The organism is Pseudomonas sp. efr-133-TYG-103a (assembly GCF_030209235.1).
Taxonomy (GTDB): Bacteria; Pseudomonadota; Gammaproteobacteria; order Pseudomonadales; family Pseudomonadaceae; genus Aquipseudomonas.
In genome coordinates this window covers 1-55,433 of record NZ_JARVSK010000031.1, presented here as the reverse complement: position 1 = coordinate 55,433, position 55,433 = coordinate 1, and the positions used below count along the sequence as shown (strand labels likewise).

Genomic DNA, 55,433 nt, shown 5'->3' with positions numbered 1-55,433 from the left:
TTTGTTCGGTCAAGACCTCGACGCCGCAGCGGATCAAAGCGTCCCGAGTATCGAAGTCGTCGGCCCGCGCGACCTTGGGGGGTCGACCGGGACGTCGTGGTTTTGCGAGGATGTCATTCATGGGATTGCATATTAGACCGACCGTCTATTAAATCAACCCGCCCTGAGTATTTTGTTTCACTGCCCTGGAGACCTGCCGATGATTGCCTGGCCCGACACGCGACTGCTCAAGCTGTTTGGTATCGAACTGCCCATCCTGCAAGCGCCCATGGCCGGCGCGTCCGGTTCGGCACTGGCCATCGCTGTCGGCAACGCGGGCGGCCTGCCATCGCTGCCCTGTGCGATGCTCAGCCCGACGCAGATCCGTGAGGAAGTCGCGCTGATCCGTGCCGGCACCCGCGCGCCGCTGAACCTCAACTTCTTCTGCCATCAGAACCCGGACGCCAATCCTCAGGCCGATGACGCCTGGAAAGCGCTGCTCAAGCCCTACTACGAGGAACTGGGCGCGGACTATGACGCCCCTACGCCGACCTCGAGCCGCGCGCCTTTCGACGATGCCGCCTGTTCGCTGGTTGAAGAACTCAAGCCCGAAGTCGTCAGTTTTCATTTCGGCTTGCCGGACACGAGCTTGCTGCAGCGCGTGAAAGCGACAGGTGCCAAGGTGATTTCTTCGGCGACCACCGTGGCTGAAGCGGTCTGGCTGGAACAACACGGTTGCGACGCCATCATTGCCATGGGGCTGGAAGCCGGTGGCCATCGCGGCATGTTCCTGAGCGATCAGCTTTACACCCAGGTCGGCACGCTGGCGTTGGTGCCTCAAGTCGTCGATGCGGTGAGTGTTCCGGTGATTGCAGCGGGCGGGATTGCTGACAGCCGTGGCATCGCGGCGTCCTTCATGCTCGGCGCCAGCGCGGTGCAACTGGGCACCGTGTACCTGTTCACGCCGCAAGCCAAGGTCACTCGCCTGCATCAGGCTGCGCTGGGCAGCGCGACTGACAGCGACACCGCCGTGACTAATATTTTCACCGGCCGCCCGGCGCGCGGCATCGTCAACCGGATCATGCGCGAGATCGGACCGATCAGTGCAGCGGCGCCGGCATTCCCGACCGCAGGCGGCGCGCTGATTCCACTGCGCAATCAGGCCGAGCCACAAGGCGACGACGGGTTCATGAACCTCTGGGCAGGTCAGGCCGTGGGCATCAAGCATCAATTACCGGCCGAAGACCTGACCCGGCAGTTGGCGATTCAAGCGCTGGAAAGGCTGGCGGGCGTGAAAAACTGAGGAATACGCGCAGGACAGGCTTCCTTGAGGTGACCACTCGCTATATATTTCGCTGCATAGCGTTTGGCCGGTATCCGGTTGACGTCCCTCATCACCTCATAACAAGCCTACGGAGCCCTCATGCGCGCAATGTCCCTTCGCGTCACGCTTAAATCCCTGGCCATCGCCGCTGCGGCCTTGTCAATCGGCACGGCGTTCGCGGACGAAGTCCAAGTGGCGGTGGCTGCCAACTTCACAGCGCCGATTCAGGCGATTGCCAGGGATTTTGAAAAGGACACCGGGCACAAGCTGGTGGCCTCGTTCGGCGCGACAGGACAGTTCTACACGCAGATCAAAAACGGCGCGCCGTTCGAAGTGTTCCTTGCCGCCGACGACACCACGCCGGCCAGGCTTGAAAGCGAGAACGAGATCGTCAAGGGGTCTCGCTTCACCTACGCCGTCGGTACGCTGGCCCTGTGGTCGGCCAAAGAGGGTTACGTCGATGACAAAGGCCAGGTGCTCAAGGACAACGCCTACCAGCACCTGTCCATCGCCAATCCAAAAGCTGCGCCCTATGGCCTGGCTGCCACGCAGGTTCTGGACAAACTGGGCCTGACCGCCACCACTCAAGCGAAAATCGTCGAAGGCCAGAGCATCGCTCAGGCGTATCAGTTCGTGCAGACGGGCAACGCTGAACTGGGCTTTGTCGCGCTGTCGCAGGTGTTCAAGGACGGCAAGCTGACCAGCGGATCGGCGTGGATCGTCCCGGCCGACCTGCATGAACCGATCAAACAGGACGCCGTCATCCTCAATAAAGGCAAGGACAACGCTGCCGCCAAGGCGCTGATGGATTACCTCAAAGGCCCGAAAGCCGCGGCGGTGATCAAATCCTTCGGGTATCAGCTGTAAATGCCACTGGACAGTGCTGACCTGGCGGCCATCGGCCTAACGCTGAAACTGGCGTCGCTGACCACCGTGATTCTGCTGATCGTCGGCACGCCCATCGCGCTCTGGCTGGCGCGAACCCGCTCGTGGCTCAAAGGCCCGGTGGGCGCTGTGGTCGCCCTGCCTCTGGTGCTGCCGCCTACGGTGATCGGCTTTTATCTGCTGCTGTTGCTCGGGCCGAACGGCGCGCTGGGGCAATTCACGCAGAGCATCGGACTGGGCACGCTGACCTTCAGTTTTACCGGGCTGGTCATCGGTTCCGTGCTGTACTCCATGCCCTTCGTGGTGCAACCGCTGCAGAACGCCTTTGTGGCGATTGGCTCGCGACCGCTCGAAGTCGCGGCCACCCTGCGCGCCAGCCCCTGGGACACGTTCTTTTCGGTGGTGCTGCCACTGGCGCGTCCCGGCTTCATCACCGGCGCGATTCTGGGGTTTGCTCACACCGTCGGCGAATTTGGCGTCGTGCTGATGATCGGCGGCAACATTCCCCAGAAAACCCGCGTGGTCTCGACCCAGATCTACAACCACGTCGAGTCCCTGGAATATGCTCAAGCGCACTGGCTGGCCGGGTCCATGCTGGTGTTTTCCTTCCTGGTTCTGTTGGCGCTCTACTCCAGCGGCAAGACCAAAGCTGCCTGGAGCTGACCCATGACCGCCTCGATCGAAGTCCGCCTGAACGTGGACTTTCCCAATTTCAACGTCAATGTCGATCTGGCCTTGCCCGGACGCGGCGTGACCGCGCTGTATGGCCATTCGGGGTCGGGCAAGACCACCTGCCTGCGCTGCATCGCCGGCCTGGAGAAGTCTGCCAACGCCCTCATCCGCATCAACGGCGAGACCTGGCAGGACACTGCCGAGGGCGTCTTCGTGCCCGTGCACAAGCGCGCGCTGGGCTACGTGTTCCAGGAAGCCAGCCTGTTCGCGCACCTGACCGTGCGGGCCAATCTGGAGTTTGGCCTCAAGCGCATCAAGGCCAGCGAAAGCAGGGTGCAACTGACGCAGGCGGCGGCACTGCTGGGCATCGATCATCTGCTCGATCGGCGGCCCGACACCTTGTCAGGCGGTGAACGGCAGCGGGTCGGCATTGCCCGGGCGCTGCTGACCAGCCCGCGTCTGCTGCTGCTCGATGAGCCCCTGGCGGCGCTCGATGCGCAGCGCAAAAGCGAGATCCTTCCCTATCTGGAAAGGCTTCACGACGAGCTCGACATCCCCATGATTTACGTCAGCCACTCTCAGGACGAAGTCGCAAGGCTGGCCGATCATCTGGTCCTGCTCAGCAACGGCAAGGCCCTCGCCAGCGGGCCGATCGGTGAAACCCTCGCCCGCCTGGACCTGCCGCTGGCCATGGGTGATGACGCCGGCGTAGTGATTCAGGGCTCGGTCGTGGCTTATGACGCCCGTTATCACCTGGTCACCGTGCGCCTGCCCCACAGCGAGTTGAGCATTCGCGTTGCCCACTCCGCGCTGGAAGCGGGCAAGCCGCTGCGCTTCAAGGTGCAGGCACGGGACGTCAGCCTGAGCGTGCAACCGGATGCGCAAAGCAGCATCCTCAATCGCCTGCCGGTGACGGTGATCAGCGAAGTGGCGGCCGATAACGCTGCCCACGTGCTGGTACGACTCGACGCAGGCGGCACGGCGCTGCTGGCACGCATCACCCGTTATTCCCGTGATCAGTTGGGGCTGGCGCCCGGTCAGCAACTCTGGGCACAGATCAAATCGGTCGCGCTGCTGGCCTAGCCTCCGACGCGTCCCGGCTCGGGGCGTTGGCGGGCAGTGGCGCACGGCGATGGAAATTTGTCGGCACGACTGAGCGAGGCAAAGGTCAATGCAAAGACCCGTTATCAGGATTGACCGCCATGCAGGAACCCGCCCTTCTCGAAGCTTTGCCCAAGGATCTGCACTACGTCGATGACAGCCAGCCGGGCTTCACTCGCAAGATTCTGCGCGGCAAATTCGCCTATTTCGACACCGAAGGCGCACGTGTTCGTGACGAAGCTGAAATCAAGCGCATCAATGCGCTGGTGATTCCGCCGGCCTACACCGACGTCTGGATTTGCGCCGATCCGTGCGGGCACCTGCAAGCCACCGGGCGTGACGCGCGAGGCCGCAAGCAATATCGCTATCACCCGCGCTGGCGCGAGATTCGCGACGAAAACAAGTATTCCCGCATGATCGCCTTCGGCAAGGCACTGCCCAAGGTGCGCAAGCAACTGGAGGCGCAGCTGGCCCAGCCGGGCATGGGCCGTGAAAAGGTCATGGCCGCCGTGGTGTCGTTGCTGGACCAGACGCTGATTCGCATCGGCAACAGCCAGTACGCCCGCGACAACCGCTCTTACGGCCTGACCACGCTGCGCAACAAACACGTCGACGTGCATGGCAGCAAGATCCTCTTCCAGTTTCGCGGCAAAAGCGGCGTCGAACATCAGATCAGCGTGACCGATCGGCGCCTGGCCAACATCATCAAGCGGTGCATGGAGTTGCCGGGGCAGAACCTGTTTCAGTACCTGGACGATGACGGACAGCGCCACACTGTCAGCTCCTCGGACATCAACCAGTATCTGCACAAGCTCACTGGCGCCGATTTCACCGCCAAGGACTATCGCACCTGGGCAGGCAGTGCGATGGCACTGGCCACCCTGCGCAAGCTGGAGTGGGAACCGGAGGCCGACGCCAAGAAGCATATCGTTGCGATGGTCAAGGAGGTGGCCCGATTGCTGGGCAATACTCCGGCGGTCTGTCGCAAATGCTACATCCATCCAGCGGTTCTGGAAGCGTTCGTGATTGGCGAACTGTCCAAACTGCCCCGCTTGCGCCAGCGCAAGGGGCTGCGCCTGGAGGAAGCGGCGCTCGCCGGTTTCCTTCAGGGCCTGCAAGCCGCCGAAGCGCTGAGTGAATCCACAGGAGAAAAACCATGACGTCCGATCAACCCCATGTTCCAGGCGAAGACCTCAACGATCCGAAGGCGAAACCGGCAGATGTTGCCGATGACCGCGAGCGCCGCCGCGAAAGCCGGCAGGACGAGCCCCTGACCGGGGGCGACAACGACGTCGCTGGGCATACCCCGAAAGTGCCTGGCGCACAGTAAGCTGCACGCATTGTTTTACCGGATTCAGGGCCTTATTCATGACCACTCCGCCGTACCTGCCTGACGACGCCGATCCGCGCGCCAGCGTCCCCTTCACTGTCGACGCCGACGCACCGGGATTCGTCCGGGTGCGAGGCGCGCGTGAGCACAATCTCAAGGATGTCGACGTCGACATTCCCCGGGACGCGCTCGTGGTATTCACCGGCGTGTCAGGTTCCGGCAAATCGTCGCTGGCGTTCTCGACGCTGTACGCCGAAGCGCAGCGGCGCTATTTCGAATCGGTTGCGCCTTACGCGCGGCGTCTGATCGATCAGGTCGGCGTGCCCAATGTGGACTCCATCGACGGTTTGCCGCCGGCGGTGGCGCTGCAGCAGCAACGCGGCACGCCCAGCACGCGCTCCTCGGTCGGCAGCGTGACGACCCTGTCCAGCCTGATTCGCATGCTGTATTCGCGCGCCGGCCATTACCCCGCCGGGCAACCGATGCTGTACGCGGAAGACTTCTCGCCGAACCTGCCCCAAGGCGCCTGCCCGGAGTGCCACGGCCTCGGTCGGGTTTACGACGTGCCGGAAGCATTGATGGTGCCGGATGACTCACTGACGATCCGCCAGCGGGCGGTCGCCTCATGGCCTTTGGCGTGGCAGGGCCAGAATCAGCGGGACATCCTTGTTACCCTGGGATACGACGTTGACATCCCGTGGCGCGATCTGCCGAAAAAGCAGCGCGACTGGATTCTTTACACCGAAGAGCAGCCTACTGCGCCGGTCTACGCAGGCCTGACGCCCGAAGAAACCCGGATCGCCCTCAAACGCAAAATGGAGCCCAGTTATCAGGGCACGTTCATCGGCGCCCGGCGCTATGTGCTGCACACCTTTACTCATTCGCAAAGCGCGCTGATGAAAAAGCGCGTGTCTCGATTCATGCGCGGCAGCCCCTGTCCGCTCTGCGACGGCAAGCGTCTGAAACGTGAGGCGCTGTCGGTGACGTTCGCAGGCCTTGATATCGGCGAGCTGTCGCAGATGCCGTTGCTGCGTCTGGCTGAAGTGCTGCGTCCGGTTGCCGCTGGCACCCTGGATCAGGACAGCGACGCTCATGTACTGGATCGCGACCAGATCAAGGACGCGCGCAAAAAGCGGGTCAAGGCCGGCGGCTCGGCCCACGACGCAGCGCCCGACGTGCGCGCCACGCCGAACATGTCCATCGAGAAGCGCCTGGCCGCGCAACGCATCGCGCAGGATCTGCTGGCGCGCGTCAGTACATTGACCGAACTGGGGCTGGGTTATTTGGCCCTTGACCGGAGCACGCCGTCGTTGTCGTCCGGCGAACTGCAGCGCTTGCGCCTGGCGACGCAACTGGGCTCGCAGCTGTTCGGCGTGATTTACGTGCTGGACGAGCCTTCGGCCGGGCTGCATCCCGCCGACAGTGAAGCGTTGTTCACCGCCCTTCAGCAACTCAAGGCGGCGGGAAATTCGCTGTTCGTCGTCGAGCACGACCTTGAAACCATGCGCCGCGCCGACTGGCTCATCGACGTCGGCCCTGCGGCTGGCGAGAATGGCGGACGTGTCCTATACAGCGGCCCTCCGGCCGGGCTTTCGGCCATAGAAACCTCGCAGACTCGGCTTCATCTGTTCGCCGATCACAGCGAACTGCGCACCGACCGGCGTCCTGCGTCTGGCTGGCTGAAACTTGAGGGCATCACTCGCAACAACCTCGATAATCTGTCGGCCGCCTTCCCGCTGGGTTGCTTCACTGCCGTGACCGGTATTTCCGGCTCGGGTAAATCCAGCCTGGTCAGCCAGGCCCTGCTGGAACTGGTCGGTGCGCAGTTGGGGCGTGCGGTGAACAACCCGGATCAGGAGGAGCCGAGTCTGGAGGACGATGCGCCGCAAGCCACCGGTGGCCATATTGCCGGCGGGCTCGAGTCGATCAAGAGGCTGGTGCAAGTGGATCAGAAGCCCATTGGCCGCACGCCGCGCTCCAACCTGGCGACCTACACCGGCCTGTTCGATAACGTGCGTAAGCTGTTTGCCGCTACCCCGGACGCGCAGGCTGCCGGCTATGACGCAGGACAATTCTCTTTCAACGTCGCCAAAGGTCGCTGCCCGGTGTGCGAAGGCGAAGGATTTGTCAGCGTCGAGTTGCTGTTCATGCCCAGCGTCTACGCGCCCTGCCCGACCTGCCATGGTGCGCGGTACAACCCGAAGACGCTGGGCATTCAATGGCAGGGATTGAGCATTGCGCAGGTCCTGCAATTGACGGTCGATCAGGCCGTCGAGGTATTCGCCCAACAGCCTGCCGTGTTGCGTTCGCTGACCGTGCTGCGCGACATCGGTTTGGGCTATCTGCGCCTCGGCCAGCCGGCGACTGAACTGTCCGGCGGCGAAGCCCAGCGCATCAAGCTTGCCACCGAATTACAACGCAGCCAGCGTGGGGCGACGCTGTACGTGCTGGACGAACCCACCACCGGTCTGCATCCCACGGACGTCGATCGACTGCTCACCCAACTCAACGCCCTGGTCGACGCTGGCCACAGTGTGATCGTGGTCGAGCATGAAATGCGTGTCGTGGCGCAGAGCGACTGGGTGATCGACATCGGTCCAGGCGCTGGCGACAAGGGTGGGACCATCGTCGCCAGCGGCACGCCGGAAGCGGTGATAAACGTCGCGCAGAGTCGCACCGCTCCGTTCCTGCGCAAGGCCATGCCGCAGCATCGGGTCAAAGAATCAGCCAGGTAATACCGGCGCAGATCGCGATCAACACTGCACAACCGAAAAACTGAAGGTCGGTGGCAAAATCCAGTTCATCATCCATCGCAATGCACTCCATGGGATTCAGATGAATGAATGGATTCTGGCCATTTGCCCAAGTTCAGCGATTTTTTGAGCAGAAATGACCGGTTCCGATCACGACTGAGCAGTCAATCCATGGCCGGGAAGATGCGGACATGGCCTGCGCGATGTTGCGGCATGCGCAGCGCCTCCACTCATCAGCTGGCCTGCACCCTTTCGCCTGATGACCGCTCCAATGGCACACAGTCTCAGGAGGCAACGATCATGAACAAAATCACTGGCGCCCTCGCCCTCGCAGGTTTGTTTTCAGTCTGTTCACTCAATGCACTCGCGACCGAAGACAAAAATCCGCAGACCGCGCTTCCAGTGGACGGTCACGCGCAACCGGCAGAGTCCAATGCAGAAAAAGCCAACAAACGCGGCGAAGAAGCCTCCGGCTCGAATTCAGGCGCAGACGCCGATGCGTTGATTAAAGAGAAAGAAGCGCACAGCGCTGAGAAGAAGCCGGCCCAGTAGCACAAACGACTCAGGCGCTCTGGAGAGATCCATGAGCGCCTGAGTCAGACGGTTCGCAGCGCACAATACCGCGCTGCCCGCCCGTTAGCGGCCTGCGATCAGGCCGCCGTCGACGTGCAGAATCTCACCCGTTGAGAACGCCGCATCCTCAAGGTAAAGCACGGCACGCACGATGTCCTCGACGTCTCCCAGCTTGTTCATCGGGTGGAAAGCAGCCAGTTGCTCGACGATCTGCGGATCGTGCATCGGGGTCCGGATCACGCCGGGCGCGACCGCATTCACTCGAATGCCACGCTGGGCGTACTCGATCGCGAGGCTCTTGGTGGCCGAGTTCATCCCGCCCTTGGTGAGCATCGCGATGAAGGCCGGCGACAGTGAACTGGCGAACTCCGCAGTGGACGCGGTGATCTGCACCACATGACCGCTGCCCTGAGCCAGCATCACAGGAATGACCGCTTGAGTGGCGAAAAAGAATCCGTCCAGGTTCGTCCGCAACTTCAGCCGGTAATCATCCTCGGTGTAGTCGGTAAACGCCTTGCCGATGAAGATCCCCGCGTTGTTGACCAGCGTGTCGATACGGCCGAACCGCTCCATCGCGGCGGCGACCAGATGCTTGCTCGTCTCGGGATCACCAATGTCCCCCGCGACCGTGATGAGATCCGGATCCCTGGAAGGCTGGATCGAGCGCGACGTCGCGACGACTGCGTATCCTCGGGCGCGGAACGCGTGGACGATGGCCTCGCCCATGCCTTGCGAAGCGCCGGTGACTATCGCGACTTTCTTGATATCTGGCATTGCTGACTCCTTCTTGCTCGTTTGATGAGCCGAAGATAGAGCGTTGTCAGCTGATCGAATATTCCCTATCTTCTCTCAATGACTGATCAAAAACGCACAGCCCTCGATTGGCAGGATGTCAGGATCTTTTTGGCGCTGGCGCGTCACGGAAGCCTCTCAGCAGCCGCCAGAATGCTCTCGGTCAACCATGCAACGGTTGCACGCCGGCTTCGTTCGCTGGAGGACAGCCTGGGCGAGAAGCTCGTGGAGCGGCGCCCGGACGGCTATGTCCTGACACTGGCGGGCACCCACGCCCTTCAGGCTGCCAGTGAGATGGAGCAGGCCGCCCAGGTACTGGGCCGCGGCATGCAAGACGGATCCCCTTCGGGCCTCGTCAGAATCAGCTCATCGCCGGGGCTGTGCGGGGGGTTTCTGATTTCCCGCTTGCCTGAGCTGATCGCCCGTCATCCGCGTCTGGATATCGATCTGGCACCTACACTGCGTTCGGTCAGCCTCGACCGACATGAAGCCGACATCGCCATTCGCTTCGACATCCCCAAGGACGGAGACATCGTCGCTCGCCCGCTGACCACGGTTGGCTACGGGTTTTACGGGACGCAGGAGGTCTGTCAGGGGACTGAAAATGGAGTCAGCCCCGTCTTCATCGGCTTTAACGAGGCCGACGGTTATCTGTCCCAGGAAATCTGGATGACCCAGCATTTTCCCCGCGCGCGCGTGGCCTTTCGCGCCAAAGACCAGTTTCTCCAGTCCATCGCCGCGCGCTCGGGGATAGGACTCGCGTTGATCCCCCACTACATTGGCCGGGCCGACCCGCAGCTGCGCTTGTGCGATCTGGGTCCCGTGCCACCGAGCAGAGAGGTGTTCCTGCTGACCCGGGGACGCGACCGGAAAGATTCGTCGATCAGAACGGTTGCGCAAGAGATAGGTGAGATGTTCGATCAGGCGCGCTCGCTGTTCACGTGAGCACGTTCAGATGAGAGATTTGGGCAAGACGGCAGGTCCCGACGGGTGCAAGACAGCGGAACAATGCTTTTGTAGAGACGTGCGAGCTTCTCAAACCGGCAAGAAAAAAGGCGCTTCGGATTGCTCCGCAAGCGCCTTTTCTTGAATGGTGCCCCGAGCCGGAGTCGAACCGGCACATCCTTTCGGACGACGGATTTTAAGTCCGGTGTGTCTACCAATTTCACCATCAGGGCGATAGTGCAGATCAGCTTGGAGCCCTACGGCTATGAAGCTGACAAGAGCTGGGAATATATACATCCCCACGCAGTGAAGCAAGCCGAAAACGCCCTCGTTCAGGGCGAAAACAAATTCCATCCGGAAATAAAAAAGCTCTGTAAATCATAGATCTACAGAGCTCGTTTATAGTGGAGGCCGAGGTCGGAATCGAACCGGCGTAAGCGGATTTGCAATCCGCGGCATAACCATTTTGCTACTCGGCCTCAAACGCCAAACGATCAGACAACGACCGCACAACGCATACAAACTGGAGCGGGAAACGAGACTCGAACTCGCGACCCCGACCTTGGCAAGGTCGTGCTCTACCAACTGAGCTATTCCCGCTTGGTGTGGGCGCCATTCTATAGATTCAAATGACCCCGTCAACCCCTTGATTTAAAAATACTTATCTCGGCATGCCGTCTCGCTCCAGCACGAGAAACGGGTAGCGCCGCTTGAGCAAACTGAGACGCTACTCCTCGGTGGTCGTCCTCAAATGCGGCCATGCCGCCCGGAGGTATTGCACCATTGACCACAAGGTCAGGCCTGCGGCGACCATCAGCAGTACGTAACCCAATACGACCCAGAACGTGAACGCAGGTGGGTTGGCCAGCAGAATCACCAGCGCGAGCATCTGCGCCGCGGTTTTCCATTTGCCCAGGTTGGAGACAGCGACCTGAGCGCGCGCCCCCAGCTCGGCCATCCATTCGCGCAACGCGGAGATGACGATTTCCCGGCCGATGATCACCGCTGCCGGTAACGTCAGCCAGAAATTGGCATGCGCCTGAACCAGCAGCACCAGCGCGACCGCGACCATGAGCTTGTCGGCCACCGGATCGAGGAAGGCGCCGAACGGCGTGCTCTGCTGCAGGCGTCGGGCGAGATAGCCATCCAGCCAGTCCGTCGCCGCGGCCAGCGCGAAAACCGAACTGGCAGCCATGTAGCTCCAGTAATAAGGCAGATAGAACAGCAGAATGAAGATCGGAATCAGCAGGACACGTAATACGGTAATCAGATTAGGGATATTCATCGGCACAACTGGCTACGAGGTGAGCGGGCATTCTACTCGCTGTGCAGGTTCGCATAAATCGACTCTGCGAGCTTTTTACTGATTCCCGGTGCTTTGGCGATTTCTTCGACGCTGGCGCGAGACAATTCCTGCAGGCCACCGAAGTGCTTGAGCAGGTCTCTGCGTCGTGTCGGGCCGACACCGGCTACCCCTTCCAGGGTTGAAGTGCGCCGCGTTTTGCCACGGCGCGCCCGGTGTCCGGTAATCGCAAAACGGTGGGCCTCGTCGCGGATCTGCTGGATCAGGTGAAGCGCGGGGGAATCGCCTTTGAGCGTGAATTCATGGGCGGCGTCATTGAGGTAAAGGGTCTCGAAGCCGGCCTTTCGTGTGGTGCCTTTGGCCACGCCCAGCAGAATCAGATCGGGAATCGCCAGCTCATTCATTACGTCGCGGGCCATGTTCAACTGCCCCTTGCCGCCATCCACCAGCAGGATGTCTGGCAGCTTGCCCTCGCCGTCCTTGATCTTGCCGAAACGCCGTGTCAGCGCCTGATGCATCGCTGCGTAATCGTCCCCGGCCGTGACGCCCTCGATGTTGTAGCGCCGATAATCCGACTTGATTGGCCCTTCTGGCCCGAACACCACGCACGACGCCACCGTCGCCTCGCCACTGGAATGGCTGATGTCGTAGCATTCCAGGCGTTGCGGCGGCTCGTCGAGCTTGAGCACTTCAGCCAGCGCTTCGAAGCGCGCGGCGACATGCTGCCGGTTGGCCAGACGCGCTGCCAGTGCCTGCTCGGCATTGGTCACCGCCAGTTGCTGCCAGCGAGCGCGTGTACCGCGCACCCGATGACTGATGACGATTTCGCGCCCGCGAGAAGCCTCGATCGCTTCGATCAATGCCGGGAAATCTTCATTGACCACGTTGACGATGACTTCGCCCGGCAACTCCCGCTCGCCGCCGCCCAGAAAATACTGCGCGAGGAACGCCGACATGACTTCACCGACCTCTTCCTCGATGCCAACCTGCGGGAAGAAATTCTTGCTGCCCAGCACCCGACCGCCGCGCACGCTGATGAGGTGAACGCAAGCGCCGCCCGGGTTGACGAATGCGGCTACGACATCGACATCGCCAGTGCCGGCTTCCATGCTTTGCTGATCCTGCACACGACGCAGCAGACCGATCTGATCGCGAAGCTCGGCGGCGTGCTCGAAATTCAGATCCATCGCCGCCTTTTCCATCAGCGAGTTGAGCTCATCGGTCAGGGCATTGCTGCGCCCTTCCAGAAACATCACCGAGTGGCGCACATCCTCGGCATACACCTGCGGCTCGACGAAGTTGACGCACGGCGCCTTGCAGCGCTTGATCTGGTACTGCAGACACGGCCGGGTGCGGTTCTTGTAAAAGCTGTCCTCGCACTGACGCACGTGAAAGGTCTTCTGGAGGATGCTCAGGCTTTCGCGGATGGCCCCGGCACTCGGGTAAGGGCCGAAGTACCGACCTTTCGCCTTCTTGGCGCCACGGTGAATGCTCAGACGCGGGAATTCGCCGTCGGACAAGTGCACGTACGGGTAGGACTTGTCGTCACGCAACAGGATGTTATACGGCGGCCGAGACTCTTTGATGAGCGTCTGCTCGAGCAGCAACGCTTCGGTCTCATTGGCTGTGATAGTGGTCTCGATCTGCGCGATCCGCGCCACCAGCGCTCCGGTTTTCGGTGCGTGGCCGGTCTTGCGGAAGTAGCTGGCGAGCCGCTTCTTGAGGTTCTTGGCTTTGCCGACGTACAGCAGCCGCCCATCGATATCGAACATCCGATAGACGCCGGGGCGACCACTGCAGGTGGACAGAAACGCGCTGGGATCAAACGGCTGGGTCATTTCAGGCGCTGGCATCGACCATGCCGTGGCGAACAGCCAGCAATGCCAGCTCGACGTCACTGCCGATCGAAAGCTTCTCGAAAATACGGTACCGGTAGGTGTTCACGGTTTTGGGGGACAGGCACAGCTTGTCGGAGATCGTCTGCACTTTCTGGCAACCGACGATCATCAAAGCGATCTGGATTTCCCGTTCGGACAGGAGATCGAAAGGCGAGTTGCTGGTCTGCGGCTGGAACGATTTGAGCGCCAGTTGTTGGGCGATCTGCGGACTGATGTAACGCTGGCCGGCAAACACCAGCCGGATGGCCTGGACCATTTCGGTCAGCCCGGCGCCCTTGGTCATGTACCCTGCCGCGCCCGCCTGCAGCAGGCGGGTCGGAAAAGGATCTTCCTCACAGACCGTCACGGCGACCACTTTTATATCCGGATGGCTGCGCAGCAGTTTTCGGGTGGCCTCAAGACCGCCAATGCCGGGCATCTTGACGTCCATCAGGACCACGTCAGGCTTGAGCTCACGTGCCTTTTTCAAGGATTCTTCGCCCGATTCGGCCTGGCCGACAACCTGCAAACCGTCAATGTCGGCCAACATACGCGTGATACCTGTCCGAACCAGATCGTGGTCATCGACAACCAACACCCTAATCAAGCAGACACCTCACGGAACAATTCATGGCGAACGATCGCCACCTTAGCAAAAAGAAAGTGCATGACCTAGCGAGAATGCTTTTTTGACGGCCGTGCAAGATGATCGACAACGAATCGGACACGCTATCATCATCGACCGCAGAACTTGCAAAAAATCTTCAAACGCGCGACTTCGAATAGCCCTTGAGCGGTTAGTGCGAATCGGGTTTCTTTTCCACCGCATACGAGGCTTTATATTCCGCCAGCGTAGTTGTCAGGCGGCGAATGGCGTCCTGATCTTCCTTGACGAGTGAACGGTAGCTGCCCAGCACCCACTCCTCGATCTGGCTCAGGTTTTCGATCGGGGCTGGCGTGCGATTGCCGGTCAACACATAAAGCACATCAACCCCCCTCGCGGCGACGTTGGCGAGGTAGTCGGCCTTCGGCGTGCGGTCGCCGTTCTCGTATTTGCCCTGAGCGTTGGGCTCCACACCACCAATTTCACCGAATGCGCGTTGCGAGAGCCCAAGACGCTCCCGCTCTTCCCGAATGCGGGCACCGATTCCACTCATTTGAATGCACAACCTTATTGACCCCATCCTTACGAATGGTAATATCCAGATAATTTGAACTGACTTGAACGGTTTTGAACTATGCCCGGAACACGCACCGCAGCACAAGCCAAGGCCTGGCTGGATCAACAGGGCAAATCGGTTCAGGAATTTGCAAGGGAAAACAAGGTCGACCCTGCAACGACTTATCAGATTCTTTCCGGGCGCAAGAAAGGCCGCCGGGGAGAAGCTCATAAAGTAGCGGTACTTCTGGGAATGAAGATAGGGGTAATACCGTCAAAGGTTGTCACAGGAATTGACGGTTCCGAAGAGCCTGTTTCTTAATCAATCAAAGTGCGTAGGAAGTTTCTTAAAGTTCGATTGAGCGCGCGTTGCTTTACGCGGAAGTTTTTCTCGCCGGCCCAGGCACCTGTCAGAAAAAGAGACTAAAGCGGGTCAGACAGAGATGACCCGTTCCATCCACAACAATGCCTGCTCTTCCCCTACGGTGACAAACCCCAATCTCTTGTACCAATGGACGGCCGGGTTGGTTTTGAAGACTTTCAGCCGCACGCATGCACAACGCTGCTCTATCGCCATCTCGGTAACGCGGCCCATGACCCGGCCGCCCACGCCTTCACCGCGATAGCGTTCGATCAGTTGAACATCGCGCACATACAGATAACCGCTCTCCCGCGTCACACCCAGATAGCCCGCGCACGTGTCGGCCTTGAGGATCAGGTAGTTCTCCCTCAGCGGCCATTGCGCATCGAAGCCCTCGGGCTGCCAGATCAGTCCGCACTGACTGTAATAGTCGCGCATGTTCACGCGAGTCAACTCACGGGCGAATGCAAGATCGGCGTCGGACGCCGGGTGCAGGGAAACATCCTTATTGACCTGTTTTTTCACGCAGCCCTCCTGTTATGTCCGGCAGGTCGCCCACCACTATCCCGACATTCTACGCAGCGGCAGCTTCTCGGACATCCGAGGTCGCCAGGCAATGAACAATCGATGGCCTTCATTGAATATTCCGATTGAACAGCGCAGCGTGCCTGAAGTAAGCTCGCGGTCACACAACGGAGACACACCATGTTGCATTCCCTCTCATCTCAGCTGCATGCCTCTGCCGACGCCTTGCGTCAGGCTGCGGATCTGGCTGCGTGGGACGCGACGAAGACTACCTCCGCGACTTCTTATTTTTACGGGTATTGGTTTAGCCACTGGCGCGCCTGATACCCACACGGCGCCCACGAATACGGGACGCCACCAGAGATAACTCTACCCCCGGTCGGCCTCCCGACCGGGGGTTTTGTTTTTTTGGCCTGCCTTAAACCTGACTAACGCTCCGCATCGAGGAAACCAACATGAACCACAGCAACTATTACCGCTACGACATCAGCTACGCATGGCGATTTAGCAACCTCCGTTCGGGACAGCCAGCCGCCTCCGATCGGTCACTGACAGGTGGCAATACAACTCACAGCGCCGACCCGGCCAATTGTCGAACACCCCAGTAGGTCCGCGCGGGACAACGCCCGCCGACCAGGAAGCCTTGAAATGAACTCGTCCGTCGCCGTAACAAACCTCTCCGATCTGCCGTCCGCTGCCGTGACCCTGCTCGACAGTCACCCCGCTGCGCTGCGCTTGCCCAGCGCGCTGGCGCTGAAACAGCAGTTATCGCTCGATGCCGCGCTCACTGCGCAGATCGCAGCCCATCGCCAATCCGTACGCGCCATTCTCAACGGCGAAGATTCGCGTCTTCTCGTCGTCGTAGGCCCCTGCTCCATTCATGACCCTGAGTCCGCGCTTGAATACGCGGCGCGTCTTGCCGGTCTGGCAGAGGACGTCAGCGACCAGATGTTGCTAGTGATGCGCGCCTACGTCGAGAAGCCCCGCACGACCGTGGGCTGGAAAGGCCTGGCGTACGACCCGCACCTTGACGGCAGCGATGACATGGCCGCAGGCCTGACGTTGTCCCGGCACCTGATGCGTGAGATGACCCGACTCGGCCTGCCCATCGCCACTGAATTGCTCCAGCCCATGGCGGCAGGCTACTTCGATGACCTGCTGAGCTGGGTCGCCATCGGCGCGCGTACCACTGAGTCGCAGATTCATCGTGAAATGGCGAGCGGGCTGCAGATGCCGGTCGGCTTCAAGAACGGCACCGACGGCGGGATCGCCGTTGCCTGTGACGCGATTCGTTCGGCGGCGCATGCGCACCGTCATTTCGGCGTCGACGCGCACGGTCATCCGGCGATCATCGAAACCCGCGGCAATCCGGACACTCACATCGTCCTGCGTGGCGGTCACAACGGCCCCAACTACGGCGCGCAGAGTATCGACGCGGTGAATGCCAGCCTGGACAAACAGCGCATTGCCGCGCGAATCATGGTCGACTGCAGTCATGCCAACAGCGGCAAAGACCCCTTGCGTCAGCCGCAGGTCTTCAATGATGTGCTGAACCAGCGTCTGGCAGGCGACCGGACGCTGATCGGCATGATGCTGGAAAGCCATCTGTTCGAGGGCTGCCAGCCGCTCAGCGATTCGCTGCGCTACGGCGTGTCGATCACCGACGGTTGCCTGGGCTGGAACGGCACCGAGCAACTGCTGCGTGATGCCGTCGACAAGCTGCGTTACAGATAACGTTTCCAGGTGGGAAGCCATGGCGTGAACCGTCATCGGCTTCCCATCGACGTGTCACCGTTGTCAGCCCGGTCGCGCGCCTGTTCAGACGCGGGCCGTAGGACGCACTCGCTCGCTCGTGCGGCCTTCTTCCTTATCCGCCCGCAGATGTTTAACCCTCTGCCAAAAACCGGCGCCTCCGGGCGCGCGGCGCGACGGCCTTTCACTTGGTCAACAAGGCGGCGCCTCAGATCCCGGCACGACACCGAGCTGTGGCAAACGCTTAGTCTCGTTCGCCCAACTCAGTGAGCGGACTGTCGAATATGTACACGGAAGTCACCACCAAATATCCCATCCTGCTGGTCCACGGCTTGTTCGGATTTGATCGCATCGGTCAGTTCGAAATGTTTCACGGAGTCCGGCAAGCCCTCGAGAAAGCCGGTTGCAGGACCCATGTGCCTGCACTGTCTGGCGTACACGATAACGAGATCCGCGGCGAGCAACTCATTGAGCAGATCGAGCGATTCCTTAAACGCACGGGATACCTGAAGGTCAACCTCATCGGCCACAGTCAAGGCGCACTCACTTGCCGTTATGTCGCGGCCGTTCGGCCGGGCATGGTGGCGTCAGTCACCTCGGTCAGCGGCCCCAATCACGGCTCCGAAGTGGCGGACCAATTGCGCCGCGCACTCACGCCAGGAAACATGCCCGAGGCCGCTGCCGCACGAATGGCGTCAGGCTTCGCTCACTTCCTGTCCCTGCTCGGCGGCAATGGCCACCTGCCGCAAAGCCCGGTGGACGCACTGGACGCCCTGACCCGCGAGGGCGTGGCGCGCTTCAACAGCCGCTATCCGCAAGGCTTGCCGTCCGAGTGGGGCGGTGAAGGCAATGAGCGGGTCGACGGTGTGCATTATTACTCCTGGAGTGGCTGCATTCAGGACTCGCTGTTTTCGGAGGGGCGCAACGCACTGGACCCGTTACACCTGGCACTGCGCGGTTATGCGCGGCTGTTCGAGCAAGAAACTGACTGCAACGACGGGCTCGTCGGACGCTGCAGCTCTCACCTGGGCAAAGTCATCCGCAGCGACTATCCGATGGACCATGTCGACACCATCAATCAAACCGCTGGTCTGGTGCGCGCAAATATTGACCCGGTAAAACTGTACGTCGACCATGCTGGATTGCTGTTCAGCAAAGGTCTGTAGCGGCTGATGATGTCCCTGCTGTGCGCGGTCCGGCACCCGGAACTTTCTCGGGAAAAGCCTCCCTTAATCCGGTAGGCTCTTTCCTTTTTTAACAGGAGTACCCCAAATGGCCAAAGCCACTGCCCGCCACATCCTCGTGTCCAGCGAAGAGAAATGCAACGAGCTCAAAGCCCAGATCGAGGCAGGCGCTGACTTCGCGGAAGTCGCCAAATCCAACTCCAGCTGCCCGTCCAGCCGTCAGGGTGGCGATCTGGGTTCTTTCGGTCCGGGTCAGATGGTCAAGGAATTCGACACCGTGGTCTTCAGCGCGCCAGTCAACGTCGTGCAGGGCCCGGTGAAAACCCAGTTCGGTTACCACCTGCTGGAAGTGACCAGCCGCCAGGACTGATTCCGGCTTGACCGATACAACCTGCGGCCCGCTCTGACAAGCGGGCCGTTTGTATTCAGTGCGTGAGAAAAACGCAGTGCTGCCATTCCGGCAAAGAAATTGCTAGTTGTTATTGCTAGTTGTTAACGGCACGTCGTTTGGCAGCCATGACCCCGTGCAAATGTAAAGAAGTCATCAACCACTGGTAGTGTGCGGTTACAAAGATTCCGGCATTGAGGTACCTTGCCACCGGAGGTAACGAATAAAAACAATGGATCATCCACAGACCAGGCAGCAATCGCCTGATCACGACCTTCAACCCTGATGTTGCGCCCAACGTCAGTCAGGATTTGTGTAATGCGTTTTGTTTTTTCATCGCTGATGGTTGCAACACTGGTCCTTGTTTCAGGTTTTCAGTCCCTGTCCGCCGCACCTCAACACGCACTGACCGTCTACGGCGAGGCTCCCCGCTACCCGTCCGGTTTCCAGCACTTCGACTACGTGAACCCGAATGCCCCAAAAGGCGGCAGCATGCGTCGTTCGGCGCAGGAAATCGGTCAATTCGATCACATCATGCCGTACCTGGACAAAGGCACGGGCGTGTCGCAGGTCAATGGCTTGCTGTACGCGCCGCTGGCTGTCAGGTCACTGGATGAACCGTACACCGTTTATGGCCTGATCGCGGAAAAAATGGAGCGGGCTGCCGACGGCATGTCTCTGCGGTTCTACCTCAATCCCAAGGCACAGTTCTCCGACGGCACGCCGATCACGGCCGAAGATGTCCGCTACACCTACGACCTGCTGATGACCCAGGGCAGTTTGTCGTACCGCACCGAATTCCAGGACGTCAAAGGCGTGGAGGTCGAGTCGCCCACCCAGGTGCGCTTTGACTTCAAGAGCAACGAGAGCCGCACGCTGCCTCTGGACCTGGCCTCCCTGCCGGTGTTTCCCGAGCACTGGTGGAAAGATCGCGACTTCGCCAACGGCGGCGGCTTCGAGCCCCCTGTCGGCAGCGGCCCCTATCGCATCGGCAAGGTCGATCCGGGCCGCAGCATCACCTTCGAGCGTAACGTCGACTGGTGGGCCAAAGACCTGCCGGTCAATCGCGGCCTCTATAACTTCGATCATTTCAGCGTCGAGTATTTCGGCGACACCGACGTCGCGCGCCAGGTGCTGCTCGGCGGCGGTTATGACTACAACCGCGAATACTCCGCCACCGGTTATGCCGTTCGCTACGAAAGCCCCGCGCTGACCGAAGGCCGGCTGCAACGCGCTCACCTTGCGCCAGGCGCCGTGCAAAGTTCTCAGGGCTTCGTATTCAACCTCGACAGACCGAAATTTCAGGACCGCCGCGTGCGCCAGGCGCTGGCAATGCTGTGGGACTTCGAGTGGACCAACCGGCAGATGATGCGCAACGTGTACGTGCGTCAGAACAGCTACTTTTCCAACAGCGAACTGGCTGCGACGCAGTTGCCGACCGAATCGGAGCTGAAGATCCTCGAACCCCTGCGCGGTCAGGTCCCGCCGGAGGTGTTCACCAGGGTATTCCAGACACCCAGAACGGACGGTTCCGGCTTCATTCGCGACAAGCAGCTGCAGGCCCTGGGCCTGCTCGAAGAAGCGGGCTGGATGCCCAAGGGCGACAAGCTGGTCAACGCGGACGGCGAACCACTGAGTTTCACCTTCCTCAATGGCCAGAGCGGTTTCGAGAAGATTCTGCTGCCTTACAAGCGCAACCTCGCGCAGATCGGGATCGACTTTGAAATCCGAAGGATCGACTCGGCGCAGTACCTGAACCGGGTAATGGCCCGTGACTACGACATGATCGTGACCGGCTATGGCGTTTCGACTTCGCCGGGCATGGAGCTGTACAACAACTTCGGCTCCAAAGTGGCGCGGGACTCGGGCTCGAGCAATTACATGGTGCTGCGCGATCCGGCGGTCGACACGCTGATCAATGGACTGGCCAAGGCCGACAGCAAGCCGGCGATGATCGATTACGCCCACGCACTGGACCGGGTGCTGCAATGGGGCTTCTACTGGATTCCCAACTATTACCCGCCGGGATCTTCCACGGTGTGGTGGAACCGTTTCGGCATTCCCAAAGTGCAGGCCAGCAACAGCGAAGCCATCGACACCTGGTGGGAGTTGAGCCCGCAGGCGCTGACGACCGAACAGTTTGCCCGGCAACAGGGTGATTCGGCCCTTCCATGGGAGGTGAAGTGATGTTCGGCTACCTGATGCGGCGTCTGCTGCTGATCATCCCGACGCTGCTGTGCATTCTGCTGGTCAACTTCTTCATCGTGCAGGCCGCGCCGGGCGGTCCGGTCGAGCAGGCCATCGCCAAGCTGCAAGGCGTGGCCGGCGGAACGATCGGCGCAGGGCACACCGAAACCATGAACGCGGGGCAGTCACGCGCCAGCCGCGGTCTGGACCCCAAGCTGATAAAGGAAATCGAGCACCAATACGGGTTCGACAAACCCTTGCACGAACGTCTGTGGCTGATGCTGACGAACTACGCCCGGCTGGACTTCGGCAACAGTTTTTTCCGGGGCGCCAAGGTCACTGACCTCATTCTGCAAAAGATGCCGGTGTCGATCTCGCTTGGGCTATGGGCCACTCTCATCACCTATCTGGTGTCGATCCCGCTGGGTATACGCAAAGCGGTCAAGCATGGCAGCCATTTCGACATCTGGAGCAGCACGGCGATCATCATCGGTTATGCAATGCCCGCGTTCCTGTTCGCCATGCTGCTGGTGGTGGTGTTCGCGGGCGGTACGTCGTTGAGCTGGTTCCCGGTGCGCGGCCTGGTGTCCGAAAACTTCGATCAGATGACCACGCTGGGCAAGATCGCCGACTACTTCTGGCACTTGGTCCTGCCGGTGATTTCCCTGGTGATCGGCGGTTTCGCGACGCTGACCATTCTCACAAAGAACTCGTTCCTCAATGAGGTCACGCGTCAGTACGTGGTCACCGCCCGGGCCAAGGGCCTGAGTGAACGCCGCGTGCTGTACGGGCATGTGTTCCGCAACGCGATGCTGCTGGTGGTCGCTGGTATTCCCCAGGCGTTCATCAGCGTGTTCTTCGCCGGTTCGCTGATGATCGAAGTGATCTTTTCCCTCGATGGCCTGGGTCGAATGAGCTACGAGGCCGCTGTCTCGCGGGACTACCCCGTGGTGTTCGGGACACTGTTCATCTTCACCCTGTTCGGGCTGCTGATTAAGCTGGTCGGCGACATCTGCTACACCCTCGTCGACCCCCGAATCGATTTCAGTGCGAGGAACGCATGATGAGCAGACTGTCTCCGGTGGCTCGCCGTCGTTTCGAGCGTTTTCGCAACAACCGTCGTGGCTGGTGGTCGTTATGGCTGTTTTGCGGGCTGTTCGTCCTCAGCCTGTGTGGCGAACTGATCGCCAACGACAAACCTTTGGTGCTCAGTTATCAACACTCGTTGTACTTTCCTGCGTTCAAACGCTACACCGAGCAGGAATTCGGCGGTCAACTGCCCTTCCAGCCCGACTACCGCAGTGACTACGTTCGTCAACTGATCACCGACGGTGACGGCTGGATGCTGTTTCCGCCCATCCCGTTCAGTGACGACACGCCCAACTATGACCTGAACAAACCGGCGCCCAGTCCGCCCTCTTCCATCAACTGGCTGGGCACTGACGATCAGGCGCGGGACGTGCTGGCGCGCGTCATCTTCGGCTCGCGGGTCTCGATTCTGTTCGCCCTGGCGCTGACCGTCATCAGTGCGTTGATCGGGATTGCCGCCGGCGCATTGCAGGGTTACTACGGTGGCTGGGTGGATCTGATCGGGCAGCGTCTGCTTGAAGTGTGGTCCGGATTGCCCGTGCTTTACCTGCTCATCATTCTTTCAGGCTTCGTGGAACCGAACTTCTGGTGGCTGCTGGGCATCATGGCCCTGTTTTCGTGGCTGGCGCTGGTCGATGTGGTGCGTGCGGAGTTTCTGCGTGGGCGCAACCTGGAGTACGTGAAGGCGGCGCGCGCGCTGGGGCTGGACGATCGCAAAGTGATCCTGCGACACATTCTTCCCAATGCGATGAACGCCACCCTGAGTTACCTGCCGTTCATTCTGACCGGCGCGATTTCAACGCTGACCGCGCTGGATTTCCTGGGCTTTGGCATGCCGGCAGGCAGCGCGTCGCTGGGCGAGTTGATCGGCCAGGGCAAGCAGAATCTGCAGGCGCCCTGGCTCGGCTTCACGGCGTTTTTCACCCTGGCGCTGATTCTGTCGTTGCTGGTGTTCATAGGCGAGGCGCTGCGTGACGCCTTTGACCCGAGGTCCTGACATGTCCGAAAACCTGATTGAAATCCGCGACCTGTCGGTGTCGTTCAGCGGCAACACCGTGGTCAAGCACCTCAGCCTGGACATTCCCGCGGGCGAATGCCTGGCGCTGGTGGGTGAATCCGGCTCCGGCAAATCGGTCACCGCGCACTCGATCCTGCAGCTGCTGCCTGAGGCTGGCACGGTCAGCACAGGCAGCATTCGTTATCGCGGCAAGGAATTGCTGGGCGCCGACGGCAAGACCATGCGGCAGATTCGTGGCAATCAGATCGCGATGATCTTTCAGGAGCCGATGACGTCGCTCAACCCTCTGCACACCGTCGCCAAACAGATTGGCGAGACGCTGTTGCTGCACAAGGGCCTGAGTGGCAAGGCGGCGCAGGCCCGTATCCTGGAACTGCTCGAGCTGGTGGGCATCCAGCATCCGAAGAAGCGCCTGAAAGCCTATCCTCACGAACTGTCCGGCGGGCAGCGGCAACGGGTGATGATCGCCATGGCGCTGGCCTGCGAGCCCGAACTGCTGATTGCCGACGAGCCGACGACGGCGCTGGACGTCACCGTTCAGCGCAAGATCCTGCTCCTGCTCAAACAACTGCAGCAGCGCCTGAACATGTCGCTGCTTCTGATCAGTCATGACTTGAATCTGGTCCACAGCATTGCCCAGCGGGTGTGCGTGATGCGCGCCGGCGAAATCGTCGAGCAGTCCAATTGTCAGCTGCTGTTCAAGAACCCGCAGCACCCGTACAGCCAGCTGTTGCTGGACGCGGAGCCTGCCGGCGAGCCGCTGCCCCGGGACACCCGCGAGAAGGTGCTGGAGGTCGATAACCTGCGCGTCTGGTTCTCGCTGGGCGGCGGGATTTTCAATCGCCATCAGGAATACCTGAAAGCCGTCGACGACATCAGCCTGAGTATCGAGCGCGGCAAAACACTGGGAATCGTCGGCGAATCCGGCTCGGGCAAATCGACACTTGGTCAGGCAATCCTGCGCTTGCTGGAATCCCGTGGCAGTATCCGTTTCAAGGGTCACGCGCTGGACAGCCTGAATCAGAAACAGATGCGACCGTGGCGCAAGCAGATGCAGGTGGTCTTTCAGGACCCTTACGGCAGTCTCAGCCCGCGCATGTCGGTGGCGCAGATCATCAGCGAAGGGCTGGAAGTCCACAGTGAACTGGACAAGGTCTGCTGTGAGGCCGAGGTGATTCGCGTGCTGGAGGAAGTGGGCATCGACCCGTTGAGCCGGCACCGTTACCCCCATGAGTTTTCTGGCGGGCAGCGACAACGCATCGCCATCGCCCGCGCACTTGTGCTTAAACCTGCCCTGATTCTGCTCGACGAACCCACTTCCGCACTGGATCGCACAGTGCAGAAACAGGTCGTTGCGCTGTTGCGGCAATTGCAGGAAAAGCACGGGCTGACGTACCTGTTCATCAGCCACGACCTTGCCGTTGTCAGGGCGCTGGCCCATGACCTGATTGTGGTCAAGGACGGCAAGGTGGTCGAGCGCGGTGCCAGCCACGATGTCTTCGATGCGCCCCAGCACCCGTACACCCGGGAGCTTCTGGCGGCGGCGCATCCCGGCTTCAACTGAAACAGGCAACAATCAGCAGTCTGTGCGGCCAGATGCCGGGAACCGGATTTACGGAACAATCCATGAAAGACAGCGAAAGCCTGAAGGACTACCGACGCGTCCGGCGTCTGGCTATCCGGTCTCTGTTCGAAATCATCGAGCAATCCAGTGAAGGCACGGTCATCGTCGACCGCGAGGCACGGATTGTCTGGATCAACGAGCGCTATGCCCGACGTTTCGGCCTGGAAGACCCCAGCCGTGCGGTCGGCCAGCCGTGCGAGCAAGTCATCCCCGGCAGTCTGCTGCGTCAGGTGGCCAGCAACGGGCAGCCGATCCTGCTGGACATGATGGACACCGCCAAGGACCCGCTGGTGGTCATGCGCCTGCCGATTCATGACGACGGCGGCGGCGTCATTGGCGCCATCGGCTTCGCCCTGTTCGATGAGCTGCATGCGCTGTCGCCGCTGCTCAAACGCTATTCAAGCATGCAGCAGGAACTGGCCTCGACACGCTCGATGCTGCGCGCGCGTCAGGCCAAGTACAGTTTTGCGCACTTCATCGGCACCAGCGCCGCGAGTCTGGAAGTCAAACGGCGCGCCCGACGCAGCGCCAGCACGGATTCTCCGGTGCTGTTGCTGGGCGAAACCGGCACCGGCAAGGAATTGCTCGCCCACGCCATCCACAACACCTCGCCGCGGGCGCACAAGCCTTTCGTCAGCATCAACAGCGCGGCGATCCCCGAAGCACTGCTGGAAGCCGAGTTCTTTGGCACCGCGCCCGGTGCATTCACCGGCGCCGATCGCCGAGGTCGTCAGGGCAAGCTGTATCTGGCCGAGGGCGGAACGCTGTTTCTCGACGAGATCGGCGACATGCCGCTGCCTCTGCAGAGCAAACTGCTGCGCGTGCTTCAGGAAAAAGAGTACGAGCCGGTTGGCTCCAACGAGATGATCAAAAGCAATGTGCGCCTGATCGCGGCGACGTCCACGGATCTTGAAGCGGCGATCAAGCGCGGCGAGTTCCGCGCAGACCTGTATTACCGCCTGAGCGTGCTGCCCATCGAAGTGCCGCCGTTGCGCCAGCGACTGGACGACATCCCGGCGCTGACCGAGGCCATCCTCGAAGACCTGCGCAGCCAGCATGAGCTGGAACCCGCCGGGCTCTCGACGCTGGGGCAGCACGCCTGGCCGGGCAACATACGGGAGTTGCGCAACGTGTTGGAGCGGGCCGCGCTGCTCAGCGACGACCTGCACCTGGGCGCGACTGAAATCCGCACAGCGATCGGCACCCTTGTCGCCGCTGACCCGCAGACGGCGCCCCAACCGCTTAACGACGAGACGTACAGCGAAGCCAGGCAGCGTTTCGATCGTGAACTGATCACCGCAAAACTCGCACAGTGTGACGGCAATGTAGTCCTGGCGGCCCAGCAATTGGGGCTTGGACGATCGACGCTCTACAAGAAAATGGCCGCGCTGGGCATTGCCGAGTCTCAATAACGAGACGCCATTCCACAAAGGGAGACACGTTGAATATCCAGCCGAAATGGTCTCGGCAGACCCGCGCGCCAGACGTTAGCCACTGTCCCGGCAGTCACTGATGGAGCGGGTTTGAATCGAGCAGTCTCTTTTTCAAGACAATCATGGGTCACAGCTTTCGCAAGTTAGGACTTATCCATAGGGAAATCAATCACTTAGCGCAGTGGCACGAAAGTAGCTATACCTCCTGTTGCGCGGCTCGACCGCATCCAGAACAAAAACAACAGGAGACACTCGATGAGTGTGATCATCGCTTTGGCAGCCCTTGCGCTGCTGATGCTTGCTGCTTACCGTGGTTACAGCGTTATCCTCTTTGCCCCCATCGCCGCCCTGGGCGCGGTCTTGCTGACCGACCCGTCCGCCGTCGCGCCCGCCTTCACCGGCGTGTTCATGGACAAGATGGTCGGCTTCGTCAAACTCTACTTCCCGGTGTTCCTGCTCGGTGCCGTATTCGGCAAGCTCATCGAGTTGTCCGGATTCTCGCGCTCCATCGTCGCGGCAGCCATTGGTTTGCTCGGCACACGCCAGGCCATGCTGGTGATTGTGCTGGTGTGCGCCCTGCTGACGTATGGCGGGGTGTCGCTGTTCGTTGTGGTGTTCGCCGTGTACCCATTCGCTGCCGAGATGTTCCGGCAAAGCGACATCCCAAAGCGGCTGATCCCGGCGACCATCGCCCTGGGTGCATTCTCGTTCACCATGGACGCCCTGCCCGGCACGCCGCAAATCCAGAACATCATCCCTTCGACGTTCTTCAACACCACGGCGTGGGCCGCGCCCTGGCTGGGCCTGATCGGCACGGCTTTCGTCTTTTGTGCCGGCATGTTGTTTCTTCAACGTCAGCGCAACAAAGCCCAACGCGCCGGTGAAGGCTACGGCACAGAGCTGCGCAACGAACCCGAGACACCGGCCGATATCACCCTGCCCAACCCGTGGATCGCTTTGGCGCCGCTGTTGCTGGTGGGGGTCATGAACCTGCTGTTCACCCAGTGGATTCCACAGTGGTATGGCAAGACCCACACGCTGGCGCTGCCCGGCATGACAGCGCCCGTGCAGACGGAAATCTCCAAGATCACGGCCATCTGGGCGGTCGAAGCGGCACTGCTGGTCGGCATCGTGTTCGTCCTGCTGTTCGCCTTCGGCACGGTCAAGACGAAGCTGGCCGAAGGCAGCAAAGGCGCCGTCAGTGGCGCGTTGCTGGCGGCCATGAACACTGCGTCGGAATACGGCTTCGGCGCGGTCATCGCCTCATTGCCGGGCTTCCTGGTGCTGGCGGACGGGCTGAAAAGCATCCCCAATCCGCTGGTCAACGAAGCCATTACCGTGACCTTGCTCGCCGGCATCACAGGCTCGGCGTCAGGCGGGATGAGTATCGCGCTGGCAGCGATGTCGGACAGCTTCATCGCGGCCGCCCATGCGGCGAACATTCCGCTTGAGGTGTTGCACCGCGTCGCCGCCATGGCCAGCGGTGGCATGGACACGCTGCCGCACAACGGCGCCGTGATCACGCTGCTGGCGGTGACCGGGCTGACCCATCGCGAAGCGTACAAAGACATCTTCGGCATCACCCTGATCAAGACCCTGGCGATCTTCGTGGTGATCGCCATCTTCTATGCAACTGGCATCGTTTGAGGATCTGAACATGAGTCTGCAAGGCAAAACCGCACTGGTCACCGGCTCCACCAGCGGCATTGGCCTGGGCATCGCGCTGACGCTGGCCAAGGCTGGCGCCAACCTGGTGCTCAACGGCTTCGGCGATGCGTCGGCGGTGATCGAGCAAGTCAGGCAGTACGGCGGCAAGGTCGGCCATCACCCTGCGGATGTCAGCGACGTCGGGCAGATCGCCGACATGATCGCCTACGCCGAGCGTGAGTTCGGCGGCATCGACATTCTGGTGAACAACGCCGGGATCCAGCACGTCGATGCCGTGGAAGACTTTCCGGTGGAGAGTTGGGACAAGATCATCGCCATCAACCTGTCATCGGTGTTTCACAGCACCCGTCTTTGCCTGCCGGGCATGCGTGCAAAGGGCTGGGGGCGGATCGTCAACATCGCTTCCGTTCACGGGCTGGTGGGCTCCACTGGCAAGGCCGCTTACGTTGCGGCAAAGCATGGGGTCATCGGCCTGACCAAGGTCGTGGGCCTGGAGACAGCGGCGAGTCAGATCACCTGCAACGCCATCTGCCCCGGCTGGGTATTGACCCCGCTGGTGCAGAAGCAGATCGACGATCGCGGCGCCGAAACCGGGGACATCGAGCAAGCGAAGCATGATTTGCTGGCCGAGAAGCAGCCGTCGCTGGAGTTCGTCACCCCTTCGCAGCTGGGCGAGCTGACGCTGTTCCTGTGCAGTGACGCTGGCGCGCAGGTGCGTGGGGCAGCGTGGAACATCGACGGTGGCTGGCTGGCGCGATAACGTCTGGGCACTGCCCGGGAGGCGGCCTTGCCAGTGAGGCGCACGTGTCAGTCGGAATGACCGGCTGACACCCTCCGGCTATGCGCAGGCAGACGCCTGGCCGCTCGTTTCAAGCCCCCGGCTCGTCGCGCTCATCCACCAGGCCCCAGTCCTTGACGTCGACCTGCGCCGCAGGCTGTGGCGCGGGAGGTGGCGTGGTGATCGTCGAATGACCGCCTTCGCTGTGCAGCTTCAGACGCAACCGCACATTGTTCGCGGAATCGGCGTTTTTCAGCGCCTCGTCCTCGCTGATCGCGCCTTCGATGGCCAGGTCGTACAACGCGTTGTCGAAGGTCTGCATACCCAGATTGGTGGACTTTTCCATGATGCCCTTGAGCTCGGTGAGCTCGTTGCGATGGATCAGGTCACGAATGGTTGGCGTGCCGAGCATCACTTCAACGGCGGCTCGGCGCTTGCCGTCCTTGGTCTTGACCAGCCGCTGGGAGACGAACGCCTTGAGGTTGTTGCCCAGGTCATGCAACAGCTGCGCGCGACGCTCCTCCGGAAAGAAGTTGATGATGCGGTCCAGCGCCTGGTTGGCGTTGTTGGCATGCAACGTGGAGATCGCCAGATGTCCCGTATCGGCGAAAGCCAGCGCATGCTCCATGGTCTCGCGGTCGCGGATCTCGCCGATCAGAATCACATCCGGCGCCTGACGCAGGGTGTTTTTCAGCGCTGCATGAAAACTGCGCGTGTCGACCCCGACTTCACGCTGATTAATGATCGATTTCTTGTGCCGATGGATGAATTCGACCGGATCCTCGATGGTGATGATGTGCCCGCTGGCGTGGCGATTGCGGTGATCGATCAGGGCAGCCAGCGACGTCGACTTACCCGAGCCCGTGGCGCCGACGAACAGCACCAGGCCGTGCTTCTCCATCACCACATCGAGCAGCACCGGCGGCAGGTGCAGGTCTTCGAATCTGGGGATGTCGAGCTTGATGTTGCGCGCCACGATGGACACTTCGTTGCGCTGTTTGAAGATGTTGATGCGGAAACGCCCGACGCCCGAAAGGGAAAACGCCAGGTTCATTTCAAGTTCACGCTCGAAGTCCAGGCGTTGCTCGGCGTCCATGATGCCGTCGGCGATGAGCGCCACGTCGCCAGGCTTGAATGCCTCGGTGCCCAGCGGCTTCAGCACGCCGTTGAACTTGGCGCAGGGTGGCGCGCCCGTGGATAAATAGAGATCCGAACCGTCCTGGGTGGCAAGAACCTTCAACAACGCCGGGAAATCCATAAGGCAATACCGCACAAAAGGTTTAGGAAGACTGCAGGTCGACACTGTGTGCGACCCTCGACCCGAACCAACGTTCGCCCCAAACAGCCGGGCTGCGCGTCGTTGGTCCGATCAAGGTGAAGGAAATTACCTGAATTCGCGCCGCAAAGGCATAATGCGCGGCTTTTTTATCGAGGCGATTTCAACATGAAAGCTCAAGCCCGCCACATTCTGGTCAAGACCGCCGAAGAGGCCGAGCAGCTCAAGCAGCGCATCGCCAAGGGCGAAGCGTTCGACGTGCTGGCCAAGAAATACTCGACCTGCCCGTCCGGCAAACGTGGCGGCGACCTGGGAGAGGTTCGCCCCGGCCAGATGGTCGGAGCGATCGATCAGATTATCTTCAAGAAGCCGCTGCGCACCGTGCACGGCCCCGTGAAGAGCAAGTTCGGCTATCACCTGGTGCAGGTGTTTTACCGCGACTGATGATCGTGCTGCCTGCGGTCAGGCCGGCATGGCACTGCGCGGGATCAGCGCGCCGGGATGCTGGATCACCAGACTCGCCAGACGATGCCCTGCCTCAGCTGCTTCCTGCGGACTGCCACCGCGCAGTCGGCGGGCCAGGTACCCGGCGCTGAACGAATCACCGGCCGCCGTGGTGTCGATGACCTTGTGCACTGGCTGCGCCGGGATCTCATAGCGACGCTCGCCCGAACGCACCAGACAACTTTGCGCGCCACGCTTGATCACCACCTCGCTGACGCCCAGCTCACCATATGCCGCCAGGATCTGCTCGCTGTCGCTGTAATCGAACAGGGCCTGCTCGTCCTCTTCGGTGAGCAGCGCCAGATCGACCTCATGCATCACCGCACGATAGGCCTGGCGCGCCTGATCGACGCTGCGCCACAGACGCGGTCGGTAGTTGTTGTCGAACACCACGCGCGCGCCCCGGTCCCGCGCCTCGCCCAGCGTCGACAACAGCCGCGCCCTGCCGACCTCACCAAGCACCGCCAAGGTTATGCCGCTGAAGTAGAGCACGTCGTATTCGGGCAGTGCCGCAAGAATCGGCTCGGCAGCCGGCGTGGTGAAACAGTCACGCACCGCCGCCTCATTGCGCCAGTAGAGGAACCGCCGCTCGCCGTTGGCATCGGTCTGAATGCAGTAAAGCCCGGGCAACCTGCCCGGCAGACGCTGAACTCGGCTCAGGCCGATGTGCTCGTCCGCCCAGACCTGGCACATCGCGTCGCTGAAGCTGTCGTCGCCAAGGGCCGTGACGTAGTCCACCTGAGAGGCCGAGCCCAACAGACGGGACAGATACACCGCGGTGTTCAGCGTGTCGCCGCCGAAGCTCTGCTTGAGCGTGCCGTTGGCATGCTGCTGCAGCTCGATCATGCATTCGCCGATCAGCGCCACGCGCGGATGACTGTGACTCACCATCTCGCTCATTGCAGACTCCCGTCAGAAGCACGTTTCGAAGGATTCGATGACGCTCAGATCATCGCCGACCAGACAGCCCGTGCGCCATTTGTCGAAGGTCAGGCACGGGTGCGAGGTGCCGAACGAAATGATGTCCCCCACGCGCAGCTCACACCCCGGCGCCACCGCCATGAAGGCGTGCTGGTCCATGACCGCAGTGACTGTGCACGCGCTCACGTCATCGCCCTGCGCCGGCACCACGCCCGGCTTGTAACGCTTGATCGGGTTCGGCATTCCGGCGTCGAATGCGACGTCACGTTTGCCCAGCGCGATGACCGCGAAACCGGGTTCAGGCATCGACTGCACATGCGCCCAGACTTCCAGCGCCGGTTGCAGGCCTTCGCTCAGGTCGTGGCGACGGTCCAGCACGCAGCATTGCGCTTCTTTATAAATGCCGTGGTCGTGAACCACATAGCTGCCTGGGCGCAGCACGCTGAGGAAGCGCTCGCGCACCTGCTGCTTGTCGAACTCTTCCGCAATCAAGTCGTACCACGCCGAGCCCGACGCAGTGACAATCGGGCGGTCCAAGGCGAAAGCGCCCTTGTCCTGCAGCGTGACGGCCAGACGCACCAGTGATGCGGCAAACTGGCGAATGCCGCTGACCGCCTGGTCGCCATGAATCACGCCTTCGTAGCCTTCGATGCCGGTCAGTTTCAGCGCAGGTTGCGCGGCAATCGCCTCGGCCAGCGCCATCACCTCGTCCTCGCTGCGGCAGCCGCAGCGCCCGCCGACCACGCCGTACTCGATCATCACGTTCAGGTGCAGGCCTTTGGCAGCGAAGAATTCGCCGAGCGCCTTGACGTTGTCCGGGTGATCGACCATGCAATGAAAATCGAACATCGAATCGGTCAGCATCTCGGCGATGATCGCCATGTTCGGCGCGCCGACCAGCTGATTCGCCATCAACACCCGGCGAACACCGTGGGCATAGGCGGCCCGGGTCTGCACGGCGGTGGCCAGGGTCATGCCCCAGGCGCCGTGCTGCAACTGACGCTGGAACAATGCGGGGACCATGCTGGTCTTGCCATGAGGCGCCAGCTCCGCGCCGCTGTCACTGACGAATTTCTGCATCCAGCGCAGGTTGTGCTCCAGTGCCTTGTCGTGGATGACCAGCGCCGGCAGGCTCACATCCCGTACCAGTTGGTCGCCCGGTTTGGCGGCGCCCTTTTCGATTGCAGCAATGTTCATGTCTGTTCTCCGGAATTCTTGTTCGTGTCGGAATAACCAAGCGATTGATCGTTGGCCCTAATCGATGACTCGACGCGCGAGGCTGTCGGCGCAGTCGATCAGCACCCGCCGGTAGTGTTCGTAGTGCGCGCTGGCATCGGCCCGCGGGGCAACGATGCACAGGGTCGCGATACAGATGCCCTGCTTGTCCCGCACCGGCGCGGCGAAGCAATGGGTAAAGGTGTCGGCAATGCTGTTGAACGAGAAAAACCCCTCTTCGTGGGCCTTGCGGATCTCACCGATGAAGGTGTCCAGGGTCAGGCGCTCACCGCTGGGCAGAATGAAATCTTCAGGGTCGATCAGATCGATGATCTGTTGATCGCTGAGATGGCCGAGCAGCAAACGGCCCGAAGCGGTCCACGGGATGGGCGCGTCTTCGCCGATGTCGGAAGAAATGCGAAAGTGCCGGGCCCCTTCCTTCATCAGCGCGACGGTGTATTTGCGTCCGTTGAGCAGGCACATCTGCGCGGTTTCCCGGGTCTGCTCGACGATCTCGCCGAGGCTGATTTCCGCCTCACGGGTGAAGTCGAAATGGCGTAAATGCGCCTGGCCGAGAAAGTACAGCTGACGACCGAGGTAGACGTGCCCGTCCTTGCCGACCGTTTCCAGAATACGCCGCTCCAGCAGCGATCCCACCAGCTCATAGACCGTCGACTTCGGACTGCCGATGCCGCTGGCGATTTCGTTCGGCCGCAAAGGCGTGCCCTTTTCCTTGAGGAAATCGAGGATATCGAACGCCCGGTCGAGCCCGCGGGCCCGGCGTTTGATGGTGTCTTCGGTCATCGTGGCGCTTTCCATTGAGGCAGTTGTTTCTTGAAGGAGACTGGCAGTCTACCGTTAGCCCGGCGAGCAGGAACCTGTGGGCGCAAAATGATTTCGCACCCACGACGGTTCAGTGACGCCGCGCGATCCGGCACGTCGTCCTACGCCTTCTTCTTGTAGGCGATGCAATCGATCTCGACCTTGCAGTCGACCATCATGTTCGCCTGCACGCACGCGCGAGCCGGCGCGTGTTCAGGCTTGAAGTACTCGCCGAAGACCTTGTTGAAACTCCAGAAATCCCGAGGGTCTTCGAGCCAGACACCCACCCGCACGACGTCCTCGAGGCCGTAACCGGCTTCGGTGAGGATCGCCACCAGGTTCTGCATGGTCTTGTGGGTCTGCTCGACGATGCCGCCATTGATGATCTCGCCATTCTCAGCAGGCACCTGTCCGGACACGTGCAACCAGCCGTCGGCTTCGACCGCACGGGCGAATGGACGTGGCTGACCGCCACCTGCTGTGCTGCCAGCGCCGTAACGAGTAATGCTCATGAATATCTCCTTTGATTGAGCGTTAGAAACGAATGTTTTTGAGGAATTCGGCCAGTCGAGCCGACTTCGGCTGTTCGAACAGGCTCTTGGGCGGGCCCTGTTCTTCGATCCGGCCCTGGTTCATGAAGACGATCTGATCGGACACTTCATAGGCAAAGCGCATCTCGTGGGTGACCAGCAACATGGTCATGCCTTCTTCGGCCAGGCCTTTGATCACGCTGAGCACTTCACCCACCAGTTCAGGGTCGAGCGCAGACGTCACTTCATCGAACAGCATCAGACTGGGGTTCATCGCGATCGCCCGGGCAATCGCCACACGCTGCTGCTGACCGCCAGACAGCTGCCCGGGGAAATGATTGCGACGCTCCAGCAGACCCACCCTTTCAAGCCATTTCTCAGCCAGCGCCACGGCCTGATCCTTGGGCATCTTTTTGACTTTGAGCAGGCCGAGGGTGACGTTCTGCAGCGCCGTCAGGTGCGGAAACAGGTTGAACTGCTGAAACGCCATGCCGGTCATGGCGCGGTGTTGGGCGATGACCTTTTCTGGATGGCGCACGCGCTTGCCGTTGACGTCGCTGTAGCCGATGTCCTGCCCTTCAAGACGAATATGCCCGCCCTGAAACTCTTCCAGCAGGTTCACGCAGCGCAGCAGCGTGGTTTTGCCCGAGCCGCTGGAACCGATCAACGTGACGACATTGCCCTTGTTCATCTTGAGGTCGACGCCTTTGAGCACTTCGACCGGACCGTAGGATTTGTGCAGCCCTTCGATGCTCAGCAGCGCCGGGGCAGCGGTTGTGGTTTGAATCTGAGTCATGGCAAGGCCACCCGTTTTTCGATTTGCCGCCCAAGAAGCTCGATGGCGTAGTTGATGACGAAGAAGAGAAAGCCGGCGAACAGATAGAACTGCAGCGTCATGAAATTGCGCGCGATGACTTGCTGCGTGCTCAGCAGCAGCTCCGCGACACCGATCACCGACAGCAGCGTGGAAGCCTTGACGATTTCCGTGGACGAGTTGACCCAGGTCGGCAGGATTTGCCGCAACGCCTGGGGCAACAGCACGTAGCTGAGCGACTGGCTGAACGTCAGGCCAATCGCCTTGCCGGCCTCAAGCTGCCCGCGGGGAATGGCCTGCAAAGCGCCGCGCACGATCTCGGCAACGTGGGACCCGCAAAACAGCGTCAGCCCCAGCGCGCCGGCCTGGAACGCGCTGATTTGCCAGCCGAGCGCCGGCGCCATGTAGAAGCAGGCCAGCACCAGCACAAACACCGGCGTGCCGCGGATCAGGTCGACATAGCAGCGAAACGGCAGCCGCGCCCAGAGCTTCCCGTAGGTCAGGATCAGTCCGGCGAACACACCGATCAGCGTGCCGCAGACAATCGCCAGTGCGGCGCACTGAACACTGGTCATGAAGCCGGACCACAGCGCCTCGCGAGCGATCCACAACTCATGCAGCCAGGTAGGTTGTTCGTACATGTCGGCCTCCTAGCGGCGAATGGCCAGGCGCTGTTCGAGATAGCGCAACAGCATGGCGATGAGGTAACACGCGGCGACGTACAGCGCCGTGGTCACCAGCCAGGTTTCGATGACCCGGTAGCTCTCGACGTTGATCTTGCGCGCGTAATAGGTCAGCTCAGGGACAGCGATGGCAGCGGCCAGCGACGTGTCCTTGAACAGCGAGATGAAGTTGTTCGACAGCGCCGGCAGCACATTGCGCAGCATCACCGGCACGATGATGTACGCGCGCACTTGCCACTCGCCCAGCCCGATCGCCAGCCCAGCCTCACGCTGCCCCTTGTGAATGCTCAGCAGACCCGCACGGAACACTTCGGTCAGGTAAGCGCCGGCGTAGAGCGAAAGGGTGACGATGAACGAGGGAATCTTGTCCATGCGTATGCCCAGGCTCGGCAAGGCAAAGTAGATCAACAGAATCAGCACCAGGATCGGCGTGTTGCGAACCACCGTCACGTAGACCGACGCCACCAGACGCAAGGCCCGGTAGCGCGACAACATGGCAAACGCCGCCATCAGACCGATGACGCAGCCTATGGCGATGGAGATCAGGGCCAGTTCCAGCCCCAATCCAAGACCGGCGAGCAGGCTGGGAAAATCCCGCCAGACTGCCGCAAAGTTCAACTGATAATTCATGGTCAGCAGCACCTGGGACAGGAAGACACTGCGGCCTTCCCTGCCCCTTCAATGGCAGGTCGCGTTACTTGTATTCCATCGGGAAGCCGATCTGTGGCGTCGGCAGATCCACCCCGAACCACTTCTTGAAGGACTCCGCGTACGTCGGGAATTCCACGCCGGTCATGGCTTCATGCAGCGCGGTATTGACGAAGTTCAGCCAGTCCTGATCCCCGCGCTTGACGGCGCAGGCATAGGTTTGCGGGCTCCAGGCGAACGCCGGCGAGCGATAACGGCCGGGATTCTGCACCATCAGGTATTTGACCGATGACTGATCGGTGGCCGCGGCGTCGGCACGGCCCGAGTTGATCGCCTGATACATCAAATCAACGCTGTCGTACTGATCGACCTTGGCCTTGGGCAGCGCCTGATGCACCAGTTCCTCGGCGTAGACGTTCTGCAGCACCGCAACCGTGACACCGTCACCGGCGGCTTTGAGGTCGTCGATTTCCTTGTATTTGCTGTTGGCTGGCAGCAGCAGGGCAACACCTTCGCGGTAGTACGGCAGGGTGAACGCGACCTGCTGGGCGCGGCTGGCGGTCACGGTGATGAACTGACAGCTCATGTCCACTTTGTCCGTCAGCAGGTTGGGAATCCGCGCATCGGACGACTGCACGACGAACTCGACTTTGCCTGGATCGTTGAACAAGCCCTTGGCAACGATACGTGCGATGTCGATATCGAACCCCTGCAACTTGCCGTCTGCCCCCTGGAAATGCCAGGGCGCGTTGGTGCTGCCAGTCCCCACGACCAGATGACCGCGCTGCAAGACGCTGTCGAGCTTGCTGTCCGCTGCTTGCGCGGTGGAGACCGCCGTGGCCGCAGCGGCCAGGACGAGTGCAATAGCTTTCAGAAAAGAAGGTCCGCGATGCATGAGAAAAACCCCGCCGAGTGATAGTCAATTCCGCTATAGCGGAACAATGTATGTAACAACGGAATAGACAGCAGAAAGTGTGCCACACAAGACGCGACGAGTTGAAGCCGTTTAAAGCGCTGTTATTTCAACGGGCTGGCATTGGGGGAACACATTTGAATCCGACGTCGGCCTGATTCATCCCGCTACCAATTGCCACGCGATTGGGTAACAGGGCCCCATACGGGTGCGCGGTTGCGCCATGACCGCGCATGGCAGCAGCGATTCCGTTCGTCGCCCCTGCTGCACGAGACTCGGAGCAGAATGGCCTAAGCAATGACAATGACACTCCTAAGGAGGCATGAGATGACTCGCTCAAACCTGATTGGATGTTTGTTCACCGCGCTACTGGGCGCTTTGCCCTTAGCTGCATCGGCGCAAGACACCGCCGGGCCATTGGCCGGGCAGTCTTCGGGCTCGGTGCTGCCGCCTGGGGTAAATCCCTCCTCCCCGGCGGGTGGTAACGGCGGCGACGCCAACGGCTATGAAAAGCGCACGCCCACTCGCCCTGCCGACAGCGACGCGACCAGAAAGCAGGACGCGAAGGGGCAGATGCACAAGGAGTCCAGAACATCGTCCGATAAAGCGCCAGCAGGGTCCAAAAAAGCCACGCCGCCAGTGAACGGACAGTAACTGGAGCGTTCATAGCTGAAGGCCACTATTGGTTGTGCCGTCCCGGCGCGACCAGAGTGACCTATGATCTAGTCAGGAGACATGCTCTGAGTCATCAGGGGGAACATTGGCACCGTTAGTGCTTCAAAGCGATATGTGAAGCTTTTATGACAACTTCGTGACCTTGCATTAACGCTGAACATCTCACGGGTTGTACGGTGGAGGACCATCCAATGAAAGAACGAGCGACCGTCATCTGTCGGCGAGACAACCAGATACTCTATGTGCGCAAACCCAAGGCGCGCTGGACGCTGCCGGGCGGAAAAGTCGAAACCAACGAATCCCCCTCACAGGCGGCTGCCAGAGAGCTGCGTGAAGAAACCGGCTTGATTCTGGAAGAGTTGGCCTATGTGACGCGTTTCGAAGGCGGCACCGTTCTGCATCATGTGTTTGAGGTATCGGTCACGATGATCGCTACGCCGTCGCCAAAAAACGAAATCGCGGCGTGCAAATGGTTTACGGTCAAGGAACTGGGTGATCAGAAGGTCAACCCGTCTGCCAGATCGATCGTCAAAGCGTTTTTGAACAACGAAATTCCTTAACTTAAATTTTGTTGAGAGTTATTCACGTTTCTTTCACATCGTCTTCGGTAGCCTTCAATGGCTCCTCCAAGACTGACTTTTAAGCCCGCACTCCCCATCGCGGGCTTTTTCTTGCCTGCAATTTTCTGACAGGCCTCACCCCCGGCATCAGCGTGCCCTGCGCCAGGGATGCAAGAGGCTGTTGCAGGCAGATGCCAGGGATACCCAGATCAGCGCCACCGCGCCGGTCATGACACTGGCCTTGTGTTCTCGCAGAATGCCCAGTTGATCAGGCGTTGCTACGTAGGTCATGACGCCCAGAAAGACCGCGGCAACCGTGCTGGAGCATGCGGTGGTGATGATCACGACGTGCGACAGATCAGGCGTCTGACGGTGAATGCACGCACCGGCCAAATAGAAAACAATGAATAACACGCTGCAGATGACGGAGTAATCGAACTGACTCACTGACTGGCTCCGCCCTCTTCACGACTGATCCGGTTTCAATGCCTGAAAGCCGAACAGCGCGCCGAGCACTGCACCGATAGCCGAGCTGCCCAAGCCGGGAAACAGCATATTGGCGACAATGGCGGTCCCGGCGGTCAATGCGATCAGGCGCACATCCATAAGGCGGGCGGTCAACGTAGGAAAAGCAGGGTTCGAGGTGTGCTTGCGTAACATAGCGGTCTCCATCCATGAGTAATCGACACAACGGAGTCTGGTCAGTGAAGCGCTCGCTGACAATGATGGGACCGGAGAATCAGAGTTTTCCTACATCCGACTCACACCCTCGCGTTGAGCATTTCGTCGAGCCCGAGCCCTCGCCCCCCATATATCTGTAACGCCAGCTATGCGACAATGCGCGCCACTGTCCGGCACGAATCCCGCATTCATCACGCCAGCGCACCTGCTCAAGGTCGACGCTGAAGCTGTTTTTTTGTCTGCTGGTTCCACTGAAGGTGTGACACCTGCGGCTCGCCCGGCAATCCCCGACGGTATCACGCCTGCGTCGCGTCACTTCCAAGCTATTGAAAGGTAAGGTAATTGATTTCCACAGCTAACATCACCATGCAGTTCGGCGCCAAACCGCTGTTCGAGAACGTTTCGGTCAAATTCAACAACGGCAATCGCTACGGCCTCATCGGCGCCAATGGTTGTGGCAAATCCACCTTCATGAAGATTCTGGGTGGCGATCTGGAGCCGTCTGGCGGTCAGGTCATGCTCGAGCCGAACGTGCGTCTTGGCAAACTGCGTCAGGATCAGTTCGCGTACGAGGAATTCACGGTCATCGACACCGTGATCATGGGCCATGAAGAGCTCTGGAAGGTCAAGGCCGAACGCGACCGCATCTACTCGCTGCCGGAAATGAGCGAAGAAGACGGCATGGCGGTGGCCGAGCTCGAAACCGAATTCGCCGAGATGGACGGCTACACCGCCGAATCCCGTGCAGGTGAGCTGTTGCTGGGCCTGGGCATTCCACTCGAACAGCATTTCGGGCCGATGACCGAAGTCGCGCCGGGCTGGAAGCTGCGCGTTTTGCTGGCTCAGGCGCTGTTTTCCGATCCTGAAGTCCTGCTGCTCGACGAGCCGACCAACCACCTGGACATCAACACCATCCGCTGGCTGGAAACCATTCTCACGGCGCGTAACAGCACCATGATCATCATTTCCCACGACCGGCACTTTCTGAACAGCGTCTGCACGCACATGGCCGACCTGGACTACGGCGAACTGCGCCTGTTCCCGGGCAACTACGACGAGTACATGACCGCGGCGACCCAGTCCCGCGAGCAACTGCTGTCCGACAACGCCAAGAAAAAGGCCCAGATCGCCGAGCTGCAGACCTTCGTCAGCCGCTTCTCGGCCAACGCCTCGAAAGCCAAGCAGGCCACCTCCCGCGCCAAGCAGATCGACAAGATCCAGCTGGCCGAGGTCAAGCCATCGAGCCGCGTTAGCCCGTTCATTCGCTTCGAACAGACCAAGAAGCTGCACCGTCAGGCCGTGACCATCGAGCAGATGTCCAAGGGCTTCGACGGCAAGCCCCTGTTCAAGAACTTTAGCTTCACCGTTGAAGCCGGTGAGCGTGTAGCGATCATCGGCCCGAACGGTATCGGCAAGACCACTCTGCTGCGCACGCTGATGGGCGAACTGACCCCGGATTCGGGCTCGGTGAAATGGACTGAAAGCGCGGAGCTGGGCTACTACGCTCAGGACCACGCCCACGATTTCGAAGACGACGTCAGCCTGTTCGACTGGATGGGCCAGTGGACCCAGGGCGAGCAAGTCATTCGTGGCACGCTGGGCCGCATGCTGTTTTCCAACGACGAGATCCTGAAATCGGTCAAGGTCATTTCCGGTGGCGAACAGGGTCGCATGCTGTTCGGCAAGCTGATCCTGCAGAAGCCGAACGTGCTGGTGATGGACGAACCGACCAACCACCTGGACATGGAATCCATCGAGGCGCTGAACCTGGCGCTGGAGAACTATCCGGGCACGCTGATCTTCGTCAGCCATGACCGTGAATTCGTATCCTCGCTGGCCACTCGCATCATCGAGTTGAGCCCCAACGGCGTGACCGACTTCAGCGGCACCTACGATGATTACCTGCGCAGCCAGGGCGTGGTGTTCTAAACCCGCGTCGCACGCTGTCTGAACCCCGTCCTTGCGACGGGGTTTTACATGGGGCTGAATTCAGTGCAAGACAAAGTCGTTAGCCTGCTTTCATTTCTTCTCATGCCGCGCGATGATGGGGCACTCCCACCGCTCCAGCGAAGAGTCCCATGTCTGCTGCCCTGCCGCCTGATACGTCCGCTGCCAACGTCAGTTCCACGACGATAACCCTGCAAATCGTCTCTATCGTCTTTTATACTTTCATCGCGTTCCTGTGCATCGGCCTGCCCATTGCCGTCATGCCCGGCTATGTGCACGACCAGCTCGGCTTCAGTGCAGTCGTCGCCGGACTGGTGATCGGCTCCCAGTACCTGGCGACGCTGCTCAGCCGCCCGGTGGCCGGTCGAATCTGCGACACCATCGGCACCAAACGGGCGATTGTCTACGGTCTGTCCGGCATCGCGCTGAGCGGTGTCCTGACCGTCGTTGCGGTCCTGCTGCAGAGCTTCGCCGGGACCAGCCTTGTCATTCTGGTGATCGCACGTCTGATTCTGGGCGGTTCCCAAGGATTGATCGGCGTCGGCACCATCAGTTGGTGCATCGGCCAGGTCGGTGCGGAACACACCGCGCGCTCGATTTCCTGGAACGGCATCGCGTCTTACGGCGCCATTGCCATTGGCGCCCCGCTGGGCGTGCTGATGGTGGGTGCGCTGGGTTTCGTCAGCCTCGGACTGGTGCTTACCGCCCTGGCAGCCGGTGCACTGTTATTGATTCGCAACAAGCCTGCCGTGCCGGTGGTGCGCGGCGAACGCATGGCATTCTGGTCGGTGTTCGGTCGTGTCGCCCCTTACGGACTGGGCCTGACCCTGTCGTCGATCGGTTACGGCACGCTGACCACCTTCATCACGCTGTACTACGTCAACCGAGGCTGGGAAGGCGCTGCGTGGTGCCTGACGGTATTTGGCGTCTGCTTCATCGTCGCGCGGCTGTTCTTCATCAATGCGATCACCCGCTTCGGCGGCTTCCGCTCGGCCATCACCTGCATGTCGGTCGAAACGGTTGGACTGGTGCTGTTGTGGCTGGCTCCCAGTACCACCGTGGCGCTGATCGGCGCCGGATTGACCGGTTTCGGGCTTTCGCTGGTGTATCCAGCCATTGGCGTGGAGGCGATCAAGCAAGTGCCCAACAGCAGCCGCGGTGCGGGACTGGGCGCTTACGCGGTGTTCTTCGACCTGGCGCTCGCCATCGCCGGGCCACTGATGGGCGCCATCGCGCTGGGCTTGGGCTACGGCTGGATTTTCTTCTTTGCCGCGCTGCTGTCGATATTGGCCCTGGCGTTGACCGTGCTGCTGTCGCGTCGTCCTGCGGTGGACACGCGGGTCTGATCGGAGCAGCAGCGCCGGCAGAAAAAGCTGAACTGGCGACACGTGCCCCGGTCCGACGTAAACATCCCTCGCAACAGGAGCGTGCGTGTGACTCCCGACCCTGCAGGCATGAGTGCATCGTCCTCGGACCTGGCCGACGCGCCCGACGTTCATAAGCTGCGCGTTCTCACCGTCAACACACACAAAGGCTTCACGGCGCTGAATCGGCGTTTCATCCTTCCGGAATTGCGCGAAGCAGTGCGCAGTACCGGCGCCGATCTGGTGTTTCTGCAAGAAGTCCTCGGCGGCCATGACCGTCATGCGGCCCGTTACCAGGACTGGCCGGTCACCTCTCAATATGAGTTTCTTGCCGACAGCATGTGGAGCGATTTCGCGTACGGCCGCAACGCGGTCTATCCCGACGGTCACCACGGCAATGCGATTCTGTCCAAGTACCCGATCCTGCACTATCGCAACCTCGATGTATCGATCACCGGCCCTGAGCGGCGTGGTCTGCTGCATTGCGTCCTGCAGGTGCCCGGGCATGCTGAAGTGCATGCGATCTGCGTGCATCTGAGCCTGCTCGAGAGTCATCGGCAGTTGCAGCTGGATCTGCTCTGCGCGCTGCTGGATTCGCTGCCCGATCACGCGCCCGTGGTCATCGCCGGTGATTTCAATGACTGGCAATTGCGCGGCAACAAGCGTCTGGGCCGATGCGAATACCTGCACGAGGCGTTCGAACGCAACCTGGGTCGACTGGCCAAGACCTACCCCGCCCGGTTTCCGCTTCTGCGTCTGGACCGCATCTACCTGCGCAACGCCACCAGCCACGACCCCAGAATTCTGGGCACCCGGCCTTGGACGCATCTGTCCGACCACCTGCCGCTTGCCGTGGAAGTGCACATGTAATTGCGGCATCGCCCGCAAGCGACCGCTGCCGTTTGTCCGGTAAGCGGTTAATTCTTTAAACCAACGTTCGCCCGCCTCATCCCAAATAATGCGAGCCACATGACTCGCCTTACTAACAACAAGAGGTACGCAATCATGGCTAATACCGGAAAGTCGAACCCTGGCAATTTTGCAAACGATCGCCAGAAAGCCTCTGATGCAGGCAAAAAAGGCGGCCAGGCTTCGGGCGGCAGCAACGTCGCCAATGACCGGCAGAAAGCATCTGATGCAACCCGCGATGACGCGAGCAAGAAAGGTGGTTCCATGCCACAAGGCGGCGCAGGCCGTAAATCCTGATCAGCGATTGCCAGGAGAATCGAGCGAGGGCGAAAGCTCTCGCTCTTTTATTTTGGCGTGACGTCTTTGTTCACTTTGTTCAGGTGTAGAACCGGCAGCGCCGGTCCATCCCCGGAAATCACCCCAGCAGCAGCCTCTTATTCATCCCCCTCGATTAACGGCACCGTGGCATCGCGGTCAAACTGCGAGCCCGGATCTTCGTTGCCCGGATCATTGTCGACGTCGACTTCCACTTCCTCATCGTGCTCGAAAGCGCCTGGCACCGCGGCGCCGAGCCGGTCTGAAGGGGTATTTACTGTGATGTGCATGGCAGGGTCCTCATATCAGGCAGGTCGCTCGCCTGCTTTGGCGAAGCGTTGGTTCAAGGTAGAGATTAGCTCGAGCTGACAGTCCAGTGCGTTGCATCCTCCGCGAACTGCAGCTGCTCGACCCGATGGGCGATCCCGCAGGAAAGCGAGTCTTCGGCGCGGATGACTTTTTCTTCGGCCGACAGGCACCGGCCAATGTCCAGCGGGTGCGCGGCACCGTCGGTTTCACTCAGGTAAATATTCACGTAGCGCTGCAGGTCGTTGTCCAGGCTACGCAGGTATTCGCGCAGCCGAGAATGATCCACTGAGCTTTGGTTGAAGTACCAGTTCATCGGGTGAATCAGGAAACGCGAATGCGGACAGGCGATTCGCTCCTCGGCGGCGAGATAAATGACGATGCCCATGGATTCGATGTTGCCGCTGTTAAGCGCTCGAATCGGGACGTTGAGGGATTTGAGGAAGTTGTAGATGGTGAACCCCAGCGCCGTGCTGCCGCCTGCGGTGGACAGGTTCAGCAACAGGCCGGTGGCGCCTTTGCCGATGGCCTCCAGGCAACGATCACGAAAATGCTCGGTGCTGGTCTGATCGACCCCACAATGGAAATGGATGATGTGCTCACTCATCTACTGCCCTCCGCTTCCGGGAAATCACCGCGGCCTGATAGGTTGGAAGCTGCGCTGCCGCTGAAAGTTGCATGCTGCCCTCACGCCGCGCAGTCAGTCCGGGAGCGCAACGATCCGGCCCGCTCGCACCGAACTCCTGCTTCAATCAACGATCAGTACAACACACCGCGCACCGTCGATGACACTGCACGCGCGCTTTTCCATGACGCACAGAACAGGACATTTTCATGAGTCTGCACGACAAGATTATCGGCCATCTGGGCTTCGGCGCCGCGCCACTGGGCAACATGTTCCGCACCATCAGCGAAGAGGAAGCCGCCGCCACCGTGCAATCGGCGTGGGATCAAGGCATCCGCTATTTCGACACCGCACCGGTCTATGGCGCCGGCCTGTCCGAGCAGCGCCTGGGCAAGGCGCTCGCCGACCATGCGCGAGACGAATACACTCTCAGCACCAAGGTCGGCCGACTGGTTTCTGACGAACTCGACACCGCAGCCCGGAGCGGCCCGTTCAGCGAAGGCCTGAAAAACAAGATCATCACTGACTATTCGGCGGATGCGACGCTACGCTCGATCGAGGCCAGTCTGAAACGGCTGAACACTGATCGCCTGGACATCGTGTTCGTCCACGACGTCGCGCAGGACGCCCATGGTGATGAATGGATCGAGCATTTCAATGTCGCTCGCAAAGGGGCCTTCCGCACCCTCACCCGCCTGCGTGAAGAAGGCGTGATCAAGGCGTGGGGGCTGGGTGTCAACCGTGTCGAGCCGTGTGAACTGACGCTGGACCTGAGCGAAGCACAGCCCGACGGGTTCCTTCTGGCCGGCCGATATTCGCTGCTGGACCACGATCAGCCCCTGCAACGGCTGTTCGCCAAGGCTCGGGAGCACAACGCCGAGTTCGTCGTCGGCGGCCCTTACAGTTCGGGGGTGCTGGTGGGCGGCAAGCATTTCGAATACCAGGAAGCGCCACAGGCGATGCTCGACAAGGTTGCGCACATTCAGGAGATCGCCCGTCAGTATCAGGTCGACATCAAGTCAGCAGCATTGCAGTTCGTCCTCGCCAACCCGCTGGTGGCCGCCGTCATTCCGGGGGCCAGCCGCCCTTCCCGGATCGCTGAAGACGTCGCCGCCCTGCACGCCCAGGTGCCAGTAGGGTTCTGGCAGGCGATGCGCGATCAGGGCTTCATTTCGCCTCAGGCGCCGGTGCCGGCAAAAGACTGAAGACGGACCGCTTCGGCGCCATGCATTATTCGCCAGTGAATCGGTCGCCGCCGGACGGCCGACCTTGATCCCCCGCACGAGGCCTCACTGATGCGAATTCTGATCGTCAACGTCAACACCACCGAGTCCATGACCGACACCATCGCCGGGCAAGCCCGCAGCGTCGCGTCACCCGGCACTGAAATCGTCGGTCTGACCCCGCGCTTCGGCGCCGAATCGGTGGAAGGCAACTTCGAGAGCTACCTGGCCGCCATCGCCGTGATGGACCGCGTGCTGTCCTACGACCAGCCTTATGACGCGGTGATTCAGGCCGGTTATGGCGAGCATGGTCGCGAGGGGCTGCAGGAGTTGCTCGACGTGCCGGTGGTGGACATCACGGAAGCGGCCGCCAGCCTGGCGATGCTGCTGGGCCATTGTTATTCGGTGGTCACCACGCTGGATCGCACTGTGCCGTTGATCGAGGATCGCCTGAAGCTGGCCGGCGTCTTCGAGCGCTGCGCGTCAGTGCGAGCCAGCGGCATGAGTGTGCTGGAACTGGAAGAACAGCCAGACCGCGCCATTGAGGCGATCGTCGAGCAAGCCGCTGTCGCGGTGGCGCAGGACAAGGCCGAGGTGATCTGTCTGGGCTGCGGCGGCATGGCCGGTCTGGACCAGAAGATTCGCGACCGCACCGGCGTGCCCGTGGTCGATGGCGTGACTGCGGCGGTGGCGCTGGCCGAATCGCTGGTGCGCCTGGGCTTGAGCACCTCCAAGGTCAGGACGTACGCCACGCCACGGCCGAAAAAGATCGTCGGCTGGCCCATCACGAAATGAGCACACGATGATTCGCCTGCTCTCGCCGAATCGTTTAGTATCGCCGCCGCCGGTTTCCACTCGGAATTAATAGGGAATCCGCGAGCCCTCATTCGGGCTCAAACGGAACTGTCCCCGCAACTGTAGGCGCTGAGCCCTGCTCCATGTTTGCCACTGGGTTATCCCGGGAAGGCCGGATCAGGACGACGACGCGCCAGTCAGGAGACCTGCCGGCAAGCTTCACTCATTCGCCGGCGGGGTGTCCGGGAAGGACTCCCGCCTGCGCGTTTTGCGCCTGAATGCTTCGCCGCGTGAACACGCAGCGACGGGATGTGCTTTCCAGTGTCCGCCTGCCACCGACAGGTCCACTGGAGTCGCCCTACATGCCGCTGCGCCGTTTCGCCCTTCTGCTTACCGCCGTGACACTGTCCACTGCCGCGCTGGCGACTCCCGCGCCGGCAACGTCCACTCGTTATCCGCTGACCCTCGACAACTGCGGCGTGCCGCTGACGTTCACTCACGCGCCGCTCAAGGCCGTGACCATCGGCCAGGCCGCCACCGAAATGCTCTACGCCCTAGGCGTGGGCGAGCATGTCGCGGCGACCTCGTTGTGGTTCAACGCGGTACTGCCGCAGTACAAGGCAGTCAATGACGGCATCGAGCGTCTGGCCGATAACGCGCCGGGCTTCGAATCGGTGATCGCCAGACGCCCGGATTTCGTGCCGGTGCAGTTCGAGTGGATGGTCGGGCCACAGGGCGCCGTCGGCACCCGGGAGCAATTCCATGACCTGCAGATCCCGACCTATATCTTGCCGTCCGACTGCGAGGGCAAGAACAACAGCGTCGGCGCCGACGGCACGCGACTCGAGGCGTTCCGGATAGACACGCTGTACAAGAGCATTCGCCAACTGGCCGAGATTTTCGACGTGCAGGCTCGTGGCGAGCAGTTGGTGGCCGGCTATCAGACGCGGCTGGCGAAGGCCGTCGAACATGCCAGAAAGGCTGACGGCAAGCAGGTGTCGGCCGTGTTCTGGTTCTCCAGCCCTGACATCAACGTCGATCCGTATGTGGCCGGGCGCAAGGGCATTCCGGCGTTCATGCTCGACACCCTGGGCATGCGCAACGTCATCGACTCCGACGAGGAATGGCCGACAGTGGGCTGGGAAACCATCGCCCGGGCCAATCCCGACATTCTGGTCATCGCCCGCATGGATCGCCGCCGCTTTCCCGCCGACGATCACGAAAAGAAACTGGCCTTCCTGAAATCCGACCCGGTCACCCGCAACATGGCGGCGGTCAAACAGAACCGGATCGTCATCATGGACGCCAGCGCCATGGAATCCAGCGTGCGGTTGTTCGACGGCATCGAGCAACTCGGCGACGCCGTGCACCGGGTAACCGACGTTCAATGAAGCCTTCCAGTGCAGGACGATTCATCGCCCATGGCGCGTGGGTCAGCGCGGCGTTGCTGATGGCGGTGATGGCCGGGGTGGCGATCGGCGAGACGTCGATCGGTCTGCCGGTGATCGGCCAGGTGCTGGCGAACAAGCTGTGGGCCGCCGGCTATGCGGTGGACGCCATCGATGAAGGCATCATCTGGAATTACCGCCTGACCCGCGCCATTGTCGCCGCTGCCTGCGGCGCCGGTCTCGCGGTCTCGGGCGTCGTGCTGCAATCGCTGCTGCGCAACCCGCTTGCCGATCCCTATCTGCTGGGCATCTCTGCGGGCGCTTCGACCGGCGCAGTACTCGTCGCGATCATCGGCCTGGGCGCCGGGGCGATCTCATTGTCGGCCGGCGCTTTCGTCGGCGCGGTAGCGGCTTTCGCATTGGTCGCGCTGCTGGCGCGCTCGTCCCGAGGCCAGACAGCCACAGGCCAGATCATTCTCGCAGGCATCGCCGGCTCACAATTGTTCAACGCCCTGACCTCCTTCCTGATCACCAAATCGGCCAGCGCCGAGCAGGCGCGCGGCATCATGTTCTGGTTGCTCGGCAATCTGAGCGGCGTGCGCTGGGCATCGGTGACGCTGGCTGTGCCGGTGGTGCTGGCGGGTTTGCTGGTCTGTCTCTGGCACCGACGCTCGCTGGACGCCTTCACCTTCGGCGCGGATTCCGCAGCGTCGCTGGGCATTCCCGTGCGTCGGGTACAGGCGATCCTCATCGCGACGGCGGCTTTGATGACCGCCGTGATGGTGTCCATTGTCGGCTCCATCGGTTTCGTCGGCCTAGTGATTCCCCACGCAGTGCGCATGATGACGGGTGTCCGTCACGCTCGACTGGTGCCCTTGAGTGCATTGAGCGGTGCGCTGTTTCTGATTGCCGCCGACGTGCTCTCACGCACTCTGATCAAGGGCCAGGTCTTGCCCATCGGCGTGATCACCGCGTTGGTGGGTGCGCCGGTGTTTGCCCTGATCCTGCTCCGCGGAAACCGCTCACGATGAACGCGCCGCTGCCACTTGCCGAAAGCGCGCTTGCCGCGCACGACCTCAGTTATACGATCAATGGCGCGCCGCTGCTGAGCCACGTCAGCCTGTGCATCAGAAAAGGGGAAAACCTCGGCATCGTCGGGCCAAACGGTTCGGGCAAGTCAACCCTGATCAGGCTGCTGGCAGGCCTTCAGACGCCTACGGCGGGGAGTGTCTGGCTGAACGGCGAGCGGCTGACGAGCCTGACGCGGCGTGACATCGCGCAACGGCTGGCGGTGGTCGAGCAGCACGCGCAGACCAGCGATTCGATCAATGTACTGCAAGCCGTGGAACTGGGTCGTACGCCCTGGCTGTCCGCGTTGAGCCCTTGGCGAGAAGTCGACAGCCAAATCGTTGCGCAGGCCATCGCCAGCGTCAGCCTCGATCATCTGACGCAGCGAGCCTGGCAAACGCTGTCTGGAGGCGAGCAGCAACGGGTGCATATTGCCCGCGCGTTGGCTCAACGCCCCAGGGTTCTGCTGCTCGACGAGCCCACCAACCATCTGGACATCCAACAGCAGCTGTCGATTCTCAAGCTGGTTCACACCTTGCCCGTCACCACCGTGATCGCGCTGCACGATCTGAACCAGGCGCTGGCCTGCGATCGTCTGGCCGTGATGGACAAAGGCCGGCTCATCGCGGTGGGTGCGCCATTTGAAGTACTGACACCTGAACGCCTGCGCGAGACGTTCGGCGTCGTCGGTCACTGGCTCACGGACCCAATCGACAACGCGCGGATCCTGCGGCTGCGCTGCGTCTGAGCACACTCGACGCTGTCAGTTGCCCTGCTCGAACTGGCCTTTGCGCTCCATGATCATTCGCTCGCCACTTTGCTGGCGTTGCTGCTGCATCGAGTCGCTGCTGCCGTTGACCGCAGGCGAGGCAGAAGAGCCGGTGCCATTGCCGGGACGCAACGCCGGATTGGTCGTGCCGACATTGCCGTTGTTCACACCACTGGCGTTGTTGACGCCATTGGCGCCCGTGGCCGTGGTGTTATTGCTGTTGCTGCCGTTGGTATGGGTCGCGTCGGTGCCATTGACATTAATGCCATTGGTGCCGGTGGCGTTGGTATTGCTGCTGTTACTGCCATTGGTCCCGGTCGCATTGGTGTTGCTGCTGTTGGTACCGTTGGTACCGGTGGCGTTGGTGTTGCTACTGTTACTGCCGTTGGTGCCGGTCGCGTTGGTATTGCTGCTGTTGGTGCCATTAGTGCCGGTCGCGTTGGTGTTGCCGCTGTTGCTGCCATTGGTACCGGTGGCGTTGGTGTTGCCGCTGTTGGTGCCGTTCGTGCCTGTTGCGCCAGTGCGCGCGCCGGACGTGGACGAACCCGCACCGCCTGCCGCGCCTGCACCCGCACCGCCGCCACCTGTTGCGCCACCCCCTGTCGAGCCGCCTGCGCCGCCCGCGCCGATACCGGACGCCGCCAGCAGGATTGGCGCCGAGGCCGACGTCTGCGCCATGGCGCCCATCGACACTGTCGCAGCACCCACAAACAGCAGGTTGAGCCATCTTTTCCGTGAACTGATCATCGTCGTATCTCCAGAAAAACCGCGTGAGATCTTCTTTCGAGGTCAGACGCTCGCCAGCGTTCGGCCTTTTTTGTTTGCCAGTAGCCAGCTGCTGAATATTCCGCGCGATCTGCAAGAACGTACCAGACAAGTCGCTGGCGGACGCCGATAATCCGCGCTTTGAGCAGGAGTCTTTATTCGTGCAAGTGATTCACTCAGGTCGGGGCGACGCCTATCGTCGGGGCGCGCTGGCCATTCTGCCGTTGTCGCTGGCGTGCGCGCCGTGGGGTTTGCTGGCAGGATCGCTGGCCATCGACGCCGGGCTGACGCCCGCGCAAGGCCAGGGGCTGTCGGCATTCGTGTTCGCCGGCGCCGCGCAGATCGTGGCGATCGGCATGCTGAAAAGCGGCACCAGCATGCTGTCGATCCTGCTCACCACCCTGCTGCTCACCTCGCAGCATTTGCTCTACGGTCTGCACATGCGCGCGCACCTGAGTGCACTGCCGATGCGCTGGCGGGTGGGCATGGGCTTTCTGCTCACCGACGAGTTGTTTGCCATGACCAGTCACCACGACCCGCGCAGCTTCGACCGCTGGTACGCGCTGGGTGTCGGGCTGACGTTCTACCTGCTGTGGAACCTGTTCACCTGCGCCGGAATCGTGCTGGGCAACAGCATCCCGGGGTTGTCCCGGTTGGGACTGGATTTCTCCATCGCAGCGACCTTCATCGCCCTGATCACGCCGAACGTGCGCAATCTGCCGACGGCGGTGTGCGTGGCCGTTTCGCTGATGACATCGGTGCTGTTCAGTTACCTGAAAATCGAAGCGGCGCTGATTCTTTCAGGCCTGGCGGGCATGAGTGCAGGGTTCGTCTGCAAACGTTACAAGGAGATCACGCAATGACGGCGTGGCTGGTCATTCTGTTCATGAGCGCGATCCTGTTCATGAACCGCTACCTTTTTCTGGAGCCGCGGCTGCCGTTGAAGTTGAGCCGCAACGTCCGGGATTTCCTCGGCTTTGCCGTACCGGGGCTGCTGACGGCGATCTGCGCGCCGATCATCTTTCTGCCAGACGGCGAACTGACGCTGGCGCCGACCAACCCTTATCTGCTGGCCGGGCTGTTCGCAGTGGCAGTGATGATCTGGAAGAAAAACGTGCTGCTGACGCTGTTCCTCAGCATGGCGGTCTTCTACCTGCTGCGCGCGCTGCTTTGACCAACGAGTGGGTGCGGCAGTCGCCTGCCGCGCCCAGTCGCGCTCACATGCGTTGTGCCACTGTGCTGGTGTCGACGCTCGGCGCCTGATCCGGCGTGACTGACAAGGGCTCGATCTTGCCGACGATGAACAGGTAACTGAACGCGCCCAGCAAGGCGAAGGCACCTGCAGTCATGAGTGGCGCGGTGAACGAGCCATTGCCCATCACCAGCATGAACCCGGTAAACGTGGTGATGAAGATGCCCGCGGTATTGGAGGCGAAGTTCTGTATCCCGCCAATCGAGGCCACATGGGCCGGGGTTGGCGCCACGTCGGCAGGCAGGCACCAGATGCTGGCACCGGCAAACGCCAGACTGGCATACGCCAGGCTGAAAAACGCCAGCATCGCGTAGGTGTTATCGGTGAACACCGACAGCGAGATGCTCGACGACATCAACATGCCGCCCACGATGCAGGTCTTGCGCGCCGCCGTCAGGCTCCAGCCGCGACGGTAGAGCGCGTCCGAGGTCAGGCCGCCGATCCAGCCGCCGACGATCGAAGCGATGGCCGGAATGGTCCCGAGCGTGCCGAGAGACTTCAGCGAAAAACCTCGCTCGGTCACCAGATAGGTCGGGAACCAGGTGATGAAGAAGTAGATCACGAAGTTCAGGCAGAAGAACCCCAGCATCATCCCCCACAGTGTGCGGTGCCTGAACAACGACGCCCATTTGACCTTGGGCCGCGCGGCCAGCGTCGCCGCTTTTCCCGCTTCATGCTGTTCGATGGCAGCGACGGCCTGCGGCTCCTTGTAGATGAGGAACCAACCCACCACCCAGACCAGGCCGACAGCGCCGGTGATGATGAACGAGGCGCGCCAGCCCCACAGTTCGATGATCAACGCCACCAGTGGAATCGACAGTGCCGAGCCGACCCGCGAGCCGCTGTCGAAGATGCTGGTGGCAAAACCGCGTTCTTTCACATCAAACCACTGGCTGACGATCTTGGCGCAGGACGGATAGGCGCCCGCCTCGCCGACGCCGAGCATCAGGCGACAACCGAACATGCTGGCAAGGCTGCTGGCCGCCGCCGTGGCTGCGGTGAACAGCGACCACCACGCCACTGCCAGGGGCAGCGCGATCTTTGCACCGACCTTGTCGACGAACCAGCCGAACGGCATCTGCATCAGCGCGTAGGTCCAGAAAAAGCCGCTGAGCAGCAGGCCCATCTGCCCTGAGCCCAAACCGAGTTCTTTCTGGATATAAGGGGCGGCAACCGCAAGGTTGGCCCTGTCGATGTAGTTGATGGCCACCGCGAGGAAGCACAGAAAAATTACCAACCAGCGCCCTTTCTGCATGGCGAGTCCTCCTAATTATTTTTATGAGTAAGACTTCGTTGGAGCTTCAGACAGCGCTCTGGACCTGTTCCACGCGAGGTTCATCGTTGCCTGTAAAGCACAGCGTGAACCCGTGAATTGGCCTGACCAAATATCCGAATGCAGCCGATACTAGACCCGAAAAGCCGGTTATGGAAACTCGCTGAAGCAATTTTTGAGCGTTTTTATGCCGGACGGTCGACATTTGCATTATTTGGCCTGACCAATCTATGCTCGTCCACGCCCTCCTCTCCTGACGCATCGGCGGCGTTGGCGCGGAGCGCGATCGCATCGAAACTCATAACAACAAGGACTCAGCGATGAAGATGACCTTCCGTTGGTACGGGGACAGCGACCCCGTTACCTTGCAGTACATCCGCCAGATCCCCGGCATGACCGGCGTGGTGTCCGCCATCTACGACATTCCCGTGGGCGATGTCTGGCCGCTGGAAAAAATCCAGGCGCTCAAGGCCCGTGTGAATGCCCACGGCCTGGCGCTTGAAGTCATCGAAAGCGTGCCGGTGCACGAAGACATCAAGCGTGGCCTGCCCACCCGCGATCGCCTGATCGATCACTACGCGCAGACGTTGCGCAACCTCGCCGCTTGCGGGGTCAAGGTGGTCTGTTACAACTTCATGCCGGTCTTCGACTGGACTCGCTCCACGCTGGCCATGGAGTTGCCGGACGGCTCGACCACGCTGGCGTTCGACGTCGCGGTGATCGAACAGGCCAATCTTGACGACGGCATCAGCCTGCCGGGCTGGGACGTCAGTTACGAGCCGCACATCTTGCGTGCGCTGATCGAGGAATACGCGCAGGTGAGTGAAGACACCCTGCGCGAGAGGCTGGCGTATTTTCTCGAGCGGATCATTCCAGTGGCGCGCGAAGCGGGCATCAAGATGGCCCTGCACCCCGACGATCCGCCCCGCTCGATGTTCGGCATGCCGCGGGTGGTGAAGAACCGCCAGGACCTGGCCCGGATCATGGCGATGGTCGATGACCCGGCCAATGGGCTGACCCTCTGCTCAGGCTCGCTGGGCGCCGATCTGGGCAATGACATTCCGTCGCTGGTGCGCGAATTCGGCGCTCAGGGCCGCATCCACTTCGCGCATTTGCGTAACGTCAAAGTCAATGAGGCTGGCGATTTCTACGAGACGGCTCATCGCTCCGAAGACGGCTCACTGGACATGGGCGAGATCGTCAAGGCATATGTGGAAACGGGGGTCGAAGGCTATTACCGGTCCGACCACGGCCGCATGATCTGGGGCGAAACCGGCAAACCGGGTTACGGGTTGTACGACCGGGCGTTGGGCGCGGTGTACCTGAACGGGCTCTTCGAAGGGATTCGCAAGGCCATGCCGGCCCATTGACCCATGTCGCGGCAGCATCAGGGAATGACGAGCGTCTGCATGAACGCGGCGTGTCCTGAAGCGTCGGCTCAGGCCTGCTCCGAATCCATGCCGTCCAGCCAGCGCGCTTCTGATCGGCGCAGGTGTTCGCGCATGGCCGTCTGCGCGCCGATCAGGTCACGCGCCTGGACGGCTTGCAAAATCGCTTCATGCTCGGCCACGGCGATGGCCCAGGTTTCACGCGTTTCGGAATGCTCGCTGACGTGCGCCGTCAGCGGGCTGTAGCGCTCTTCGAACAACGAAGTGATGATCCGCACCAGCGTTGAATTGCCGCTCATTTTTGCCAGCCGCTGATGGAATTTCCGGTCGTCATCCAAGGCCGGAACGCCTTTCAGCGCGCCCTCGCGCATCTTGTCGATGCAGGTTTGCAGATAACGATAGTCGGCCTTGGTGCCATGCAGGCAAGCCAGCATGACGCTCTCACCTTCAATGAGCGCGCGGGCCTGCATCAGTTCTGACGGGCTTTCACCCAGCGTGCGGGTCTTGCCCTTGACGCCCAGCAGATGCTCGCAGACGTAAATGCCTGACCCCATGCGGATCTCGACGCTGCCCTCGATCTCCAGTGCGATCAGCGCCTCGCGCAATGAAGGCCGCGACACGCCGAGCAACTGCGCCAGGTCGCGTTCCGGCGGCAGGCGCGAACCGGGTTTGATGCCGTGCTTGCGAATGTGCTCGCGCAGACGATCAGCAGTTATCTGGTAAAGGCGTCGTTCGGTGGGGAGGCTTGGCGCAGTCATGAATCACGTTCCATCGGTCTGCGCCGGAGCATACCACAGGCCCGACAAGGCCCCGATAGGCAAACCAGGGCGAGCGAGATCGGCTACGAATGCAGAACTTCGAAGCCATCTGACCACAGAACCCGTACGAACGCATTTGGCGGGAACTGCTCTGTCCATCCGCCACAGCTCTACCGGCAAGACCCAAGCTTTCGTGAGCAAGCTCACTCCCACAGGGATCTGAGGCATACCCAAACTCTCCGGCCAGACCCACATCCCGTGGGAGCGAGCTTGCTCGCGATGACTGACCTCCAGCCGAAGCATCTCCACCGGACACACCGGCCAATTCGCGGGCAAGCGCGCTCCT

58 protein-coding genes, 3 tRNA genes and 1 riboswitch (1 of these 62 running past the window's edge) are annotated in these 55,433 nt (G+C 61.1%); of the genes, 35 read left to right on the top strand and 26 right to left on the bottom strand.

What is annotated here, in order from left to right:
• Positions 1–121, bottom strand: the 5' end (the start) of a protein-coding gene (locus QRN36_RS23005) for a TetR/AcrR family transcriptional regulator (RefSeq protein WP_285426161.1). The gene continues 518 nt to the left of window position 1, outside the view; 121 of the gene's 639 nt are visible here — the first part of the coding sequence; the start codon lies at positions 119–121; its stop codon lies off the left edge, out of view.
• A 78-nt stretch (positions 122–199) separates the two neighbouring features.
• Between QRN36_RS23005 and QRN36_RS23000 the strand changes: the two genes are divergently transcribed.
• The 8 genes from QRN36_RS23000 (at position 200) to QRN36_RS22965 (ending at position 8,596) form a co-directional block, all read left to right on the top strand.
• Positions 200–1,282, top strand: coding sequence for a nitronate monooxygenase family protein (locus QRN36_RS23000; RefSeq protein WP_285426160.1), 1,083 nt, complete (start codon positions 200–202; stop codon positions 1,280–1,282).
• A 129-nt stretch (positions 1,283–1,411) separates the two neighbouring features.
• Positions 1,412–2,170, top strand: a complete 759-nt coding sequence (gene modA / locus QRN36_RS22995; protein ID WP_373568787.1) for a molybdate ABC transporter substrate-binding protein — start codon at positions 1,412–1,414, stop codon at positions 2,168–2,170.
• Entirely contained in the window at positions 2,171–2,851 is a 681-nt protein-coding gene (modB, locus tag QRN36_RS22990; protein WP_285426158.1) for a molybdate ABC transporter permease subunit, read from the top strand.
• Positions 2,852–2,854: 3 nt separating this feature from the next.
• Positions 2,855–3,943 (top strand): molybdenum ABC transporter ATP-binding protein, encoded by a 1,089-nt coding sequence (gene modC, locus QRN36_RS22985; protein ID WP_285426157.1) that lies wholly within the window; start codon positions 2,855–2,857, stop codon positions 3,941–3,943.
• A 119-nt stretch (positions 3,944–4,062) separates the two neighbouring features.
• Positions 4,063–5,121 carry a DNA topoisomerase IB gene (locus QRN36_RS22980; RefSeq protein WP_285426156.1) on the top strand — a complete coding sequence of 353 codons (1,059 nt, stop codon included), beginning with the start codon at positions 4,063–4,065 and terminating at the stop codon, positions 5,119–5,121.
• A complete protein-coding gene (locus tag QRN36_RS22975) occupies positions 5,118–5,291 on the top strand; it encodes a hypothetical protein (RefSeq protein ID WP_285426155.1) in 174 nt (57 codons plus the stop codon). The genes QRN36_RS22980 and QRN36_RS22975 overlap by 4 nt, the downstream gene beginning before the upstream one ends.
• Before the next feature lie 38 nt (positions 5,292–5,329).
• On the top strand, positions 5,330–8,026 hold the full coding sequence (locus tag QRN36_RS22970) for an excinuclease ABC subunit UvrA (RefSeq protein WP_285426154.1): 2,697 nt from the start codon (positions 5,330–5,332) through the stop codon (positions 8,024–8,026).
• 231 nt (positions 8,027–8,257) lie between these two features.
• The gene (locus QRN36_RS22965) at positions 8,258–8,596 is read left to right on the top strand and encodes a hypothetical protein (protein WP_285426153.1); all 339 of its coding nucleotides are present in this window, start codon (positions 8,258–8,260) and stop codon (positions 8,594–8,596) included.
• An 84-nt stretch (positions 8,597–8,680) separates the two neighbouring features.
• On the opposite strand, the gene QRN36_RS22960 is transcribed toward QRN36_RS22965, so the two are convergent.
• Complete coding sequence (locus QRN36_RS22960) at positions 8,681–9,391, bottom strand: SDR family NAD(P)-dependent oxidoreductase (protein WP_285426152.1); 711 nt, start codon at positions 9,389–9,391, stop codon at positions 8,681–8,683.
• Between the two features lie 78 nt (positions 9,392–9,469).
• Between QRN36_RS22960 and QRN36_RS22955 the strand changes: the two genes are divergently transcribed.
• A complete protein-coding gene (locus tag QRN36_RS22955) occupies positions 9,470–10,354 on the top strand; it encodes a LysR family transcriptional regulator (protein ID WP_285426151.1) in 885 nt (294 codons plus the stop codon).
• A gap of 146 nt (positions 10,355–10,500) precedes the next feature.
• On the opposite strand, the gene QRN36_RS22950 is transcribed toward QRN36_RS22955, so the two are convergent.
• The 7 genes from QRN36_RS22950 to QRN36_RS22920 form a co-directional block, all read right to left on the bottom strand.
• A tRNA-Leu gene (locus QRN36_RS22950) sits at positions 10,501–10,587 on the bottom strand.
• 172 nt (positions 10,588–10,759) lie between these two features.
• Positions 10,760–10,833, bottom strand: a tRNA-Cys gene (locus QRN36_RS22945).
• Between the two features lie 45 nt (positions 10,834–10,878).
• Positions 10,879–10,954: transfer RNA gene (locus QRN36_RS22940), tRNA-Gly, on the bottom strand.
• A 127-nt stretch (positions 10,955–11,081) separates the two neighbouring features.
• Complete coding sequence (gene pgsA, locus QRN36_RS22935) at positions 11,082–11,639, bottom strand: CDP-diacylglycerol--glycerol-3-phosphate 3-phosphatidyltransferase (protein WP_285426150.1); 558 nt, start codon at positions 11,637–11,639, stop codon at positions 11,082–11,084.
• Between the two features lie 32 nt (positions 11,640–11,671).
• On the bottom strand, positions 11,672–13,495 hold the full coding sequence (uvrC, locus tag QRN36_RS22930) for an excinuclease ABC subunit UvrC (RefSeq protein WP_285426197.1): 1,824 nt from the start codon (positions 13,493–13,495) through the stop codon (positions 11,672–11,674).
• Position 13,496: 1 nt separating this feature from the next.
• Positions 13,497–14,141: a UvrY/SirA/GacA family response regulator transcription factor gene (uvrY, locus tag QRN36_RS22925; RefSeq protein ID WP_093458872.1), complete on the bottom strand. Its 645-nt coding sequence runs from the start codon at positions 14,139–14,141 to the stop codon at positions 13,497–13,499.
• A gap of 190 nt (positions 14,142–14,331) precedes the next feature.
• On the bottom strand, positions 14,332–14,691 hold the full coding sequence (locus tag QRN36_RS22920; protein ID WP_285426149.1) for a helix-turn-helix domain-containing protein: 360 nt from the start codon (positions 14,689–14,691) through the stop codon (positions 14,332–14,334).
• Between the two features lie 81 nt (positions 14,692–14,772).
• Here QRN36_RS22920 and QRN36_RS22915 point away from each other — a divergent pair, with 81 nt between their 5' ends.
• Positions 14,773–15,015, top strand: a complete 243-nt coding sequence (locus tag QRN36_RS22915; RefSeq protein ID WP_285426148.1) for a DNA-binding protein — start codon at positions 14,773–14,775, stop codon at positions 15,013–15,015.
• A gap of 111 nt (positions 15,016–15,126) precedes the next feature.
• Here QRN36_RS22915 and QRN36_RS22910 read toward each other — a convergent pair whose 3' ends face one another.
• Positions 15,127–15,579 (bottom strand): GNAT family N-acetyltransferase, encoded by a 453-nt coding sequence (locus QRN36_RS22910; protein WP_285426147.1) that lies wholly within the window; start codon positions 15,577–15,579, stop codon positions 15,127–15,129.
• A gap of 648 nt (positions 15,580–16,227) precedes the next feature.
• Here QRN36_RS22910 and QRN36_RS22905 point away from each other — a divergent pair.
• The 10 genes from QRN36_RS22905 (at position 16,228) to QRN36_RS22860 (ending at position 28,682) form a co-directional block, all read left to right on the top strand.
• On the top strand, positions 16,228–17,313 hold the full coding sequence (locus tag QRN36_RS22905; protein WP_285426146.1) for a 3-deoxy-7-phosphoheptulonate synthase: 1,086 nt from the start codon (positions 16,228–16,230) through the stop codon (positions 17,311–17,313).
• Positions 17,314–17,615: 302 nt separating this feature from the next.
• The gene (locus QRN36_RS22900; protein ID WP_285426145.1) at positions 17,616–18,497 is read left to right on the top strand and encodes a triacylglycerol lipase; all 882 of its coding nucleotides are present in this window, start codon (positions 17,616–17,618) and stop codon (positions 18,495–18,497) included.
• Between the two features lie 106 nt (positions 18,498–18,603).
• Positions 18,604–18,885, top strand: coding sequence for a peptidylprolyl isomerase (locus QRN36_RS22895; protein WP_285426144.1), 282 nt, complete (start codon positions 18,604–18,606; stop codon positions 18,883–18,885).
• Positions 18,886–19,221: 336 nt separating this feature from the next.
• The gene (locus QRN36_RS22890) at positions 19,222–21,090 is read left to right on the top strand and encodes an extracellular solute-binding protein (protein WP_285426143.1); all 1,869 of its coding nucleotides are present in this window, start codon (positions 19,222–19,224) and stop codon (positions 21,088–21,090) included.
• Entirely contained in the window at positions 21,090–22,154 is a 1,065-nt protein-coding gene (locus QRN36_RS22885) for a microcin C ABC transporter permease YejB (RefSeq protein ID WP_285426142.1), read from the top strand. Before QRN36_RS22890 ends, QRN36_RS22885 begins: the two co-directional genes overlap by 1 nt.
• Positions 22,154–23,176 (top strand): ABC transporter permease, encoded by a 1,023-nt coding sequence (locus QRN36_RS22880; RefSeq protein WP_285426141.1) that lies wholly within the window; start codon positions 22,154–22,156, stop codon positions 23,174–23,176. The genes QRN36_RS22885 and QRN36_RS22880 overlap by 1 nt, the downstream gene beginning before the upstream one ends.
• A 1-nt stretch (position 23,177) precedes the next feature.
• Positions 23,178–24,761 (top strand): ABC transporter ATP-binding protein, encoded by a 1,584-nt coding sequence (locus QRN36_RS22875; protein WP_285426140.1) that lies wholly within the window; start codon positions 23,178–23,180, stop codon positions 24,759–24,761.
• A 62-nt stretch (positions 24,762–24,823) separates the two neighbouring features.
• Positions 24,824–26,233, top strand: a complete 1,410-nt coding sequence (locus QRN36_RS22870; protein WP_285426139.1) for a sigma-54-dependent Fis family transcriptional regulator — start codon at positions 24,824–24,826, stop codon at positions 26,231–26,233.
• A 276-nt stretch (positions 26,234–26,509) separates the two neighbouring features.
• Complete coding sequence (locus QRN36_RS22865) at positions 26,510–27,901, top strand: GntP family permease (RefSeq protein ID WP_285426138.1); 1,392 nt, start codon at positions 26,510–26,512, stop codon at positions 27,899–27,901.
• Between the two features lie 10 nt (positions 27,902–27,911).
• Positions 27,912–28,682: a 3-hydroxybutyrate dehydrogenase gene (locus QRN36_RS22860; protein ID WP_285426137.1), complete on the top strand. Its 771-nt coding sequence runs from the start codon at positions 27,912–27,914 to the stop codon at positions 28,680–28,682.
• A 109-nt stretch (positions 28,683–28,791) separates the two neighbouring features.
• Here QRN36_RS22860 and QRN36_RS22855 read toward each other — a convergent pair whose 3' ends face one another.
• The gene (locus tag QRN36_RS22855; RefSeq protein WP_285426136.1) at positions 28,792–29,958 is read right to left on the bottom strand and encodes a PilT/PilU family type 4a pilus ATPase; all 1,167 of its coding nucleotides are present in this window, start codon (positions 29,956–29,958) and stop codon (positions 28,792–28,794) included.
• Between the two features lie 186 nt (positions 29,959–30,144).
• Here QRN36_RS22855 and QRN36_RS22850 point away from each other — a divergent pair, with 186 nt between their 5' ends.
• On the top strand, positions 30,145–30,420 hold the full coding sequence (locus QRN36_RS22850; RefSeq protein WP_081568400.1) for a peptidylprolyl isomerase: 276 nt from the start codon (positions 30,145–30,147) through the stop codon (positions 30,418–30,420).
• Positions 30,421–30,438: 18 nt separating this feature from the next.
• Here the strand turns inward: QRN36_RS22850 and QRN36_RS22845 are convergent, their stop codons facing one another.
• From QRN36_RS22845 to QRN36_RS22810, 8 genes are all read right to left on the bottom strand, one after another.
• Positions 30,439–31,380, bottom strand: coding sequence for a sugar kinase (locus tag QRN36_RS22845; RefSeq protein ID WP_285426135.1), 942 nt, complete (start codon positions 31,378–31,380; stop codon positions 30,439–30,441).
• A gap of 12 nt (positions 31,381–31,392) precedes the next feature.
• On the bottom strand, positions 31,393–32,598 hold the full coding sequence (locus tag QRN36_RS22840) for an amino acid deaminase (protein ID WP_285426134.1): 1,206 nt from the start codon (positions 32,596–32,598) through the stop codon (positions 31,393–31,395).
• Positions 32,599–32,655: 57 nt separating this feature from the next.
• A complete protein-coding gene (locus tag QRN36_RS22835) occupies positions 32,656–33,420 on the bottom strand; it encodes an IclR family transcriptional regulator (RefSeq protein ID WP_285426133.1) in 765 nt (254 codons plus the stop codon).
• Positions 33,421–33,560: 140 nt separating this feature from the next.
• Positions 33,561–33,950, bottom strand: a complete 390-nt coding sequence (locus tag QRN36_RS22830; RefSeq protein WP_062381403.1) for a RidA family protein — start codon at positions 33,948–33,950, stop codon at positions 33,561–33,563.
• 22 nt (positions 33,951–33,972) lie between these two features.
• Entirely contained in the window at positions 33,973–34,764 is a 792-nt protein-coding gene (locus tag QRN36_RS22825) for an amino acid ABC transporter ATP-binding protein (RefSeq protein WP_285426132.1), read from the bottom strand.
• The gene (locus QRN36_RS22820) at positions 34,761–35,423 is read right to left on the bottom strand and encodes an amino acid ABC transporter permease (RefSeq protein ID WP_285426131.1); all 663 of its coding nucleotides are present in this window, start codon (positions 35,421–35,423) and stop codon (positions 34,761–34,763) included. Before QRN36_RS22820 ends, QRN36_RS22825 begins: the two co-directional genes overlap by 4 nt.
• A gap of 9 nt (positions 35,424–35,432) precedes the next feature.
• On the bottom strand, positions 35,433–36,095 hold the full coding sequence (locus QRN36_RS22815; RefSeq protein ID WP_093460024.1) for an amino acid ABC transporter permease: 663 nt from the start codon (positions 36,093–36,095) through the stop codon (positions 35,433–35,435).
• A gap of 64 nt (positions 36,096–36,159) precedes the next feature.
• Positions 36,160–37,008: a transporter substrate-binding domain-containing protein gene (locus QRN36_RS22810; RefSeq protein ID WP_285426130.1), complete on the bottom strand. Its 849-nt coding sequence runs from the start codon at positions 37,006–37,008 to the stop codon at positions 36,160–36,162.
• Positions 37,009–37,353: 345 nt separating this feature from the next.
• On the opposite strand from QRN36_RS22810, the gene QRN36_RS22805 reads away from it, so the two are divergent.
• Together QRN36_RS22805 and QRN36_RS22800 are read left to right on the top strand one after the other, a co-directional pair.
• Positions 37,354–37,680 (top strand): hypothetical protein, encoded by a 327-nt coding sequence (locus tag QRN36_RS22805; protein WP_285426129.1) that lies wholly within the window; start codon positions 37,354–37,356, stop codon positions 37,678–37,680.
• Between the two features lie 212 nt (positions 37,681–37,892).
• Entirely contained in the window at positions 37,893–38,261 is a 369-nt protein-coding gene (locus QRN36_RS22800; protein ID WP_285426128.1) for an NUDIX hydrolase, read from the top strand.
• Positions 38,262–38,408: 147 nt separating this feature from the next.
• Here QRN36_RS22800 and QRN36_RS22795 read toward each other — a convergent pair whose 3' ends face one another.
• Positions 38,409–38,708, bottom strand: a complete 300-nt coding sequence (locus QRN36_RS22795) for a hypothetical protein (RefSeq protein ID WP_285426127.1) — start codon at positions 38,706–38,708, stop codon at positions 38,409–38,411.
• 18 nt (positions 38,709–38,726) lie between these two features.
• A complete protein-coding gene (locus QRN36_RS22790) occupies positions 38,727–38,921 on the bottom strand; it encodes a hypothetical protein (RefSeq protein ID WP_285426126.1) in 195 nt (64 codons plus the stop codon).
• Positions 38,922–39,284: 363 nt separating this feature from the next.
• On the opposite strand from QRN36_RS22790, the gene QRN36_RS22785 reads away from it, so the two are divergent.
• The 4 genes from QRN36_RS22785 (at position 39,285) to QRN36_RS22770 (ending at position 43,459) form a co-directional block, all read left to right on the top strand.
• Complete coding sequence (locus QRN36_RS22785; RefSeq protein ID WP_285426125.1) at positions 39,285–40,871, top strand: ABC-F family ATPase; 1,587 nt, start codon at positions 39,285–39,287, stop codon at positions 40,869–40,871.
• 149 nt (positions 40,872–41,020) lie between these two features.
• A complete protein-coding gene (locus tag QRN36_RS22780; protein ID WP_285426124.1) occupies positions 41,021–42,235 on the top strand; it encodes an MFS transporter in 1,215 nt (404 codons plus the stop codon).
• 108 nt (positions 42,236–42,343) lie between these two features.
• Complete coding sequence (locus QRN36_RS22775; protein WP_285426196.1) at positions 42,344–43,123, top strand: endonuclease/exonuclease/phosphatase family protein; 780 nt, start codon at positions 42,344–42,346, stop codon at positions 43,121–43,123.
• 135 nt (positions 43,124–43,258) lie between these two features.
• Positions 43,259–43,459: a general stress protein gene (locus tag QRN36_RS22770; protein WP_093458899.1), complete on the top strand. Its 201-nt coding sequence runs from the start codon at positions 43,259–43,261 to the stop codon at positions 43,457–43,459.
• 137 nt (positions 43,460–43,596) lie between these two features.
• Here QRN36_RS22770 and QRN36_RS22765 read toward each other — a convergent pair whose 3' ends face one another.
• Positions 43,597–43,767 carry a hypothetical protein gene (locus QRN36_RS22765; RefSeq protein WP_285426123.1) on the bottom strand — a complete coding sequence of 57 codons (171 nt, stop codon included), beginning with the start codon at positions 43,765–43,767 and terminating at the stop codon, positions 43,597–43,599.
• Between the two features lie 65 nt (positions 43,768–43,832).
• A complete protein-coding gene (locus QRN36_RS22760; RefSeq protein WP_285426122.1) occupies positions 43,833–44,390 on the bottom strand; it encodes an ATP-dependent Clp protease proteolytic subunit in 558 nt (185 codons plus the stop codon).
• A 227-nt stretch (positions 44,391–44,617) separates the two neighbouring features.
• Here QRN36_RS22760 and QRN36_RS22755 point away from each other — a divergent pair, with 227 nt between their 5' ends.
• From QRN36_RS22755 to QRN36_RS22735, 5 genes are all read left to right on the top strand, one after another.
• The gene (locus QRN36_RS22755) at positions 44,618–45,613 is read left to right on the top strand and encodes an aldo/keto reductase (RefSeq protein ID WP_093458901.1); all 996 of its coding nucleotides are present in this window, start codon (positions 44,618–44,620) and stop codon (positions 45,611–45,613) included.
• Positions 45,614–45,703: 90 nt separating this feature from the next.
• Positions 45,704–46,426, top strand: coding sequence for an aspartate/glutamate racemase family protein (locus QRN36_RS22750; protein WP_285426121.1), 723 nt, complete (start codon positions 45,704–45,706; stop codon positions 46,424–46,426).
• Between the two features lie 33 nt (positions 46,427–46,459).
• Positions 46,460–46,655, top strand: a riboswitch (cobalamin riboswitch).
• A 133-nt stretch (positions 46,656–46,788) separates the two neighbouring features.
• On the top strand, positions 46,789–47,817 hold the full coding sequence (locus QRN36_RS22745; protein ID WP_285426120.1) for an ABC transporter substrate-binding protein: 1,029 nt from the start codon (positions 46,789–46,791) through the stop codon (positions 47,815–47,817).
• Positions 47,814–48,845, top strand: coding sequence for an iron ABC transporter permease (locus tag QRN36_RS22740; protein WP_285426119.1), 1,032 nt, complete (start codon positions 47,814–47,816; stop codon positions 48,843–48,845). The genes QRN36_RS22745 and QRN36_RS22740 overlap by 4 nt, the downstream gene beginning before the upstream one ends.
• Positions 48,842–49,630, top strand: coding sequence for an ABC transporter ATP-binding protein (locus tag QRN36_RS22735; RefSeq protein WP_285426118.1), 789 nt, complete (start codon positions 48,842–48,844; stop codon positions 49,628–49,630). Before QRN36_RS22740 ends, QRN36_RS22735 begins: the two co-directional genes overlap by 4 nt.
• Before the next feature lie 15 nt (positions 49,631–49,645).
• Here QRN36_RS22735 and QRN36_RS22730 read toward each other — a convergent pair whose 3' ends face one another.
• Entirely contained in the window at positions 49,646–50,398 is a 753-nt protein-coding gene (locus QRN36_RS22730; RefSeq protein ID WP_285426117.1) for a hypothetical protein, read from the bottom strand.
• A gap of 185 nt (positions 50,399–50,583) precedes the next feature.
• Here QRN36_RS22730 and QRN36_RS22725 point away from each other — a divergent pair, with 185 nt between their 5' ends.
• Together QRN36_RS22725 and QRN36_RS22720 are read left to right on the top strand one after the other, a co-directional pair.
• Positions 50,584–51,279, top strand: a complete 696-nt coding sequence (locus tag QRN36_RS22725) for an AzlC family ABC transporter permease (protein ID WP_285426195.1) — start codon at positions 50,584–50,586, stop codon at positions 51,277–51,279.
• The gene (locus QRN36_RS22720; protein WP_285426116.1) at positions 51,276–51,590 is read left to right on the top strand and encodes an AzlD domain-containing protein; all 315 of its coding nucleotides are present in this window, start codon (positions 51,276–51,278) and stop codon (positions 51,588–51,590) included. The genes QRN36_RS22725 and QRN36_RS22720 overlap by 4 nt, the downstream gene beginning before the upstream one ends.
• A 43-nt stretch (positions 51,591–51,633) precedes the next feature.
• Here the strand turns inward: QRN36_RS22720 and QRN36_RS22715 are convergent, their stop codons facing one another.
• Positions 51,634–52,923 (bottom strand): MFS transporter, encoded by a 1,290-nt coding sequence (locus QRN36_RS22715; RefSeq protein ID WP_285426115.1) that lies wholly within the window; start codon positions 52,921–52,923, stop codon positions 51,634–51,636.
• A 338-nt stretch (positions 52,924–53,261) separates the two neighbouring features.
• On the opposite strand from QRN36_RS22715, the gene QRN36_RS22710 reads away from it, so the two are divergent.
• Positions 53,262–54,311: a mannonate dehydratase gene (locus QRN36_RS22710; RefSeq protein ID WP_285426114.1), complete on the top strand. Its 1,050-nt coding sequence runs from the start codon at positions 53,262–53,264 to the stop codon at positions 54,309–54,311.
• Between the two features lie 68 nt (positions 54,312–54,379).
• Here QRN36_RS22710 and QRN36_RS22705 read toward each other — a convergent pair whose 3' ends face one another.
• Positions 54,380–55,087: a FadR/GntR family transcriptional regulator gene (locus QRN36_RS22705; protein ID WP_285426113.1), complete on the bottom strand. Its 708-nt coding sequence runs from the start codon at positions 55,085–55,087 to the stop codon at positions 54,380–54,382.
• Positions 55,088–55,433 lie beyond the last annotated feature (346 nt).

Bases quoted from the DNA above. Each gene is read 5' to 3' on its own strand.
- QRN36_RS22860 (WP_285426137.1), top strand. From the start codon at position 27,912: ATGAGTCTGCAAGGCAAAACCGCACTGGTCACCGGCTCCACCAGCGGC.
- uvrC (WP_285426197.1), bottom strand. From the start codon at position 13,495: ATGACCCAGCCGTTTGATCCCAGCGCGTTTCTGTCCACCTGCAGTGGT.
- QRN36_RS22895 (WP_285426144.1), top strand. From the start codon at position 18,604: ATGGCCAAAGCCACTGCCCGCCACATCCTCGTGTCCAGCGAAGAGAAA.
- QRN36_RS22740 (WP_285426119.1), top strand. From the start codon at position 47,814: ATGAAGCCTTCCAGTGCAGGACGATTCATCGCCCATGGCGCGTGGGTC.
- QRN36_RS22980 (WP_285426156.1), top strand. From the start codon at position 4,063: ATGCAGGAACCCGCCCTTCTCGAAGCTTTGCCCAAGGATCTGCACTAC.
- QRN36_RS22745 (WP_285426120.1), top strand. From the start codon at position 46,789: ATGCCGCTGCGCCGTTTCGCCCTTCTGCTTACCGCCGTGACACTGTCC.
- QRN36_RS22915 (WP_285426148.1), top strand. From the start codon at position 14,773: ATGCCCGGAACACGCACCGCAGCACAAGCCAAGGCCTGGCTGGATCAA.
- QRN36_RS22730 (WP_285426117.1), bottom strand. From the start codon at position 50,398: ATGATCAGTTCACGGAAAAGATGGCTCAACCTGCTGTTTGTGGGTGCT.
- QRN36_RS22880 (WP_285426141.1), top strand. From the start codon at position 22,154: ATGAGCAGACTGTCTCCGGTGGCTCGCCGTCGTTTCGAGCGTTTTCGC.
- QRN36_RS22870 (WP_285426139.1), top strand. From the start codon at position 24,824: ATGAAAGACAGCGAAAGCCTGAAGGACTACCGACGCGTCCGGCGTCTG.
- QRN36_RS22820 (WP_285426131.1), bottom strand. From the start codon at position 35,423: ATGTACGAACAACCTACCTGGCTGCATGAGTTGTGGATCGCTCGCGAG.
- QRN36_RS22845 (WP_285426135.1), bottom strand. From the start codon at position 31,380: ATGAGCGAGATGGTGAGTCACAGTCATCCGCGCGTGGCGCTGATCGGC.
- QRN36_RS22960 (WP_285426152.1), bottom strand. From the start codon at position 9,391: ATGCCAGATATCAAGAAAGTCGCGATAGTCACCGGCGCTTCGCAAGGC.
- QRN36_RS22715 (WP_285426115.1), bottom strand. From the start codon at position 52,923: ATGCAGAAAGGGCGCTGGTTGGTAATTTTTCTGTGCTTCCTCGCGGTG.
- QRN36_RS22905 (WP_285426146.1), top strand. From the start codon at position 16,228: ATGAACTCGTCCGTCGCCGTAACAAACCTCTCCGATCTGCCGTCCGCT.
- modB (WP_285426158.1), top strand. From the start codon at position 2,171: ATGCCACTGGACAGTGCTGACCTGGCGGCCATCGGCCTAACGCTGAAA.
- QRN36_RS22975 (WP_285426155.1), top strand. From the start codon at position 5,118: ATGACGTCCGATCAACCCCATGTTCCAGGCGAAGACCTCAACGATCCG.
- modC (WP_285426157.1), top strand. From the start codon at position 2,855: ATGACCGCCTCGATCGAAGTCCGCCTGAACGTGGACTTTCCCAATTTC.
- QRN36_RS22875 (WP_285426140.1), top strand. From the start codon at position 23,178: ATGTCCGAAAACCTGATTGAAATCCGCGACCTGTCGGTGTCGTTCAGC.
- QRN36_RS22780 (WP_285426124.1), top strand. From the start codon at position 41,021: ATGTCTGCTGCCCTGCCGCCTGATACGTCCGCTGCCAACGTCAGTTCC.
- modA (WP_373568787.1), top strand. From the start codon at position 1,412: ATGTCCCTTCGCGTCACGCTTAAATCCCTGGCCATCGCCGCTGCGGCC.
- QRN36_RS22790 (WP_285426126.1), bottom strand. From the start codon at position 38,921: ATGTTACGCAAGCACACCTCGAACCCTGCTTTTCCTACGTTGACCGCC.
- QRN36_RS23000 (WP_285426160.1), top strand. From the start codon at position 200: ATGATTGCCTGGCCCGACACGCGACTGCTCAAGCTGTTTGGTATCGAA.
- QRN36_RS22805 (WP_285426129.1), top strand. From the start codon at position 37,354: ATGACTCGCTCAAACCTGATTGGATGTTTGTTCACCGCGCTACTGGGC.
- QRN36_RS22770 (WP_093458899.1), top strand. From the start codon at position 43,259: ATGGCTAATACCGGAAAGTCGAACCCTGGCAATTTTGCAAACGATCGC.
- QRN36_RS22705 (WP_285426113.1), bottom strand. From the start codon at position 55,087: ATGACTGCGCCAAGCCTCCCCACCGAACGACGCCTTTACCAGATAACT.
- QRN36_RS22775 (WP_285426196.1), top strand. From the start codon at position 42,344: ATGAGTGCATCGTCCTCGGACCTGGCCGACGCGCCCGACGTTCATAAG.
- QRN36_RS22765 (WP_285426123.1), bottom strand. From the start codon at position 43,767: ATGCACATCACAGTAAATACCCCTTCAGACCGGCTCGGCGCCGCGGTG.
- QRN36_RS22855 (WP_285426136.1), bottom strand. From the start codon at position 29,958: ATGGATTTCCCGGCGTTGTTGAAGGTTCTTGCCACCCAGGACGGTTCG.
- QRN36_RS22815 (WP_093460024.1), bottom strand. From the start codon at position 36,095: ATGAATTATCAGTTGAACTTTGCGGCAGTCTGGCGGGATTTTCCCAGC.
- QRN36_RS22885 (WP_285426142.1), top strand. From the start codon at position 21,090: ATGTTCGGCTACCTGATGCGGCGTCTGCTGCTGATCATCCCGACGCTG.
- QRN36_RS22760 (WP_285426122.1), bottom strand. From the start codon at position 44,390: ATGAGTGAGCACATCATCCATTTCCATTGTGGGGTCGATCAGACCAGC.
- QRN36_RS22800 (WP_285426128.1), top strand. From the start codon at position 37,893: ATGAAAGAACGAGCGACCGTCATCTGTCGGCGAGACAACCAGATACTC.
- QRN36_RS22900 (WP_285426145.1), top strand. From the start codon at position 17,616: ATGTACACGGAAGTCACCACCAAATATCCCATCCTGCTGGTCCACGGC.
- QRN36_RS22735 (WP_285426118.1), top strand. From the start codon at position 48,842: ATGAACGCGCCGCTGCCACTTGCCGAAAGCGCGCTTGCCGCGCACGAC.
- QRN36_RS22890 (WP_285426143.1), top strand. From the start codon at position 19,222: ATGCGTTTTGTTTTTTCATCGCTGATGGTTGCAACACTGGTCCTTGTT.
- QRN36_RS22835 (WP_285426133.1), bottom strand. From the start codon at position 33,420: ATGACCGAAGACACCATCAAACGCCGGGCCCGCGGGCTCGACCGGGCG.
- QRN36_RS22920 (WP_285426149.1), bottom strand. From the start codon at position 14,691: ATGAGTGGAATCGGTGCCCGCATTCGGGAAGAGCGGGAGCGTCTTGGG.
- QRN36_RS22830 (WP_062381403.1), bottom strand. From the start codon at position 33,950: ATGAGCATTACTCGTTACGGCGCTGGCAGCACAGCAGGTGGCGGTCAG.
- QRN36_RS22970 (WP_285426154.1), top strand. From the start codon at position 5,330: ATGACCACTCCGCCGTACCTGCCTGACGACGCCGATCCGCGCGCCAGC.
- QRN36_RS22840 (WP_285426134.1), bottom strand. From the start codon at position 32,598: ATGAACATTGCTGCAATCGAAAAGGGCGCCGCCAAACCGGGCGACCAA.
- QRN36_RS22750 (WP_285426121.1), top strand. From the start codon at position 45,704: ATGCGAATTCTGATCGTCAACGTCAACACCACCGAGTCCATGACCGAC.
- QRN36_RS22955 (WP_285426151.1), top strand. From the start codon at position 9,470: ATGACTGATCAAAAACGCACAGCCCTCGATTGGCAGGATGTCAGGATC.
- pgsA (WP_285426150.1), bottom strand. From the start codon at position 11,639: ATGAATATCCCTAATCTGATTACCGTATTACGTGTCCTGCTGATTCCG.
- QRN36_RS22710 (WP_285426114.1), top strand. From the start codon at position 53,262: ATGAAGATGACCTTCCGTTGGTACGGGGACAGCGACCCCGTTACCTTG.
- QRN36_RS22965 (WP_285426153.1), top strand. From the start codon at position 8,258: ATGCGCAGCGCCTCCACTCATCAGCTGGCCTGCACCCTTTCGCCTGAT.
- QRN36_RS22720 (WP_285426116.1), top strand. From the start codon at position 51,276: ATGACGGCGTGGCTGGTCATTCTGTTCATGAGCGCGATCCTGTTCATG.
- QRN36_RS22850 (WP_081568400.1), top strand. From the start codon at position 30,145: ATGAAAGCTCAAGCCCGCCACATTCTGGTCAAGACCGCCGAAGAGGCC.
- QRN36_RS22825 (WP_285426132.1), bottom strand. From the start codon at position 34,764: ATGACTCAGATTCAAACCACAACCGCTGCCCCGGCGCTGCTGAGCATC.
- QRN36_RS22755 (WP_093458901.1), top strand. From the start codon at position 44,618: ATGAGTCTGCACGACAAGATTATCGGCCATCTGGGCTTCGGCGCCGCG.
- QRN36_RS22865 (WP_285426138.1), top strand. From the start codon at position 26,510: ATGAGTGTGATCATCGCTTTGGCAGCCCTTGCGCTGCTGATGCTTGCT.
- QRN36_RS22810 (WP_285426130.1), bottom strand. From the start codon at position 37,008: ATGCATCGCGGACCTTCTTTTCTGAAAGCTATTGCACTCGTCCTGGCC.